The following is a 46112-nucleotide window of genomic DNA, read 5'->3' as shown; positions in this document are numbered from 1 at the left end:
ACCCCTCGCGGGGCTCCGCCCCCGCACCCCGCTGGGGCTGCGCCCCAGACCCCCTTCGGCCTGAACGGCCTCGTCCTCAAACGCCGGACGGGCTGAAGTGACCTGAACCGGCGCTCAAAGTGAACGACGGACGGGCTGAGACACCTGAACCGGCGCTCAAGATGTGGCTGAGCGCCGTTCTTCGCTTTCGACCCACCGAGACGGGCGGTGGGTGGGCATGGACCGGGGGTCTGGGGGCGGAGCCCCCAGCAACGCGCACCCCGTCCGACCTGCACCTTTCCTCACTCCGCGAGCCATTGTCAGTGCCCTGCGGTAGCTTCCGAAGTGCCGGGCGTGAAGACGCGTGCGGACAGGTACGGCCACAGGGGTGGGTGGACGATGACGAACGGCACGGCGACTACGACAGACCTGGACGTCAGGCTCGAGAGACACCGGACAGAGCTGACCGGCTACTGCTACCGCATGCTCGGCTCCTCCTTCGAGGCCGAGGACGCGGTGCAGGACACCATGATCCGGGCCTGGCGCAGCTACGAGAAGTTCGAGGGCCGTTCCAGCCTCCGCTCCTGGCTCTACCGCATCGCGACAAACGTCTGTCTGGACATGCTGACCGCCGGCAACAAGCGAGCCAGGCCCATGGACCTCACGGAGTCCACCCCCCTCGCCCAGGCCGCCCTCTCCCCCCGCCCGGACAACACCTGGCTGGAACCGATGCCCGACGCACGCGTCCTCCCCACCGTCGAGGACCCGGCGGAGGCGGCCGTGGCCAAGGAGTCCGTGCGGCTCGCCTTCATGGCCGCCCTCCAGCAACTCCCGCCCAAGCAGCGCGCGGTGCTGATCCTGCGTGAGGTGCTGGCCTGGAGGGCGAGCGAGGTCGCCGAGCTGCTCGGCACCTCGGTCGCGTCGGTCAACAGCGCGTTGCAGCGGGCCCGTGCGACGCTCGCCGAGCGGGAGCAGCACGGCGCTGACGCCGCCGTGTCCGACCCGCTGGACGAGGAGCAGCAGAAGCTCCTGGACCGCTATGTGGCGGCGTTCGAGGGCTACGACATGACGGCGCTGACGGCCCTGCTGCACGAGGACGCCGTCATGACGATGCCGCCGTTCGACCTGTGGCTCACCGGCCAGGAGGACATCACGGGCTTCATGACGACGCTCGGCGCCCCCTGCGCGGGCTCGCGCCTGGTGCCGGTCCAGGTCAACGGCCTGCCGGGCTTCGCCCAGTACAAGCCGGACCCCGAGGCGGGTGGCTTCACTCCCTGGGCGGTGCAGGTTCTGGAGATATCAGACGGCCGGATCACCGGGTTCCACTGCTTCCTCGACACCAAGCGCTGGTTCCCGCTGTTCGGGCTGCCCCTCCATCTCGAAGCTGAGGCCGACCAGGTCGAGGAGGGCGCTTAGGGCGGGGGCGGGCTCGCGGAGCCGGATCCGGCCGTCGGCCCGGCGGGCGGCCAGCTCCAGCCGCGCCAGCAGGTCTACGGCGGTGAGCCCCGGCGGCCCCAGCCCCGCGACGTCACAGACCACGACCCCGGCACCGGTGGCCTCCAGCAGGGCCCGCACGTCGTCGCAGAGCCCAGTCACCTCGTCCCGGGTGACGGGGCCGGCCAACACGAGTACAGCGGGTGTCATGGCGTCCACGATCTGTAGACCTGGCGGGCGGGCGTAACTCATCGGGGGTCGTGTCCGCCGACTCGGCCGCTGTCCGGAGCCGTCCTGGTCTGTCCGCCTGGTCTGTCCGCCGGTCGGGATCACATTGACCCGCCGCCCTCCTTCCCCGGAGGGTTGGCTGTATGTCCCACGCATCGGTGCCCCCCTGGATACGTCACGGCCTCCTCACCTCTGAGGAGGCTTCGTGCAAGGGGTGCTGACGGGCTTCGCGGTCATCGCCGTCGTCATCGGCGTCGGCTATCTGCTCGGCCGCGGCGGCCACCTCGGCGAGCACGGCCGCGAGGTGCTGACCAAGCTCGCCTTCCACGTGGCCTCACCGGCCCTGCTGTTCACCACACTCGCCCGGGCCGACCTTTCGGTGATCTTCTCCAGCCGCCTGCTGGTGACCGCGCTGAGCACGGCCGCGGCGGCGGGCGTCTTCATCGCGGTGGGGGTCGTACGCGGCTGGGGCGTGGGCCGTACGACGATCGGCGCGCTGTGCTCCAGTTATGTCAACTCGGGCAACCTCGGTATTCCGATCGCCGTGTACGTCCTGGGCGACGCCTCGCTGGTGGCACCGGTCCTGCTGTTCCAGCTCCTCGTGCTCACGCCCGTCGCGCTGACGATCCTGGACTGGTCGGGCCGGGACGAGAAGGGCCCGCTGTGGCACCGGCTGCTGACGCCGTTGCGCAACCCGATCGCGGTGGGCTCACTGGCCGGAGTCGCGGTCTCGGCGTTGGGCCTGCGGGTCCCGTCCGCGGTCATGGACCCGGTGACCCTGATCGGCAACATGTCCGTCCCGGCGGTCCTGCTGGCCTTCGGCATCTCCCTGTGCGGCAGCGCGATGCCGGGCCGGGGCCCGGACCGTCAGCTCGTGCTGCTCTCGGTCGCGTTGAAGGCGGTGGGACAGCCACTGGTGGCCTGGGGCCTCGCGGCGGGGGTGTTCGGGCTGCACGGAGCCCCGCTGCTCGACGTGGTGGTGACCTCCGCGCTGCCGGCCGCGCAGAACCTGTTCACGTACGCGTCCAGTTATGGGGTGGGCGAGCGGTTGGCGCGGGATTCGATCCTGGTGTCGACGGTGTTGGCGGTGCCGGTTTTGGTGGTGGTGGCGGCGCTGCTCGGGTGACTCAGGATTCGGGGAACTCACTGGTGTCGATGGCGAGATCGAAGGGAGCCGGAAGCTTGATGGTCTCGCCGAACTTCGCGGTGCTCAGGGGGCGGTAGACATCGCCCTTCGGTTCTCCGTAAAGCGTCGCAGCGGGGCCGTCGGGGCCCCAGCGGTCGACGAGAAGGTAGAGCGGAATGCCTGCGGCGGCGTAGGCGGCGGGCTTGCTGATGCGGTCGTGGCGGGCGTTGGACTTGGAGGTGACCTCGACGACGAGTTCGGCCAGGGCGGCCGGGATGTGGGTGTCCGTCTCCAAGCCCTCCCGCCTCGGGGCCACCACGAGGTCCGGGATGAGCATGCCCAGGCGCGACGGCACGGCGATGGCCAGCGTCTGGAAGATCCCCCAGTCCTCGGGGATCACGGAGTAGAGGCGGCGCTGGATGCCTTCCGCGATCAGATTGTGACGGTACGCGGGAGCAGGTGACACGGTGATGATCCCCTCGATGATCTCCACCTTGCTGCCCTCAGGCCATTCCATCTCCTCCCAGAACCGGACGAGGTCGTCCCAGCTCTGCTCGGGGTCCTGGCTCACGGTGAGTGCGCTCATGGCGGTCTCCTATCGTTGCGTCACCGATCCCAGCATGCCGAACGGGACCGGCGCAGGTCCACCGATCTCATTCACCCGAACGAGGAAACCCCAGGTCAGGCGATCCGCTCCAGCACCACCGGCGACGCCGAGAACTCCGTCCCCGCCACCCCGATGTCGTACGCCCCCTCCACCGCCTCCAGCGCGTACGCGAACCGCTCCGGTGTGTCCGTGTGCAGGGTCAGCAGGGGCTGGCCCTCCCTCACCGTGTCGCCGGGCTTGGCGTGCAGTTCCACGCCCGCGCCCGCCTGCACCGGGTCCTCCTTGCGGGCGCGGCCCGCGCCCAGGCGCCAGGCGGCGATGCCGATGTCGTAGGCGTCGAGGCGGGTGAGGACGCCCGAGGCGCCCGCCTTGATCACGTGCTGCTCCTTCGACGTGGGCAACGGAGCGTCCGGGTCGCCGCCCTGGGCCGCGATCATGCGGCGCCAGACGTCCATCGCCGAGCCGTCGGCCAGGGCCTTGGCCGGGTCGGCGTCCTTCACCCCGGCCGCGGCCAGCATCTCGCGGGCCAGGGCGAGCGTGAGCTCCACGACGTCCGCGGGGCCGCCGCCCGCCAGGACCTCCAGGGACTCCCTGACCTCCAGCGCGTTGCCCGCCGTCAGGCCCAGCGGGGTCGACATGTCCGTCAGGAGCGCGACCGTGTTCACGCCGTGGTCCGTGCCCAGGCCCACCATCGTCCGCGCCAGCTCCCGCGCGTCCTCGATGGTCTTCATGAAGGCGCCCGTGCCCACCTTCACGTCCAGGACCAGCGAACCCGTCCCCTCCGCGATCTTCTTCGACATGATCGAGGAGGCGATCAGCGGGATCGCCTCGACCGTGCCGGTCACATCGCGCAGGGCGTACAGCTTCTTGTCCGCGGGGGCCAGGCCGTCGCCCGCCGCGCAGATCACCGCGCCGACGCCGTCCAGGACGGACAGCATCTCCTCGTTCGACAGCAGCGCGCGCCAGCCGGGGATCGACTCCAGCTTGTCCAGGGTGCCGCCGGTGTGGCCGAGGCCCCGGCCCGACAGCTGGGGTACGGCGGCACCGCAGGCCGCGACCAGCGGGGCCAGCGGGAGAGTGATCTTGTCGCCGACGCCACCGGTCGAGTGCTTGTCCGCGGTCGGGCGGGACAGGGACGAGAAGTCCATGCGCTCGCCGGAGGCGATCATCGCGGCCGTCCAGCGGGCGATCTCCCGGCGGTCCATGCCGTTGAGCAGGATCGCCATCGCGAGCGCGGACATCTGCTCGTCGGCGACCTCGCCACGGGTGTACGCGTCGATGACCCAGTCGATCTGCTCGTCGCTGAGCTCACCGCGCTCCCGCTTGGTGCGGATGACGGAGACGGCGTCCATGGCCATGGCGTTCCTTCCAGCGTTCGGAAAACCGTGCGGCCCCTCTGAGAGCCTGGGCAACTCAGCGGGGCCGCACGGGAGTTACTTGGTGAGATGGTCCGGCCCGAAGGCCTGGGGCAGCATCTGGGACAGCGGCAGGATGCCCGCCGGGGTCTCCAGGAGCAGATCGGGGCCGCCGAACTCGTACAGGAGCTGGCGGCACCGGCCGCACGGGACGAGGATCTCGCCCCGACCGTCGACGCAGGTGAAGTGCGTCAGACGCCCGCCCCCGGTGTTCTGCAACTGCGACACGAGCCCGCACTCGGCGCACAGGCCGAGGCCGTACGAGGCGTTCTCCACGTTGCAGCCGGTGACGGTACGGCCGTCGTCGACCCGGGCCGCCACGCCGACCGGGTACCCCGAGTACGGGGCGTACGCGCGGGACATGGCCGCGCGTGCCGCCTGTCTCAGCGCCTCCCAGTCGACGCCCGCGGAACCCGTGTCGGCGACGGTCACTTGCCCTGTCCCTTCCGGTAGCGCATGCCGTCCGCCTTGGGCATCCTCAGGCGCTGGGCGGACAGCGACAGCACGAGCAGTGTGACGACGTACGGGGTGGCGCCCACGAAGTCGCCCGGCACCTCGTCGGTGAACAGGTACCAGAGCAGGACGAGCCCGGCGACGAAGAGGCTGATCCCGCCCTGCCAGTGTGCCTTGCGGTACAGCTTCCAGCCGGCGAGTACCGCCAGCAGGACGACCAGCAGGAGCAGCAGCGCGTGCACGGTCTCGCCGCCGCTGCGCAGCTGGAGCGCGTCCGAGAAGCCGAACAGGCCGGCGCCCATCGCGAGGCCTCCGGGCCGCCAGTTGCCGAAGATCATGGCCGCGAGGCCGATGTAGCCGCGGCCGCCGGTCTGGCCCTCCAGGTAGATGTGCGAGGTGACCAGCGCGAGAAAGGCACCGCCGAGTCCGGCGAGGCCGCCGGAGACGGCCACGGCCACGTACTTGTACCGGTAGACGTTGACGCCGAGCGACTCCGCGGCGATCGGGTTCTCACCGCAGGAACGCAGCCGCAGGCCGAACGGGGTGCGCCACAGCAGCCACCAGCTCCCGACGAACAGCGCCACGGCCAGGAGCGTCACCACGGACACGTTGGTGACCAGACCGCCGAGGATGCCCGCGAGGTCGGAGATCAGGAACCAGTGGTGATTCTCGATCGACTGGAGGCCGTCGGAGAGGCCGGGCACGGTGATGTCGCCCAGCGAGTCCGCGGGCGGGGACTGCTTCGGGTTGCCGCCCGCTTCCGCCGCGCCGCCCTCCGAGAAGAAGAGTTTGGCGAGGTACTGGGTGGCGCCGAGCGCGAGCAGGTTGACCGCGACGCCGGAGACGATGTGGTCGACGCCGAAGGTGATGGTCGCGACGGCGTGCACCAGGCCGCCGAGGACACCGAAGCCGACACCGCACAGCAGGCCGAGCCAGGGGCTGGACTGCCAGCCGATCCAGCCGGCGCCGAAGGTGCCGAGGATCATCATGCCTTCGAGACCGATGTTGACCACGCCGGCCCGCTCGGACCACAGGCCCGCCAGTCCGGCGAGGCCGATCGGCACGGCGAGGGCCAGCGCGGCGGAGATCTGTCCGTCGGAGGTGAGCTGGTCGGCGCCGGTGATCACGCGGACCGCGGCCACAAGCAGCAGCGCACCCGCGACGATCATGAGGATCTGGCCGAACGACCGGCTCTGGCGCTTGCTTCCCGTCTCCGCCTTGGGTGCCGCGGGGGGCGGCGTGTCGGTCATCGTGGCAGTCATCACGCCACCTCCTGCTTCTCGTTCGGGGCGGCGGCCTGCGCGGCGAGCTCGGCGCCGACCCGCTGCTGCTGGCGCTGGAGGCCGTAACGGCGTACGACCTCGTAGGCGATGACGACGCACAGGACGATGACGCCCTGGATGACGCCGAGGATCTCCTTGTCGTAGCCCTCGAACTCCAGGTGGTTGGTGGTGCGCTCCAGGAAGCCCCAGAGCAGGGCGCCGAGCGCGATGCCGATCGGGTGGTTGCGGCCGAGCAGCGCGATGGCGATGCCCGTGAAGCCGATGCCCGAGGGGAAGTCGTTGCTGAACTGGTGGCTGTCGTTGAGGAGGGTCGGCATGCCGATCAGACCGGCCACCGCGCCCGAGATGATCATGCTGGTGGCGATCATGCGCTTGACGCTGACGCCACTCGCCGCGGCGGCGGACTCGGACTGGCCGACGGTCCGCAGATCGAAGCCGAAGCGGGTGCGGCCGAGCACGAACCAGTACGCGACGCCGACGACGGCGGCGATCACGATGAAGCCCCAGAGCACGCCGGCCGGGCCCGTGTCGATCGAGAAGAACCACGAGTCCTGCGGCAGTGGCTTCGTCGATACGACGGTGCCGCCGCTCTGGAGTTCGGCGAGCTTACCCGGCTGGAGGAGGTAGGCGATGATCGCGGTGGCGATGGAGTTCAGCATGATCGTCGAGATGACCTCGCTGACGCCCCGGGTCACCTTGAGGACACCGGCGATACCGGCCCAGACGGCGCCCACGCCCATCGCGCAGAGGATCATGAGCGGGATGGCGAGGAAGCCCGGCAGGGTCAGCGCGCCGCCGAGCACCGCGGCGAAGAACGCGGCGAGCCGGTACTGGCCGTCGACCCCGATGTTGAACAGGTTCATGCGGAAGCCGATGGCCACCGCGACACCCGCCAGGTAGTACGTCGTCGCCTTGTTGAGGATGTAGACCTGACTGTCGCTGGCGGAGCCGTAGGTCAGCATGTCGCTGAAGGCGGCGCCCGGGTTCTTGCCGGTGGAGAGGATCACCAGGGCGGTGACGACGAGCGCGGCGACGAGCGCGAGCAGCGGCGCCGCGACACCGAGGAGCAGCCGCTCCCGGTCGATCCGTGAGGTGAGCTTGTTCATCGGTCGTCGTCCTCTGTGTGCTCCAGGTGGCCGGTGGCCGCACCCGTCATGGCGGAGCCCAGCTCCTCGGGGGTGATCGTGGCGGGGTCCGCGTCGGCGACCAGGCGGCCGCGGTACATCACCCGCAGGGTGTCCGAGAGCCCGATGAGCTCGTCGAGGTCGGCGGAGATCAGCAGGACGCCCATGCCCTCGCGGCGAGCCTCCCGGATGTGGTCCCAGATCGCGGCCTGCGCACCGACGTCCACACCGCGGGTGGGATGGGCGGCGATGAGGAGCTTGGGCGCGTGGCTCATCTCACGGCCGACGATCAGCTTCTGCTGGTTGCCGCCGGACAGCGAGGCCGCGGTCACGTCGATGCCGGGGGTGCGGACGTCGTACGCGCTGATGATGCGCTCGGTGTCGGCGCGGACGGCCTTGAGGTCGAGCAGTGCGCCGCGCGAGCTGGGCCGCTCGGTGACATGGCCGAGGATGCGGTTCTCCCACAGCGGTGCTTCGAGGAGCAGGCCGTGGCGGTGGCGGTCCTCGGGGATGTAGCCGACGCCCGCCTCGCGGCGGCGGCGGGTGGGGGCGTGGGAGATGTCGGTGCCGTCCAGCGTGATGACGCCGCCGTCGGGATCCCGTATGCCCATGATCGCCTCGACCAGTTCGGACTGGCCGTTGCCCTCCACGCCGGCGATGCCGAGCACCTCGCCCTGGTGGATGGTGAAGGTGATGTCGTCGAGGATGATCCGCTCGACGCCGTCGAGGTCCGTCTGGCTCAGGCGCAGCCCGGCCACGTCGAGCATCGGGATGTCCGTGACCGTGGACTCCCCGGTCTCCGGCGTGGGCAGTGCGCTGCCGACCATCAGCTCGGCGAGCTGCTTGGCGGTGGTGTTCCTCGGCTCCACCGTGCCGACCGTGGTGCCGCGCCGGATGACGGTGATCTCGTCGGCGACGGACAGCACCTCGCCCAGCTTGTGGGAGATGAAGATGACGGTGAGCCCCTCGGCCTTCAGCTCGCGCAGGTTGTCGAAGAGGGCGTCGACCTCCTGCGGCACGAGGACGGCGGTGGGCTCGTCGAGGATGAGGGTCTTGGCGCCGCGGTAGAGGACCTTGAGGATCTCCACGCGCTGGCGGTCGGCGACGCCGAGCTCCTCCACGAGGACGTCCGGCCGGACGTTCAGCCCGTACGCGTCGGAGATCTCCTTGATCTTCGTACGCGCCTTGGCGCCGATGCCGTACCGCTTCTCGGCGCCGAGGGCGACGTTCTCCAGGACGGTGAGGTTGTCGGCGAGCATGAAGTGCTGGTGCACCATGCCGATGCCGCGCGCGATGGCGTCGGCGGGGTTGTGGAAGGTGACCCGCTCGCCGTTCACGGCGATGGTGCCCTCGTCCGGCAGCTGCATGCCGTAGAGGATCTTCATCAGGGTGGACTTGCCGGCGCCGTTCTCACCGCACAGGGCGTGGACGGTGCCCGTGCGGACGGTGATGTCGATGTCACGGTTGGCGACGACGCCGGGGAATCGCTTGGTGATGCCGCGCAGTTCGACGGCAGCGGGAGGGCTGGACGCGTTGATGGCGCACTCTCCTCGGGGGAAAGGGGCTGCGGGGGGAGGGCAGGCGTCGGCGACGCTAGCGCGGCAACTCCATGCTACCCGCGTAGAGTTGACACATTGTTATGGCTCGGCGAGGGGCCGCTGAGCGGCCCCTCGCCGAGCCGGGGTCCGACGGGACCCGCAAGGTCACGGGGTGGTCTTGACCTTGATGTCGCCGTCGACGATCTTCTTCTTGGCCGCGTCCAGCTGGGCCTTGATGTCGTCGATGAAGCCACCGCTGGTGGCCAGCGAGACACCGCCCTTGGCGAGCGAGTAGTCGTTCACGCCCGTCAGCGGCTTTTCGTCGTGGACGGACTTGATGAAGTCGTAGACACCGAGGTCCACGTTCTTGACCATCGAGGTCAGGATCGAGTTCTTGTACTTGGCCAGACCCGGGATGTTGTACTGGTCGGAGTCCACGCCGATGGCCCAGGCACCCTTGACGGCGCTGACGGCCTCGATCGAGCCGTTGCCGGAGGAGCCGGCCGCCGCGTAGATGACGTCGGCACCCTTGTCGAGCATGCCTCCCGCGGCTTCCGAACCCTTGTCGGGGCTGGCGAAGCCGGAGAGGTCGGAGCCGCGGGTCAGGTACTGCACCTCGACCTTGACCTTGGGCTTGGTGTCCTTGACGCCCTGGACATAGCCCGCCTCGAACTTCTTGATCAGCGGCGTGTCCACGCCGCCGATGAAGCCGACGTGGTCCTTCTTGGTCTTGAGCGCGGCGGCGACGCCGGCCAGGTAGGAGCCCTGCTCCTCGGTGAAGAGGATGCTGTCGGCGTTCTTGGCGTCCGCCACCCCGTCGACGACGCCGAAGCTGACCTTCGGGTACTTCGCGGCGACCTTGGCTATCGAGGTGGCGTAGGAGAAGCCGACACCGACGATCGGGTTGTAGCCGGCGTCGGCCAGGTCCGACAGGCGCTGCTCGCGGTCGGCCTCGGTGTCCGAGCTCTTGGCGGTCAGTTCCTTGATCTCTCCGCCGAACTCGTCCTTGGCCTTGTCGGCGCCACGCGCGGCGGAGTCGTTGAACGAACGGTCACCACGGCCGCCGACGTCGTAGGCGAGACCGATCTTGATGCCGTCGCCGTTGGAGGACGAGCTGTCGTTGTCGGAGGAGGTGCTGCCACAGGCAGTGACAGACAGTGCGAGAGCTGCGGACGTTATACACACAGCGGAAAGCTTGGTCACCCGGCGCACGGGAAGGCTCCTTCACCTGACCTGAGCGCCAAATCGGCGCTTGATGTGAGCACCATGGCAGTGCTCGAGCCCAGACGCCCCGTCGGCGTCGGCTTCGCGGCATCGTAACGCGCGTAGATGTCAGAAAACACCTCTTCTGAAGCCGTTATCGATTCGAGGCAAACGACGTCTGAACACGAGGTCTTGGGACTTCGCACCGCGCGTTGCGGGCAATTCACGATTGGCTTACAAGTGTGTTGCGCCGGACGGCGCGGCAACCTCCCGGGGAGGCCGCCGCGCGCCGCTTGGGCGGGGTCCTAGCGACCCGCCACGTCCAGCATCGCCGCCGCCGTGAACAGCTCCACGCCCACCGTGATCGCCGACTCGTCGACGTCGAAATCACCCTGGTGGAGGTCGCGCACGGTCCGCTCGCCGGGGGTGCGCACGCCGAGCCGGGCCATGGCGCCGGGCACGTGCTGGAGGTACCAGGAGAAGTCCTCGCCGCCGAGGCTCTGCTCGGTGCCCTCGACGGAGTCGGCGCCGCGGCGGACCGTCATGGCGTCCCGGAGCAGTTCGGTCACACCGGCATCGTTGACGACGGGCGGGACGCCCCGCACGTAGTTGATCTCCGACTTGGCCCGGTGCAGATTGGCGACCTCGTCGATCGCGGCGACCACGATGTCGGGCGCCTGCCGCCAGGCGTCGATGTCCAGGCACCGTACGGTCCCGGAGAGCTCGGCGTGCTGCGGGATCACGTTCGGGGCGTGGCCCGACTCGATCCGGCCCCAGGTCACGGCGAGTCCGCTGCGGGTGTCGACGCGGCGGGCGACGAGCGCGGGCACGTCGGTGACGACCCGGGCGGCGGCCGTCACGAGGTCGGTGGTCAGATGCGGCCGCGCGGTGTGTCCGCCGGGTCCGTCGAGGGAGATCTCCAGCCGGTCGCAGGCGGAGGTGATGGCGCCCTCGCTCAGCCCGATCCGGCCCGCGTCGACCCGGGGGTCGCAGTGCACGGCGATCATCTGGCCCACCCCGTCGAGCACCCCGCAGTCGATGGCGTCGGCGGCACCGCCGGGCAGCACCTCCTCCGCAGGCTGGAAGAGCAGCCGCACGGGCCGGGGCAGCAGCCCCTGCTTGTGCAGTTCGGCGAGCACGAGGCCGGCGCCGAGCACCACGGTCGTGTGGACGTCGTGGCCGCAGGCGTGCGCCCGGTCCGGGACGGTGGAGCGGTACGGGGAGTCGCTCTTCGTGTCCGGGATGGGCAGGGCGTCGATGTCGGCGCGGAGGGCGAGCATGGGAGGCCCCCCGTCCGACTCACCGATGTCGCAGACGAGGCCGGTCCCGACGGCGAGGACGCGCGGCTTCAGACCGGCCCTCTCCAGCCGTTCCTTGATCGCCGCGGTGGTGCGGAACTCCTGGTTGCCGAGCTCAGGGTGCATGTGCAGGTCGCGCCGGAACGCGACGAGCTCGGCACGGAGCGCCTCGGGAAGCGCACCGGGAAGCACGGCTTCCCCGGGAAGATCGACCTCGGACTCTAGCGACATCAATTGCTTCACCCTCTGAAGGGTAGGACGCCCGGAGGGCCGATTGACCCTCGATCAACAAATCTTCAACCTGTCAGAGGTAGAAAATCTGACCGCCGGACGTATATGTACCGGTCGGGGTGGGTAAACTCAGCCGCTTTTCGGCCGAGTGGCTGCCGAGTGAACACCACAGGGCACCCATCCCTTCCTTCACGGATACCACGCCTGGCCGAGAAGAGACCGGTCTGTTCACCTGTCGGACGAGCGCGAGGGGCGGTCGCCTCAGTAGGGTGCGGCAGCGTGAGCACCGACAGCCCGGACTTCATACAGGCCACCCGAAGCTCGTACGACGCGATCGCCCAGGACTACAGCGAGCGCTTCCCCGACGTCCTGGGCGGCAGACCCCTGGACCTCGCGCTGGTCGGAGCCTTCGCCGAGCTGGCGCGGACGGTGGCTCCGGCGCCGGTGGCGGACCTGGGCAGCGGCCCCGGGCACGTCACCGCCGGGCTGCACGCGCTCGGCCTGCCGGTCTTCGGGGTCGATGTCTCGCCGCGGATGGTGGAGCTGGCCCGGCGCGCCCATCCCGACCTGCGCTTCCATGTGGGCTCACTGACGTCCCTGGACCTGCCGGACGGAACGCTGGGCGGGATCACCGCCCTCTACTCGATCATCCACGTGCCGGACGAGCATCTGCCGGCGGCGTTCGCCGAGTTCCACCGCGTCCTGGTGCCGGGCGGGCACGTCCTGCTCGCCTTCCAGTCGGGGGACGAGGACGAGCGGCTGCACATGACGGAACGTTTCGGCCACGAGATCTCCCTCGACTACTACTGGCGCACCCCCGAGACGGTGGCCGATCACCTCACCAAGGCGGGCCTTCGGCTGCATGCCCGGGTGATGCGTGAGCCGTACGAGGAGGAGAAGCGGCCGCGGGCCTTTCTGCTGGCGAGAAAGGTCACATAGGGGTCAGACCGCGGTCACCGTCGGCAGCCGCGTCACGTCCCGGGCCGTTCCCGTCACGCCGGACAGGAAGCCCTGGGCCCGGGGCGAGGCGGTTTCCGTGAGCCAGGCGGGGTCGATGTCGCAGACCGCGACCCGTACGTCCGTGCCGGACAGGGCGAGCGGGAGGGTGTGGACGACGGTCGACGGGAAGCTGAGGATCGTACGGCCGACCGGGCCCCGGCGGGCGATCAGCTCGAGGGGCAGGTCGGGGCGGACGATCTCCAGGCCCGTCTCCACGGCCAGCCGGTGGAGTTTCTCCGTGGCCTCGCGGCGGTGGGCGAAGTAGCGGGTCGCGCCGTGCGCCTTGGCGAGGGTGCGCACGGCCTCCAGATAGCGGTCGCCGTCGACGACTCCCGTCTCCACCAGCGAGGTGCCGACCATGTCGGCGCCCTTGGTGATGCGGGGCGGGCCGAAGCGGGAGCGGGTCCAGGCGAAGGTGTGCGCGGTGACCGTCACCCCGGGCGGGGTCTCGCCCATCGGCATGGAGGAGAAGACCTCCACCGTCCGGTTCCCGCTCGGCGTCAGCCGGCGCCGGGCGACGGACGACACCGGGGCGAAGACCAGATCGCGGGGGCGGGGCCGGCCGCCCTTGCGGTGCCAGCGCACCAGGCGCTCGCCGCTGGCCAGCTGGGCGACGAACTCCATCGTCGCCGTGCCGTCGTCGACCACGACGAGGTCGCGGGCGCCGGTGATCGTCAGCAGCAGCTGTACGTAGCGGGAGAAGGGGTCGCCCAGGACGACGCGGTCCGCCTTGCGGAGCATCCCGGTCAGGCCGCCGATGGTGTGGAACGGCGCCATCGTCCCGCCCCGCGCCTCCTCCCAGCGGACCTGGTGACCCTCCTCGCGGGCCAGCTCGGACATGCGGCGCAGCTGGCCGCGCGTCATGGGGTCGATCGGGGACAGTACGACGAGGGTGAACCCCGCGCCGGGCGCATGCTCGTGCGCCCACTCCAGCACGTTCAGCAGCTGTACCGGACTCTCCACGAAGGCGAGAGTGCGGGGGCCGGCGGACCCGGCGCGGCGGCTCATCTACGTACGACCGTCCCGTCGTAAGTGTTTCACTGGGGGGTTGGGATGGGCGGGCTCTGGGATGGGCGGGCTCAGACCGAGACCGGCTCGCCCGCCGCCGCGGCGATCTCCGCCTCGGCGACGACACCGCTGACGCGGCGCAGCTTCTTCATCGGGCCGAGCTCGGACTCGTAGACCTTCTTCACGCCGTCACCGAGCGAGGCCTCGATCGTACGGATGTCGCGCACCAGGCGCGTGAGGCCCTGCGGCTCGACCGAGGCGGCCTGGTCGGAGCCCCACATGGCGCGGTCGAGGGTGATGTGGCGCTCGACGAAGGTGGCGCCGAGGGCGACCGCGGCCAGCGTGGTCTGAAGGCCCGTCTCGTGGCCGGAGTAGCCGATCGGGACGTTCGGGTACTCCTCCTGCAGCGTGTTGATGACGCGGAGGTTGAGCTCCTCGGCCTTCGCCGGGTAGGTCGACGTGGCGTGGCAGAGCAGGATGTTGTCGCTGCCCAGGACCTCGACCGCGTGGCGGATCTGCTTCGGGGTCGACATGCCGCTGGAGAGGATGATCGTGCGGCCGGTGCCGCGCAGGGAGCGCAGCAGCTCGTCGTCGGTCAGGGAGGCGGAGGCCACCTTGTGGGCGGGGACGTCGAACTTCTCCAGGAAGGCGACGGCCTCGGTGTCCCACGGGGAGGCGAACCAGTCGATGCCGCGCTTCTTGCAGTGCTCGTCGATCTGGCGGTACTCGGTCTCGCCGAACTCCACGCGGTGGCGGTAGTCGATGTACGTCATCCGGCCCCAGGGGGTGTCGCGCTCGATGTCCCACTGGTCGCGCGGGGTGCAGATCTCGGGCGTGCGCTTCTGGAACTTGACGGCGTCGCAGCCGGCCTCGGCGGCCACGTCGATCAGCTTGAACGCGTTCTCCAGGTCACCGTTGTGGTTGATCCCGATCTCGCCGGTGATGTAGACGGGCTGACCCGGGCCGGCGGTGCGCGAACCGAACGTGCGCAGGCGGGAGTTGGCGATCACAGAGCTCATGGCAGGAACGTTCCTTACTTGTTGAGGGAATCGAGAGAAGGGCCGAGGATCCAGCTGGCGATCTCTCGGATCGCGCCGTCGCCACCGGGGACGGTGGTGACCGCGCGTGCGGCGCCGCGCACGACGTCATGGGCGCTCGCGACCGCCACGGGCCAGCCGACGAGGGCGAAGCACGGGAGGTCGTTGACGTCGTTGCCGACGTAGAGCACGCGCTCCGGCGCGATGCCCTGCTCCTCGCACCACTGCTTCAGCGCGAGGTCCTTGCGGTCGATGCCGTGCAGGACCGGGAGCTGGAGCTTCCGGGCCCGGGCGGCGACCACAGGGTTCACCTCCGTGGACAGGATCAGCATCTTCAGGCCCGACTTGCGCAGGGCCCCGATGCCGAGCCCGTCTCCGCGGTGCACGGAGACGAACTCCCGTCCGTCGGAGTCGATCAGCACCCGGTCGTCGGTCTGGGTGCCGTCGAAGTCCAGTACGACCGCGTCGATGTCGTCGGCGGTCGGGAAGGCACCGGGCCGGTCCGCGTCGAACAGCGGCGCGAGGGCCCGGGCCCGGGCCAGGTCGTGCGGGTCGTCGATCTCCAGCACACGCGCCGGGTCGGTGCGCACGAGTTCCGTGTGGCCGAAGAAGCGGTGCTGGTGCTCGCGGAAGCCCTTGGCCGCCATCGCGTAGGCGGCGCCGGTCTCCAGCAGGTCCTGGGGACGGTCCTGGCGGCGGGGGCGGAAGGACTTGTCGTGGTTGACGCCGTGACCGCCGCTCGCTTCACCGGGGTTGGCGAGGTCGTCCTGCGCGTCCCGCCAGATGAAGCCGTGGAACGGCGCCACGGTGACCGCGGTGTCGGCGCCGTTCTCGGCGACCGCGCCCGCCACCGCGTCGATGTCCTCGCGGACGATGAAGGGGCTGGTGCACTGCACGAGCAGCACCACGTCGACGGCCGCTCCGTGCAGGGCCTCGTGCGCGTCCATCGCGTGCAGGACCGCGGCCTCGGAGGTCGCGGTGTCGCCGGCGATGACGGCGGGCCGCAGCACGACCTCGGCACCGGCCTCCCGGGCGGCGGCGGCGATGGCCTGGTCGTCGGTGGAGACGACCACGTCCGTCACCAGCCGGGTCGCCCGGCACTCGCGCACCGCCCGCGCCACCAGCGGCACACCCCCGACGGAGGCGAGGTTCTTCGCGGGCACGCCCTTGGAGCCGCCGCGCGCGGGAATCACCGCGAGCACCCGGCGCACCGAAGCGCCTTGGCCCGCTTCCGGGTTGGACATGGCCTGTACTCCTAGGGAAGGGATAGGGGCGGCGCTCACAGCTCCCCCATCCGCCGGATGACGGGGGCGACCCGCTGCACCCCGTGCCGGTAGGCGCCGCGCGCCGCCCGGCGCACGATCTGCCGGACCGGTCCCGGGTCCTTGTCGGCGGCGGGGGCGCCGGGCAGCGGGCTGCCGTCCGGGCCGAGGTGATGGCGGGCGAGGATGCCGGGCAGATAGCCGGGCGCGGTCACGGGTGTGTAGTACGGGGCCAGCGGGGGCAGTTCGGGGGCGGCCAGCAGCTTGGCGATCCGCTCGCGGGCCGCGTCGAAGGCGGTGGCGTACGAGCCTCCCCCAGAGGGGGGACCCCCAGCGGCGACGCCCTGCCGGGCCACCCACTCCTCGTCGGGCACCGGCCGGTGTCCGGCGTCCAGCTGGTCCCAGGAGGCGAGGCAGCCGGAGCCGACGAAGTGGTGGTTGCCCAGCACCTCGCGGACGCCGAGGTCGCTGAGGACGACGGTCGGGATACGGCGGTGCAGTGACTCCAGGGCGGCCGTCGAGCTGACCGTCACCAGCAGGTCGGTGCGGTCCAGGACCTCGCCCATGTGCCCGTACGCCATGCGGAAGTTGGCCGGCGCGTCCAGCCTCTGCACCAGCTTCTGGTAGGGCAACTCCTCGATGTGCGTGGTGTGTTCGCCCGGCTTGGAGCGCAGCTTGAGCAGCACCTCGCGCTCCGGGTGCAGCCGCGCGTGCCGAACGAGCCGCTCCAGCAGGTACGTACGGTCCTTGCGGCTGTCCGGCACGGACGGCTGCGCGGCGAAGACCACCGTGTACGGGTCGTGCTCGCCGGTGTAGGTGTCCCCGCCGAGGAACGGGAGTGCCACCTCCGTCACCGACGAGGCGTCGGCGCCCACTCCCTCGTACACCGCGCGGAAACGATCCGCGTCCTGGCGGGAGTTGGCGAGGACGAGGTCGGCGCCGTGCCGCAGCAGGAGGCCGTCGGCGAGCTTCTCGTAGACGACGCCGACATAGCCGGTGACGACCAGGGGCCGCTTGGCGCGGCCCTCCCAGACGCGCGCCAGGCCGTGCAGCATCGCCTGTACGCCGCCGCCGACGAGGGCGATGACGAGGATGTCGTACTCCTCCTCGGCCATGGCGCGCAGGAATTCGACGGCCGTGACCTCCCGCAAGGAGTCGGCGCGCACCCCCACTTCCTCCAGCTGGCGGGGCGTGGGCGTGGCCCGGCCGCGCAGCAGGAATCCGCTCAGGGCAGGGCCGACTTGCGCGTCGTCGCGCGGTCCGGTTTCCATGGACGGGCCCGGAGCTATCCGGTCCGCGGTCAACGCACCCCATTTCCAGCGGGTGTCGGAGTCCGCGAGGACGGCAATGCGTGGGGGCTTTCTGGTACTGGGTGGCACGAGGAAGACGCTAGGAAGCAATTCCAAGGCTTTGCCCAACCACGACTCAACGAAAAGTTAACAACACCCATCCGAGAGCCGAACTGGCCCGTCAGAGAGCGGGAAGTACACGGGATGCACCGTTCCGACACATTGAGTTCACCCCCCGTACCCCCACCGGAAAGTTCCACTGCCGGGCAGCCGCCTAGCCTTTTGCAGGTGCCAAAGCTCTCCGTGATCGTGCCGTTCTACAACGTGCAGCAATACGCCCCGGACACCCTCAGAAGCCTTCGAATGAACGCCCGGCAGGACTTCGAGTTCGTGCTCGTCGACGACCATTCGAAGGACGAAACGCCGGCCATTCTCGAACGCGCCGCCGAGGAACTTTCGAACGTCGCCCAAGTACGCCATGTCCGCCACGAGGTGAACGGGGGTCTCGCCACCGCCCGCAACACCGGACTGGACGCCGCGCGGGGCGAATACCTGACGTTCCTCGACGGCGACGACTGGCTGGCCCCGGGCTACCTCTCCGAACTTGTGTCGTCCATCGAGGAGCTGGGCTGCGACTTCGTCCGCACCGACCATGTGCAGGCCACCGCCCGCGCCCGGTCCGTGCACCGGGCCCCGGTCGGGCTGAGACACCAGGTGCTGAACCCGCGCGAGGCGATCCTGCCGGCCGACCGGACGACCTCGGTGGACTACGCCTACGCCTGGGCCGGCGTCTACCACCGCCGCCTGCTCGACAAGGGCCTGCTGCACTTCACCGACGGGCTGCGCACGGCCGAGGACCGGCCGTGGATCTGGAAGCTGCACCGTGAGGCGGAGTCGTTCGCCGTGGTCAGCCTGCTCGGCGTGTTCTACCGGCGCGGGGTCGCCTCCTCGCTGACCCAGATCGGCGACGTCCGCCAGCTCGACTTCATCCGCGCCTTCGACCAGGTGATCGAGGAGACGGCCGCGGACGCGGACGCCGACCGGCTGCTGCCCAAGGCGGTGCGCACGTACTGCGCGATCATCGCCCACCACCTCGCGGACGAGTCCAAGTGGGAACCGTCCGTGGCCAAGCAGCTGCGGGCCAGGAGCGCGGCGGCGATAAAGCGTATGCCGCAGGACGCGCTGGGTGACGTACTGGAGACGATGGACATGCACCGCTCCTCCAAGCTCCGGCGGCTGCGGCGCCGGGTCACCACAGCGAAGGCGGCCGCCTGATGTCCCCTGCCACCACCCCCCGCACCACTCAGATCTTCTGCGCCTCCACGCTGTACGGCGTCGCCACCCTGGCCGCCGCGATCGACTCCGACCTCTTCGAGGAGCCGGACCGCCGGGTGCTGCTGGTCTTCAACAACTCCGCGACCCCGGAGACCACGCTCCCCCTCGACCGGATGCCGGGCTTCGAGCCGCTGCGCGACCACTTCGACGACGTACTGTCCTGGAACGAGGCCATCCGCCCCTTCCACCCCGGCTCCTGGACCCCGCGCCCCGACGACATCCCCCTCTTCGAGCGCTACCTGCGCCTGCTGTGGAACCTCGGCGACGACCGCGTGGAACTCGCCATGGAGTCCATCCAGGTCACCCCCGCCCTCACGGTGGCCCAGATGTTCACCGGCGCCCCGATCGACGTCTACGCCGACGGCCTGATGAGCTACGGCCCCACCCGCAACAAGCTCGACCCGCTGGTCGGCACGCGGGTGCGGCGGCTGCTGCACCTGGACCTGGTGCCGGGCCTGACGCCGATGCTGCTGACCGAGTTCGCCGTGCCGGCGCAGATGGTGCCGACGTCGGCGTTCCTGAAGGTGATGACCGAACTCACCGCGACCGTCTCCTCGTTGTCCTCGTTGCCCGCCCTGCCGGACAACGCGGCGCTGCTGCTCGGCCAGTACCTGTCCGCGCTGAACATCCTCTCCGCCAAGGAGGAGGAGGACCTGCACGTGCGGATGCTGCGGGGCGCGGTCGCCCGCGGCCACCGCACGGTCGTCTTCAAGCCGCACCCCACCGCGCCGGCCCGCTTCAGCCGCGCGCTGGAGACCGAGGCGGAGAAACTCGGCGTCGACCTCACCGTCCTGGACACACCGGTGCTCGCGGAGGTGCTCTTCGAGAACGCACGGCCGGGCCTGGTGGTCGGCTGCTTCTCTACGGCCCTCTTCACGGCGGCTTCCTTCTACGACCTGCCGGTCGCCCGCATCGGCACCGAGTCGCTGCTGGAGCGGCTGACGCCGTACCAGAACAGCAACCGGATCCCGGCGGTCCTGGCCGACGCCGTTCTGCCGGACCTGGAGGACCGGAAGGGCCAGGCCCCGATTCCGGCCGACGAGCTGAACGCCCTGATCACCGCGGTCGGCTTCACCATGCAGCCGCAGATCTATCCGCCCCTGCGCCCGGCGGCGGAACGCTACCTGTCGAAGCACTTCGCCCCACGCACCCACCGCTATTTCCGCCGCAAGCGGCTCACCTCGCTCGGCCTGCCGGGCGGAATTCCGGAACGGCTGGCGTTTCTGCCGCGTAATGCGACGGCTCGGCGGGTGGTGCGGCGGGCTCGGGCGTTGAAGAAGGTTGTGAAACGCTGAGCGAACCCGGGGTGAACTCTCCGGGAACCCCATGGAGAGACAATCCCATCATCGAGTCAATCCGTGGATTTCGTGGATAGGCGGTGCATAGATCCCTAGGATCACGGGCACCGCCTATCGGAATCCGTGAGGAACTCATGACGACGCTCGGCCGGCTCTACTCCATATTCGACAGCGTCAAGCTGCCGGACGACCTGCCCTACACCCAGTGCAGCCAGTGGGAGCTGCAGTTCCTCTACCTCGTGGGGCGGCATCACCTCACCGGCAAGGGCCGGATCGTCGAACTGGGCTCCGGCGGCGGCGGATCGACGTACACGCTCGCGATGGGCCTCCAGGAGAACCCGGCCTTCGACGAGAAGACGGGACGGCTGCACGCGTACGACTTCTTCCGGGTCGGCAAGGGCACGTACGCCACGGAGAAGTTCTTCGACTCCGGGCACAAGCCGGAGGACGACGACTCGTTCCTGGACGACTTCAGGCGCCGTCTGGACCCCTTCCTACCGTTCCTGGAGATCCATGCCGGCGACCTGTGGCAGACCTCGGACCCGTCGGACACCAGCCCGGTCGAGTTCCTGCACATCGACATAGCCAAGACGGCCAAGGTCTTCAAGTGCGTGTCGGAGCGGTTCCTGACCCGCATGCAGCCCGGCACGGTCGTCCTCCACCAGGACTTCGCGGGACCGCGTCTGCCCTGGCTGCACCACAGCACGGGCGCCCTCCTGCCGTACATCGAGATCGCGGGCCCGCCGATCCGCTCCACGCTCGCCTTCGAGGTGACCAAGCCGATCCCCACGGACGTGATGCACCGGATCACCGAGGACACCTACACGGTCGACGAGAAGCTGAAGCTGATCTCCGCCGTCCAGGAGCGCGTCGACCGCGACCACACCGGCGGCATCCCCTTCAAGTCCGTGCTGGAGTTCTCCAAGGCGTTCGTCTGCCACTACGACGGCCAGCACAAGAGGGCCTGGTCGATCGCCAGGCCGCTGCAGACCGACGAGTACCTCAGCCGCACCCGCGCCGACCACTTCGCGCAGCTGAAGAAGGCGTACGAGAGCGCGCCGAAGGTGTCGACGATGTCGAGACTGAAGAAGCTGGTCCGCAAGGGGTGAGAGCTGCCCGGAGCGGCCATCGAGCGGTCCAGGGCCCGGCGGTGCCAACGCATGCCGTCGGGCCGGGTTCTGGGGCCGTGCAGACGGAAACCGCCGACAGCGCCCGCGAGAGCGACGGGCGGCCCCGAAGACCCGCGGAGCGCTTCGCGGCGTTGCGCCGGCACCGACAGCTGGTGTTCGTGCTCGCCGTCGTGGCGCTCCTCGCCCAGATGGCGGTGGCGATGGTCACCACGGCCAGGGAGCAGTCCCCGACCACCGACGAGCCGGTGTACGTCGGCACGGCCACGGTCTATCTCAAAGAGCACAGCCTGCGGTACAACCCGGAGCATCCGCCGCTGGGCAAGCTCATCATCGCGACCGGTGTGCTCGTCGCCGACCCGCACCTCAAGCAGGGCTTTCCCGGTGACCAGAGCAGGCTTGGGCGCCATCTGCTGTTCGAGACCGGCAACGACGCGCAGCGGCTGATGCTGTGGGCCCGTATGCCGATGATCGTGCTGACGCTGCTGTTCGGGCTGGTCGTCTGCGCGTTCGCCCGTGACCTCACCGGCCGCGTGGGCGCCCTCGCGGCGCTCGCGTTGTACGCCTTCTCGCCCGACGTCATCGCCCACGGGTCACTGGCCACCCTCGACGTGCCCGCGGCGGGCTTCGTGCTGACGTCGGTCTGGCTTACCTGGCGAGCGCGCCGTCGGCCGGGTGTGTACCTCCCGCTGGCGGGGGCCGCGCTCGGCGCGGCCCTGGCCACCAAGATGAACACGCTGCCGGCTGTTCCCGTGGTGCTCCTCCTCGCAGTGCTGTCCGTCCTGGCAGCCCGACGCGCACCCTGGCACGTCCCGCGCCGCATGGCACGGCCGCTCGCGCTCGGAGTCGCGTGGGCGGCCGGGATGGCGCTGATCGCGGTCGCCGTGGTGTGGGCCTCCTATCTCGTCGTCGACCCGCGGCTGCACTGGACCGCGCCCGCCGATATGCCCAAGGTGCACGGGCTGCGGGCCCTCGCCGCCGACCTGCTGCCGCTCCCCCGCGAGTACCGGGACGGGATGCTGATCCAGTTCGGCAAGGAGGAGATCGTGGTACGGGCCGGCTTCCTCTACGGCCGCCCCTACAGCGGCGCGCTCTGGTACTACCTGCCGGCCGCCCTGCTGGTGAAGACGCCGCTCGGCATGCTCGCCCTGTGGGCGGCCGGTGCCGTGGGACTGTGCGCGATCCGGCGACTGCGGCCCGCGCTCCCGTACGTGCTGCTTCCCACGGCCGTTCTGCTCGCCTCGGCCATGACCGGCGATCGCGACCTCGGCGTCCGGTACGCGATCTTCATGCCGTTCTTCCTCGCCGTCGCGGCGGCGGCCGTGATCGCCGTCCGGCGACGGTGGGCGTACGCCGTGACAGCGGCGCTCGTCGCGTTCGTCGCCGTCAGCTCGCTCAGCACGTACCCGTACTACCTGCCGTATGCCAACGAGGCGTTCGGCGGGCCCGCGAAGACCCACCTGTGGCTCCACGACTCGAACGTCGACTGGGGCCAGGACCTCGGCCGGCTCGCCGACCGCCTGCGGCAGCGCTACCCGCACGAGAGGGTCTGGCTGGTCTACAAGGGCAGCGGCGAGCCCTCCTACTACGGCATCCACGCCTCCGACCCATTGACGGTCTCCCCGGACGAGGTGCGCGGACTGCTCGTCGTGTCGGACTCCGCGGTCGCCACTGCAGAGGGGCCGCTGGCGGCGCTGATCGACAGTAGTAGGGCGGTGGACGAAGTCGGGCACTCGATTTCGATCTATCGGCGCCCGTGATACTCCAGCTGTAGATCGAATACCACGGTGGCCGCAGGTCACCGCACAGATCCCGCCCGATGGCAGGAAGGGCTCGACGTGGCCATGGGCCTGTGGGTCGTGGCTCGCCCGGCACAAACCCCGCCTGCGGGCTGGACGGTTGAGCTACGGCGGTACGCCGCAGCTGTCGGTTGACCGTTCGGCTGGGGTGCGATCAGGGAGCGTCGAGCTGGCCGTGCACGGTAAGGGCATCGGCCCTCGGCTCAGCACGCTGTGGAGGTACGGACATGATGAGCCCAACAGGTCACGTGCGCCTGCTGCCGGGCCAGGCCGGAGGTCAAGCCGTGCTTTCTCGCGGGCGAGGGGACCGAATACCTCTCCCGGCTCGCCGACGACGCGGAGTCGGCGAGCTCGGTCTGGCCCGTGAACTCCGGGAAGCCACCTCAGCTGGTGTCCTGTGCCAGGGCACCTCTCTTGATCATCTCAGCGAACCGCTCCCGGCTGTGTGCGGACACCGCCGAGCGCGGAGAGAGCAACACACGGCGCAACCTCCAACGTCGCGGCCTGAACTACAGCGGCGAGCCGGGCTGTCTGAACGAGGCCACCTCGGACATCTTCGGCACCGACGTGGAGTTCTACGCCGACAACTCCAACGACCCCGGTGACTATCCGACTACATCGCCGCAACTCCTGCCGGATCGATCCATCTCCGTGAGGGCGACGAGCCGGACGTCCTTGCCCCCTCCGCCGTGGCACACAGCTGCCAATCGGCGAAACGACTCCCACAAACGGATCCGAGTGACGAGCCATGATCGGGGCACCTATGGGCGCGAGAACATGCACGAGTGCAGTCACCCGCGAACCATCGACGCCGCAAACTCGGGCTCGGCTCGGCTGGGCGGATAGGTGGAGGGGTGGAGCGGGGTGCCGAGTGACAGCAAGTCCGCGCGCATTCCTCCCCATCTCACGTCATTCGTACACGCGTGCCGCCATCACCATGCTGGCCAGCAGGTTCCAGTCAGGCTGGTCGGGCATTCCCTCACCACGGTTCGCGTACCATCCGGGCAAGTCCTCTACCCAGGCAGCCCAAGCCTCAAGGAACCTGTCAAGCGTGTCGTTCTCCCACTCCTCAGGCCGGTTCTGGAGATCGCTCAGCGCTTCTTGGAGGAACCGAGCGAGGTCTTCACGAGTCCTCACACCGGCCGCCGTCTCATGCAGACTCACGGTCACTTCCCCCTGACCACGATCGACGCGCCATCATTCCTGGTCGTCATCTTCCAGCTTTCGCTCTGCACGTCGGCAGGGGACGCCCGCACGAAGCGGATCTGCACTCCTGCCTCACGGAACGCGTACAACCGCCTGTTGTCCAGCGTGTAGATTTTTCCGTCCTTCTGGAAGACACGGATCGGCGGGATGTCGGTGGCTGCCATATGTCCGGACTTCAGGTCGTTGGCAAGGTCATGGACGGACCTGCCATCCTTGAACTTGGCACTGATGCTGTCCTGAGAGAAACGTACCGCTGCAGGAGAAATCGCTCCCTGGGCGGGTAGGCCCATGGCGCCCGGACCTGGCCTCGGGCCCCCCGGCCCCCGGATGCCTCCACCGCCTGCCGCGACCCCCATCGCCGCGGCCGCGCTGAATGCCTCGCCCAGCCGGAACACGCTCTTCGGGCAGTCCAGCGGCCCGCAGATCCTCAGCTTGGCCAGGCTGAACTGCTGTGCCGCGGCGGATGGTTGGTCGGGGAACTCAGGGTTCATCACCCAGTCGGCCAGGCCGTCCAGCGTCCAGCCGCCGCTGGTCAGGTTCTCGGCGAACTTGCTCTTGAACTCCGCCGCCCGGTTCCAGTCCTTCGGGACGTGTACGCCGGGAAACACCATGACGGTGCCAGGGATGAAGGATGGGCTTACCTGGGAGTCGCTGTAGCCGCTCGTCGTCCACCAGTTGTCGTCATAGCTGTTCCCGTCGCAGCCGTTGCACCCCCAGAACGGGTCGTTCAGCGGCCTGCCACCGCTGTTCTTCGACGGCGTGTTGTTGCCGTACTGAGCTCCGCCTCCGCACTCGTCGGGGGTCGCGCACGCCATTAGGCCGCCAGGGTCGGCCAGGGTGACCGGGTTGTTCTGGCTGTAGGCGTACCCGTTGATCTGCTGGGGATCAGCCAAGTCCATGAGCGGGTCAACGCTGACGAACCGTCCGGTCGTCGTGTCATATTCCCGGGCACCCAAGTGGGTCAGGCCAGTCGCTTTGTCGCTCGTACCGCCGACGAAGCCCTTCGTGCCCGGCCAGGAGGTCGGCTGCTTGCCACGGACCGCGCCGAAGGGCGTCGTGCGTCGCTGCTGCAGCGCCTGGGTGGCGGCGTCGACGGCCAGCTGGCCGGTTCCCTGGTGGTCGGGGACAGTGAAGGTGACCTTGTTGTCGTCGGTGCGGACGGCCTGGATGCCGTCGCCGAGGTCGTAGTAGCGGGTGGCCTTGGCCTTCGTCGCGGCCTTGGGCAGAACAATCTCGCTGTTACCGAGGTAAAGCGTGGTTTCGGTGTCGGTGCGCTGGATGAGCCGGTTGCCGTCCGGGTCGTACAGGTACGACGTGGTCTTGGTGCCGCCGCTGCCGTTCGGTTCGGTGACCTTGGCCAGGTTGCCCTCGGCGTCCCAGTCCATGTTCTGGGTGCCGCCGGCGACAGTCCGGGTGTCGGTGTTCCCGATCTCGTCGTAGGTGTAGGCGGCCTGGACCGTGCTGCCGTTCGGGCCGATGGTGCCGACCTGCTTCAGCGCGTGGGGCTGCGCCGACCCGGCCGGTGGGTAGCTGTAACTGCGCTTGACGTCCTTGGCGGTATCACCGGTCGGATCGTGCAGGACCTCGGTAGCACGGTTGCCGACGGAGGCACCGTTGGCCTCCTTGTCGTACGTGTACGAGTGCCAGTACGGAGCTGGACCGCCCAGCAGCGAGGCCGCCGGGGTCGCGGCGCAGGCCGTCGTGCCCTGGGACCACGCCTCGGTGAGCCGCCGCAGGTAGTCGTACTGGAAGCACTGGTTGTCTGTGCCATCCCGCGCCGTGTCCGCAATGGACAGGACGTTGCCGGTCGCGTCGTAGGAGTGGGTCGTGGAGCGGTCGACGCCGGTCACGCCCTCGCGGTCCACGCGTGAGGTCTTCAGCCGCTGCGTGCCCCACTCGTACGTGGCGGACAGCTGGGTGTACTTACCGCCGGTGGTGGCCAGTTCCGTCTGCAACGGTTTGCCGGTGAAGTCGTAAACGACGTTCCTCAGGTAGGTGCTGGTGCCGGTCGCCTTGATCGGACGGTGGGTTGCGTCGTAGCTGTAGGTCAGCGACTCGCCGGGAAGAGCGCCCGCCGCCGGGTAGGACGTGCCGGCCAGGGTGCCGTCGAGGTTGTACTGAGTGTTGACCTGGTACGAGCCCTGCAGGCTGCCCTCGGCCGCGGGAATCGTGGTCGTAGTGCGGGTCGGACGGTACAGCCCGTCGTAGGCGTTGACGACAGTCGTGTACTCGGTGGTGCCGGCGTAGCGCGTCGTGGAGCCGAGTTGGCCCTTGGCGTTGGTGACGGTGTCGTAGGTCCACTTGGCCAGGAGCGGGCCGGTGGTGCCACCGGAGCGCAGCTCGGTCTCGCGGCCAAGGCCGTCGTAGACGTGGGCGAGCGTGACCTTGTCGGCGTCCTTCGTCCGGTCGTCCTTCGTGGACGTGAGCTGTCCCCGGTCGTCGTAGGCGGAGACCAGAGTGCCCTTGTCGGGGTCCACGGTCCGCACCGTGCGACCGAGCTGGTCGTACTCGTACGTCCACCTGTTCCCGGCCGGGTCGGTGACCTTGGACAACTGTCCCGACGGCGTGTACTCGTAGGCGGTGACATCGTGGTCGCCGGTGGGCGCGTTGCCGTGGTACTGCCACAGCTCCCGGACGTTGCCGCGGGCGTCGCTCACCGTGGTGGTGGCCGGGGAGCCCTTGGGCGGAGTGACAGTGACGCGGTCACCGGCGTGGACGGTGGTGGTCGTTGCCAGCACGGACCCGCCGTCGCCGTTCCCGGCGATCTCCTTGCGCTGGATCTCCCGGCCGAGACCGTCGTACCCGAACCAGGTCTGGGTCTCCACGCTCAGTGCGTCGTCCAGCGCCAGCGGGGTGGGCGAGGGCGGCGCGGTGTTGTAGTAGCTCGCGAAGGTCTTGGTTGTCAGGCCGCGGGCGTCGTGGAAGACGTCGGTCAGCAACCGTCCGCCGTCCGGGCCCGGCGTCTGGGTCTGGGTGGGCCGCAGGAAACCGTCGTACAGGGTGTAGGCGGTCTCCTGGCTGCCGTCGTTCCTCAGGGTCTTGGTTCCGACAGCGGGCGCCGCCTTGTCGGCCACCGCGTAGGTGAACTCGTAGTTCGGCGTCTGATTGTTGGCCTTGGAACGGTTGGGCAGCCACGTCTTGAGGGCGCGGCCGAGCGCGTCGTACGTGTAGTCCGTGCGCTTGAGGTTGGTGTCCACCACCGCCGTGGGATCACCGCGCACCGGGTCCAGCGTCGTGGTGACGCTCTGGGCGGTGGCGCTGTCGCCGGCCTTGGCCGGCGGGCTGGTGACCTTGGTGCTGGTCGGGATTCCGGTGGTCGGGGTGTACGTGGTCGTGGTCGTCCGGCCGTCGACGCGTGCAGTACGGGTCAGCGACCCGGTTGCGCTGACCGTGATGTCGGCGGTGAGATCCGTGGAACTGGCCACACGGCCGTAGCCGTCGTACGTGGTCCCCGACTCCAGGTACTTCGCGGTCGTCCCGTCATGGGACTTCAGCGAGGCGACGTAGCGAACCTCGCCCTTGGACGGGGGCGCACTGTAGTCACTGCCGTCGTAAGCGGTGCGCACATCGGAGACGACCTGCTTGTCCCGCTTGGGGGTCGTGTCGCAGTCGACCGAGACCGTCTCGACGCGGGAGACCAGGGTGTAAAGGTTGGCGGATGCGTTGTCCGCGTACGTCGTACGGATGCACCGGTTGTCGGTGTCGACACCGGTCTCCCCGAGGTCGTTGACCTGGGTGACGCGGCCGCTGGCATTGTCGAACGTCGTGTAGGCGGTGGTCTCGCGCCACTTGGTGCCGACACCGCCGTCCAGCGAGGTGTACGTGTGGGTGGACGCGGTGCCGCGATGGTTGGCGGTCGTGGTACCCCAGGATCGGGTGCGCTTGGCTGTTTCGTGGAACCAGCCGTGGCTTACCGCCTTCTCAAGAATCTTGCCGCTCGGGCCGGAGTAGTTCTCGGTACGGTATTCGAAGCCCTGGAGTGCCTCCCAGTCACTGAGCGTGGCGCCTTCGCCGTCGCTCAGGGTGACCGTCTTGGTCCCGCCGTCCTTGTTCAGCCGGTCACCGTGCATACCGCGCAGGAAGTAGTGGTCGGCCTGCGTCGCCATCCCTGAGGTACCGCCGGTCTGCACGCGCACGTGGCGGTAGCCGCGCCACTGGGACCAGGTCTTGTACTTCTCCTTGGTCAGGCCGTCGTCATCGTCGTAGTGCCAAGCCGCCCCGTCGAGGTACGCGTATTGGGTGATCATGTCGGGTGACTGGCCGGTGCGGTCGGTCTGCGTCACCGACGTCACCACGTATTTGTTGAACCACTGGAGCGTCGGATCGGGGTCGCCGGAAGCCGTGTAGTACTGCGGATAGCACCGCGTGGTGTTGGTCTCCGGGGTGGGCAGTCCGTCCCAGGAGCAAGCGGATGCCGAGTAGTTGACATCGATCTGTCCGCCCGACTCGTCGGACACAGTCGACAGGCGGTGCTTGATGAAGGGCGCGGTGCCGTCACCGGTCTTGTCCAGGCGGTTGGCGTCCTGATGGTAGGTGAAGGTGACCTTGGGCAGGGCGATGGCGGGGGTTCCCGACTTGCCGGTGTGCTGAACGGAGTCCAGCAGTAGCGAGTAGTCGACGTCGGCCATACCCCAGCGCTGGGTCATGCCCCAGGAGTCGACGTCCGTGTAGGTGCCGTCCGACTTGAGTTTCTCGGTGGTGACGTCGGCCAGTCGCAGGCGGGTCCAGAACGTCGGCGAGTACAGGCCGGCGCAGTCCGTGCCCGACTTGCAGTTCAGGTCCCAAGGGGTGTCGTACCAGTAGAACGACTTGTCGTCGATCGTGTCCGCCGTGCAGGTCACTCCGGTCTGGGGGATGCACCGCTCGGTGGAGGTGAAGTCGACCCGGGCCAGGGCCTTGGCGGTGTAGACGGTGTCTTTGTTCAGGCCGTACTCGATGCGGTCCAGAGTGCCGCCGCGCTCGTACGGCGTGTCGTCGGCGGCCTCAAGGGCACGGCCGTAGTTGTTGGTCTCCTTGTCGTAGTAGTACGCCATGGCGTTGCCATGGGTGTCGACGACGTAGTCGAGGTTCCAACGCCAGGCCTGCTGGCACCAAGAGGTGGCGAAGGAACTCTTGTGGCAAGGTTCGTTCTCGTCATCACCGAAGACCGGCACTGTCCAGGTGGAGTCGGTGGTCTCCTTGTCCGAACCCCAGCCGGGCAGCTTGTGGTAGCCGAAGAAGTACTGGGTGCCGTCGGTCGTGGTGACCTTCCAGTACTCCTGGTCGTCGTCGCCGTTGTCACGCGGGGCGGAGGTGGTGCCGGTCAGCTTCTCGACGCGGGTGCCGTCGTCGTTCTTCAGGTGCCACTTGCCGTCGGAGGACCGGATCAGCTCGCCGCCGCGGCCGTTGAGGCTGAGGGTGGCGTTGTCGTAGCCCCAGCACAGGTCACCGGAGTCTTCTCCGTCGATCGTGATGCCGTCGTCCTCGCAGGACTTGTACGACCGCTCGATGGAGCCGGGCCACAGGTCGAAGCCGTCGCCGACCCAGGACGCCTGATTGTTCGAGGTGGTCGTCCTGCCGTCGATGGAGCCCGAGGAGTAGGACAGGCCCACCTTGGGGACGAGGCTGCCGGGCACGTCCGGCACCTCCATGGCGTACGACCAGGCGAAATCGCCGGTGTTCAGCGAGGTCTGCCAGGCCGCCGACGGCGCGAGGCTGGTTGCTTTGTAGTCACCCTGGCTGCCGGAGGCCGCCGCGGTGACAGCGAGGACGGTCGCCGACGACGTAGTGGCCGAGAGCGACGCCGAGCTGAGCTGCGCCGGGATGCTCACGGCATCCGCGCTCAAGGTGTGGTGCTCGGTGTCGTTGGCGGTGGCGACCGGTTCGGTGGTACGGCAGGACGGCCGGTCGGGGGTGGTCAGGGCACAGGCAGGCAGCCGCACTAGGTGGAGGCGGGAGCCGTAGCCGCCGCCGTACGCCTCGGCGTAGCGGCTGTAGTCGACCTCCAGGCCGACCGTACCCGCGCGGGTACCGGTATCTGCGCGGTCGACGGCCAGCAGCATGCCGTCCACTCCGGCACGTTGCGCCTGCTTGTGGTCGAGGACCCGGACGCGGGCCTTGGCAACGCGGTCCGTCGAAGTCTTCGCCGTCTTGGATGACTTGGGCATCTTGGGCGCGCCCAGCGCGACCGGCAGCTTCCCGGCCCGGGTCCGCGCTGCCGCGCCCTTCCCCGTCGTGCGCGCGGCGGGCACCGTGGCGACCGCTTCGCCGGAGGGTGGCCATGCCGCCGCCGGGTCGCCCTGCGGGGTCAGGGGTGCCGTGGTGTGCTTGCGCGGCTTCACTTTGCGGTCGTGCCCTGTGACGGGCTTGTCCGTCTGGGCGACCGCCGGACGCTTCTTGCTCGGGTCGTCCGCCGCGGCCGGCTGGGTCGTCACCGCCTGGACCAAGGTGCCCACCAGCACCGCCGACACCGCGAGCGCTGTGCGTCTGCGGGCACGCCGCCGCCACTGCCTTTTCACTGCCCCACCCCTCGATCTGCCGCTGTCCGCCTTGGTGCTGCCGCCGTGCCCTCTTGCCGCCGTCATCAGCCCGCGGACCCGCTGCCGGGCACCGTGGTCGGCAAGTCGGCAGTGCCGAGCGCCAGTTGCTGGACCTGCTCCTGGTCGAGCGCCCCCTGGAACGCCCACACGTCGTCGATGGCACCGGACCAGTAATCGCCTGGCACGCCCTCGGTCTTCGCCCGCCCGATCTGGAGGCTCTTGGTGGCGTTGAAGCCCAGCGTGTTGTCGGCCCAGGAGACGTGGTCGGTGCAGGAGGGGTCGTCCTGGGTGCCGTCGGCGTCGCTGTCGCCGCAGACGAACGCTTCCGGCTGGCCGTTGACATAGAGCGTCATCTGGTCGGCGAACGCGTCGTAGACCAGTGCAAGGTGGTTCCAGCCGTTCGCGCTGTACTCGTCGAACAGCGTGCTGCCCGCGGTCTTCTCGCCCACCTCGGTGTCGTTGTCGCTGGTGTCGGTGTCGTCCACGTCCGTCATGCTGATTCGCCACCGCCCGGTGACAATCGGTGTCGACGGGTCACCGTCGTCCGGCCCTGGTTCGTACCCGACCGTGAACGCGCTGTTCACGGCGCCCTGTTGGCTGAGGATGGTGCCCGGCTCTTGCGGGCGCCCGGACGGTGACTGGGCCCAGGCGGTGACCGTGAAGCTCTGGCTGGTGTCCACCGGCACCGACCCGGTCGCCGCGTAGTCGTTGACGCCGTCCAGGACCAGGGCGCCGGAGTCGACCCACCCGCTGCCTGTCGTGACCCCGTTGTAGAGGGTCACCGGGCGGCTGCCGCCGGAGGCGTCCGGCGAGGTGGCGGGCGCGCCTTGGGCGGAGTCCAGCTTCCAGCGTCCCTTGACCACCGGGTGCTGCTTGAACAGGTTCTTCACCTCGTCGCCCGAGATCACCCGGTCGTACAGGCGTACGTCGTCCATGTCGCCCTTGAGGAAGTTCGCCAGGGTCCCGGTGCCGTCGCCCGCTGCGCCGAGCGTCACCTTGCCGGTTGCCACCCAGGGGGTGGTGAACGCCGCGGTGTCCTTCAGAACGCCGTTGACGTAGAGCCTGATCTGGTCGGTGTCGTAGTCGTAGACACCGACCACGTGGTTCCACTCGCCGAGCCCCGCAGCGGCGCAGTTCTCGTTTGCGGGACAGGCGTTCTGTGTTGCGCGCACGATGGTCGCGTTGGCGGTGTTGGACGTCTCACGGGCGAACACCCAGCCACCCAGATTCGATGAGTGGTAGAGCTCGAGGCCGGGAGCGCTGGAACCGGTCTGCCGGATCGCTGTCATCGGCCGCATTGCCTTGTCCTTGGGCAGCCGCGCCCACAGCGATACGGAGAAGCTCTGGGATGTGTCCAGCACGGGTCGGCTCGTCTGGGCGTAGTCGTCCGTGCCGTCCAGGGTGAGCGCCGTGCCCCCGGCCCCTGCTCTGCCCAGGACGGGGTCGCCGTTCAGGGTGGCCGCCAGTTTCTGGCCTCGACCGATCACCGCGAGCGGCGCCGGGTCGGGCTCCTCGTCCAGTGGGAAGACCAGTTTCGCGGGCCTGGCATTGTCCACAGGCTGCTTGCCGGAGAGGGTCTGGACCTGAGCGCCCGTCAGTTGGTAGTCGAAGAACTGTGCTTCGTCGAGGTTCCCCTTGAAGAAACCGCCCGTCACGCCTCCCTTGCGGGTGGCGCCGAGCAGGGTCTGGCCACGGGCATCCCACGGTCCGCTGAACGGCGCGGTGCCGACAAGCTCGCCGTTGACGTACAGCTTGACCACGGACTCGAGTCCGTTGAAGGCGCCCACCAGGTGGGTCCACGTGTTGGTTCGGGATCGCACGCATGCCGTGTCGCTGCTCGGGCAAGCCGGCTGCATGGCGCGGGACCCCGTCGATCCGTCGGTGTCCGCGGCATGGCGCACGAACACCCAGCCCGCGCGGGACGGCGAGTAGTACAGCTCGAAGGCACTACGTGCGCTGCCGACCTGGGAGACGGCCACCGCGCCCTCCGGGGCGCTGGCCGGGATGTCGCCCACCTTCGCCCACACCGACACGGTGAAGTTTTTCGCCGTGTTGAGCACTGGTGAGACGGTCGCCGCGTGGCCCTGGACGCCGTCGAGGTGCAGTCCCGTGCCCAGGACGCCCTCGCCGCCCACGGTGGCACCCCCTGCCGAGAGCGTGGCTGGCCAGGGACTGCCCTGGCCATTCACCGTGCTCGCGCCGGCCGCCTCGTCCAGGTCCCAGGTGGCCAGATCGGGCTGCCCGGCGCGTACCCGGAAGTAGTACACGCCGATGCTGCTGCCGTTGCCAGCGGTGTCGAAGGCCTGCGCGGTGATGAAATTGACGCCGGACTTGGTCGGCATGAACTTCATCGTCTTCGCCCCGCCGCCCGAGGTGGTCAGCGTGTGGGCACTGCTGGGCTGCGCGTTGACCCCGAACCAGTACTTCGTGACATCGGTGGCCGTGGTATCGATGGTGAAGGTGCCGTAGCGTCCCGCCCCGTCCAACCAGGGATCGTCCGGGTTCTCCGCGTCCGACTCGGGATACTGCGCCGAGGTGATCCTCGGCTCCGCCGGCACGAAGGTGTCGTAGACCGTCGCACAGTCCGTCGCCGAACCCGTGTACGACCACGGGGACCACTGCGCACCGTCGTAGGAGCGCGCATGCCAGCCGATCAACTTGTTCTTGGGGATGCTGGACGGCAGCGTGATCGAGAAGTCGGAACCCGACTTCTTGTATGTCGACCGTGACGACGTCCAGCGCGCCGCGAAGCCCTTGCTGTCCCCGGTGTCCCACGAGGCTTGGAACTGCACCGCCACGCTGTCCCCGTCGGGGTCGGTCACGTTGTTGGCCCGCAGCGTCGGCAGCATCCGCACCCGTTTGGCGGTGGACGAGCATGTGCCACCCGGCTTCTGGGTGAGCTGGGACATCTTGATCTGTCCCGGCGGCCGGTTGTACTGCACCCGCAGCCACGCGTCGTCGGCGAACCGCTTCCAGGCATACGGGTCGGTCTCGCTCTTGGCCCGCAGCCCGAACGTGGTCGTCGCCCAGCCATTGGCCGCCGCCTGCTGCACCGCTCGCAATGCCCAGAACTCCACATTGCCACCAGGGCAGTCGCCACTCCAGCCGTTTGCCTCGCTGCGCGTCTGGAGGAGGTCGGCCCAGAAGGCGTCGTTGTCCTGGGAGTTCCACGTGGTTGAGGAGGAGATGCCCTTCGTCCGGTACAGCTGCACGTCTTTCTTGTCGCAGCTGTAGGAGTGGGTCTCCTTCACCACGAACTCCGCCGACAGGATCGTCTTGCCCGCGAACCTTGACGTCGGCACAGCGTAGAACAGCCGCTTGACGTCCTGCGGCGCACACCGCGCGTCACCGGCGCAGTAGCCCATGCCCGCGTCGGGGTTGCCGTTGAAACGCCACTGCGGGGAGGACGCCCAGTACTTCGAGACCATGGTCCAGTTGCCGGCCTTCGGCGAGTACCACTGCGGGTCGATGTAGACCGGGTACGTGGCGTCCTTCAGCAGCTTCTGGTCTGGGGTGAGCACCAGTTCGTCACCGCCCGTGGAGACCTCGACCTCAACCGGGGCGACCTGGGCGGACTCGCCCGGGCCCGGTACCCCGCCGTCGTCCACGGCTGCCGCGTCGGTGGTGCGGAGCGAGGCCGTCTTGGCAGTGGTCGTGACGGTGTCCTTGCTGGAGTCCCACATGAGTGGCTGCGGCGCCTCGAACACCGTGCCCCCGGCACCGGAGTCGGTGGCAGCCAGGCCGCCGCCCACGGTCTCGCCCACGGTCATGCCGTCGGCGTCCATCGCCAGCCGCAGCTCGGCCAGCTTCGGATTGGCCGCCGCCTCGACCGACTTGACCACCAGCACCTGCGAGATGCCGTCGATGTCGGCGCGCACTTGGAGGTCCACATCCTGCAGGACCGACGGATACGTGGCCGTCGCGCCGTCGAGCACCGGCTCTGGGAGCTTGCCCGGCCACGACAGCGAGAGTTCGCGCCCCGCCTGCTCCAACCGGATCAGCGGCTGGTCCCCGCCGCCCGAGAAGGCGATCCCGGTCGCCGCCACCTTCGGCGCCACCGATCCGTCCGACCGCGTCTCCAGAGTGGTGTCAATGTTCTTCCATGCGCCACCGACGCGCGTCCGCACCGGACGCAGATGCTCGATCGCCTCCAGCGTGCCGTCCGGCTTCGCGAACACCTCGGCCGTCTCGCTCCGCAAAGCAGCGACCTCGACCTGCTTGCCGGTGCGCCGGGCCTCGGCCAAGGCCGCGCTCTCCGTGCCCTTCCCGACGTTGGTATCGGCGGCCGTGGACGTTGATTTCACTGCGGCGACATTGGCTGCTGCCGGAGGTGGCGAAGTGAGCAGTCCGGCGACCAGCAGAGCGCCGAGCAGTCCCCCGATGCCACGCAACGACGGACGTCTGGACAGACGTCTCCCCTTCACGTTCCCACCCCCGTCTTCTCACGTGTCCCTCACGACACAGCAGGGGAATCTAGGTGAGGCCAATGCAGCCGTCCAGATCACGCAAACCGGGCAAACGATCGCCGACACCCCAAGTACTTGCAAAGCCCGGGCAGTGATTAGCGTCACAAATGAAAACTTGACGCAGTGCAGACAAACTTGCGGCATCTACTGAGTCAAGTCGCCAACGCATCGACGCTTCCACCAAAGCCTCTAGCGGAATCGCTGGAGCCCCTAACTCGGCATCGGACGCCAGGAGTCGGTGGGCCAAAAGGAGGCGGATCGTGCACACGAAGGACCCGGTGCGGTCCAGGGACAGCGCTCGCCATACGCCCACCGCCCCTCAGTCCGATCACAGTCCGTTGGCTTCAGCGGAACTGCCGTCGCGTCGCCGAGTCGGTCCTCGGAGACCGTCCAGACCGCCGCCCCCAGGGCCGCGTACGCCGACATGGCGCACCAACCGGCCATCGAGGCCAAGGAGAAGGCGAAGAACAACGCGGGGTGCACGAGCCACCTGCCAGCAGGGATACGTTCCCTGCGATCAGCCGGGCTTCGTCCGCTGGCGCGTTGGACAAATCACGCCAATAAGAAGCTCGGCAACTTCATGAGGTGCGCGAACTGGGCGGCGAAACGCTATGGGACGCCGACTACCACAGCCGCCGGCTGTACACCTCCCTCGCCCAGGGCGCGGCCGAGTTCCTAGATCTGCCGTCCGGGCTTACCCCCAGCTCGCAAGGTGGCTGTGACGTGGAGCCAGCGCTTCCAGAACTTCGTCGAGGGCCTGCACAACACGTACTCCTCGAACAGGAACAAGGTTCTGCACGCGCTTGCACAGGGCCTGCTGGTCGCCACGATTTAGCCGAACCGCGACCCAACGGAGAGCAGGTCCGGCGGAATTCGCTCCCGCAGGGGCGTCCACCTGCAAGCCGTCATCGATCCCGGACTGCGAGGCTTCCCATGCGACAGATGGCTGTGGCGCCAGTGAATTCCGGCGTTGTCCTAGAGAGGATCCCCTCAAGGGCGCGCATCACATATCCGGCAGGTGCTCAGTGACGCCGTGAAGCTGGTCCATGCCTTCGAGGTCAGGCGGAGTATCGGACCGTTCGGGGTCTTTGAGTCGCGGACGGCTATGGCGTGGGAGACATTGCGGGCGACTTCGACGCATTCGCCCCCGGTGTTGCTGTAGGTGGACTTGACGAAGTCGAACTCGGGCATGGGTCACAACTCCTGGCGGATGGTGTCGATCAGCAGGGCCGAGTCGCGCTGGGCAAGGCTCAGTCGGGCCGTACGGTCGAAGAACGCGCTGTACGCCGCGCTTTCGGCCTCGTTCTCCACCCACACTGTAGACACGATGGTGTCGGCATGGACCACGTCCACAGCCTCGGCCTCTGCGAACGAGATGACGGTGAACGGGCCTGTGATGCAAGGGTGTCCACCCGCGCGAAACGGCAGCACTTGCAGACGGACGTTGGGCAGCTTGGCCACGTCCAGCAGGTGTTCCAACTGGGTGCGCATGATGTCGGGACCGCCGATCAACTGTCGTAGCGCCGCCTCCCAGACGATGGCGTACACCTGAAGCGGCCGGTCTTCATAGAGGCGTGCCTGGCGGCGCGTGCGGATCTCCACCAGACGTTCGATCTCGTCTGGGTCCTCCCACACTCCGGCGCCTTCACTGACTGCCAGCGAACGGGCGTACTCGGCGGTCTGGAACAGCCCGGGAACCAATGAGAGCTGCCAGGCACGGACGCGGCTCGCGGCATCTTCCAGGGCGATGTACTCGGAGAGCGTGCCCGGGTGGGGAGAGTGCTGCCACCAACCCTTCGCCTTACGGCGTTCACGGTCCAGCCGAGCCAAGTCCAGAAGCCGGGCCAGGGCTTTGGGGTCGTCCAATCCGTAGAACTCGCACAGCACCCGGATGTCCGGGTCCCGCATCGGCACCCATCCCCGCTCCATCTTCACGATCTTGGTACCGGTCGCGTTGATGGACTCTGCGGCTTGCTGCTGGGTCTTCCCCGCCGCGTCACGCAGGCGCAGCAGTTCCCCACCGAGCCGCCGTCCCAGGACAGTTGACGCCCGGTTGCCTACGGGCTGGGTTGATCGCTTCACGGTCACAGTGTGTCGCGTGAGCGTCACCAGGTCGACCAGTTCACCAATTCGGGGAAGAACTTCCCCGATTCGATTGCCTCCGAAGTGAGCGTCCCGCTACTTTCAGTGCTCATCCGCTCACGTCAGGGAGTCGCTCTGATCTTCCTGACCGCACAAGGAGGTGCGCGTGTTCATGCCCGACCCCCAACCCCCCACCACCCCCGAGACCAACCCCGACCCCGACCCCCTCCTCCACGAAGACCACCTCGACTACACCCCCGTATCCCGCAGCGTCCCCCTCGCCCGCCACCGCACCGCACGCCTGGTCACCGAGTGGGGGCACCCCGCCCTCGCCGGAGACGTCGCACTCGTCGTCTCTGAACTAATGACCAACGCCCTGCTGCACGGCAGCCTCCGGGACCGGCTCATCCGGCTTCGCATCACCGTCACCGCGACTGACCTCCGCGTAGAGGTCAGTGACCCGCGCACCGAGCGGCAGCCGTGTCCGCGTGAAGCGACGGGTGAGGATCAGTTCGGGCGTGGGCTCGCGCTCGTCGGAGCGCTGGCCGACGAATGGGGTGTGCATCCGCGGCTCGGGGTCGGCAAGACGGTCTGGGCTCGGTGGGGACTCGGCCTCGCCCTCTGCGGTGCGGATGCGCCGACGAGTACCGGCCGCTGACGGGCCAGCGGCCGGTACACACGGCGGCGAGGACGTAGTACAGGTCGCCGGTAAGTCAGCGGGGGGGCTACGGTGTGCAACCACGACCGCCCCGGCGAGGCCCTCCCTCCAGAGAGGCAGGGCCGACCAGGGCAGCCGCCAGGCACCACGCGTCAGGCGTCGGTAGCCACACGTCACCCGCCCAGAATCACCCGCAGGTCCGCCGCGTTCGCCTCAGTCGTCTTCCACAGCTCCTGCTGCCGCCCATGCACGTCCGCGACCGTCGCCGCGTGATCGGCAAGCAGGTCCCCGGCACGCTCCACCAGCCGGGCGGCAAGGTGCCGGTCGTGGACCGACACGCCCCACTCCGGGCGCTCGATGTCCCGCAGGAAGTACGCCATCTTCGGGTGGGAGATCAGGCTGATGATGGGTGTGCCGACGCCGAACGGAATCATGCCCGCGTGGCCGCGCATGCCGATGACCAGCTTGGTACGGGCGTAGAGGTCGCGGATCTCGTCGTTGTCGAAGTCGTACATCGGGATGACGGGCATCGAGATGCCGTGCTCGCGGCGCAGGTCGAAGACGATCTTCTCGTCGTCGAGCGAGTGCGCCACGCACCGCACTTCGGCGAGCTTGCCCAAGTCCCGTACCGCCTGCGCCATTTGGGACAGGAAGTAGCCGTAGTCGTGGCCGAAGCGCAGGCCCGCGCGGTCGTAGGCGGCGTTGATGAGGATGGTGTCGTCCCGCTCGGCCGGGTCCTGCCAGCCCGTCACCAGTTGCCGCATGACCGTCGTCGGACACGGCTGGAAGCGCACCTTGTCGTGCAGGTGAGAGGGCAGCATGGCGCGCACCTTCTCGATCGAGCCGTGGTTGCGCAGGCCGAAGAAGGAGGACTTCTCGACCAGCAGGCGCAGGGATTCGCGGAACCGGCCCGCGCGGTACGACTGGCCGTCGAAGGCGTTGAAGCCCACGGCGAACACCGCGATCGGGACGTCGATGCCGTTCAGGAGGTCGTCCGGGACGTTCCACTGCCAGGCGCTGTTGCCGTTGGGCATGGTGTCCGGGATGAACAGGCCGCCGCCGCCGATGACCAGACCGCGCCGGCGGTTGACCCGTTGCAGGGCCGACTCGTCGAAGAGGCGGTGGGCGTGCACCTGGTGCCAGCGCCGGGAGGTGACGTCCGGACCGAAGGCGAGCCGGACGCTCTCCGGCAGCAGCTTGTCGCCCGCGTTGCCCTGGCGGTCCATGTAGAAGGCGACATGGGCGAGTTGGTCGTCGGCGCTGCCCTGCTCCTGGGCCGGTACGGCGGACGCGCGCTGCGCCCACAGGCGGCTGGAGCGGTGGGTGATGTCGACGGACATGCCGGACGTGGCGTACTTCAGGGCCCCGCTGTTGTCGCCGTGCACCCAGGCCATCTGGGCGAGGCGGGCATAGGCGGTGGCGGCCCGGTTGGGGGCGGCCGTGGCCAGCAACAGCTGCGTCCTGGCCTCGTCGTAGCGGGAGACGCTCATCAGGGCGTGGCCGAACACCTCGTGCGGCCAGGCCTCGTCGAGCGGAATGCGCACGCTGCTCATGACGTCCACGGCGTCCTGGTAGTCGCCGGCCGAGATGTGCGCGGCGGCCACCTTGCGGGCCACCTCGACATCACCGGTGCGGGCGACGTGCGGGGTACCGAAGTGGACCAGCAGGTCGTGGTGGAGGCCGCCCGGCCTCGACAGGTACTCGGCGTGGAAGTCGGCGTCGGACAGGTCGAACTCGCGCCAGCGGTCCTCGGCCTGGCTGTAGCCGGCCTCGCCGCCCTGCCAGGGCTTGTGGCGGCCGGTGAAGTGCAGGATCGCGGTGTCCTCGGGGACGGGCAGGTCGCCGGAGAGCCGCCGCTTGACGAAGTTGTAGCGCGGGTCGAGGCGGACGAAGTCGCCGTCCAGGACGGCGTTGAGGATGCCCTGGTCGTGCTTGTCGAGCTCGTAGTCACCGCTGCGGCCGGTGGCGTCGAGCTTGGCGCAGAACTCGTCGCTCAGGTACTCGCGCTGGATGACCAGCAGGCCCGAGTTGAGCTTGTGCTGGCCGTAGAAGAACTGCGACACGGCCGCCAGTCCCTCGCGCAGCTTGAGCAGTTCGCCCAGGTCGCCGAGGACGACCATGTCGGTGTCCAGGGTGATGACGGTGTCGTACTCGCGCAGCCGGAAGACGTCGAGGATGAAGTACGCCTTGCGGACCAGGTAGTTGTCCTGGTCGCCCTTCTTGTACGAGTCGTAGTGCTCGGTGTCGACGCGGCGCAGCACGATGCGCGGGTGCAGGTCGCGGATCTTCGCGATCGAGCCGGGGCGCAGGTCGTCGTAGAGGACGACGAAGTCCTCGCACACGCTCGGGTTGGACAGCGCGAGGCTGCGCAGCAGCACGAGGAAGCCGGGCAGGTAGTTCTCGTCGACGTAGCTCGCGAAGGCGATGCGCCGCTTGCCGGTGAGGTCGTGCGCGGTCAGCGGGGCCGCGGCCAGGGGGGTGACGGCCGGGCTGGGGGAGGTCGTGGTCATCGCAGGGATATCCTCATGTCGGTCACGCTCTGGGCCCGCTGCATGACCCATTCCTTCTCGCTGGTGTATTCGTGGACGGACGTAATCGCGAGCTTCATCGCCTCCTGGACGCGGTAGGCGCCGCTCTCGTAGAAGTCGAAGCCGATCAGGTCCAGAGTCGGGCTGACGTCCAGGAAGTCCAGCAGGTACAGCATGTTGAACCCGGTGGTCGGGATGCCCGACCAGACGTCGGCGCCGAGCCGGCCGATGTTGCGCACGGGCCAGCGCAGCGACTCGTCGCCGAGGTAGGTCTGGGCACCGGGCACCAGACGGTTGCGCAGCGAGTACTTCCAGTCGCCGGAGATCCCGCCGAAGACGAGCCGGGTGGTGACGTGCTTCTCCCAGTTGAAGCCGTGCTTGTGGATGGTGGCGTGGATGTCGGTCCGGCTGCCGGTGTGCTTCGGGTCGATCCGGTACGAGTTGAAGCGCACCACCAGGTCGTACGCGTCGATCTCGGCGCCCATCGAACTGGCGCCCACCCGGCCGGAGTTGGCGATCAGGCAGATCGACTTGCCGGCGATCCGGTTACGGAACTCGCCGAGGGTGATCCACTGCACGCCGCCGATGGTGGGTTCGGTGACGGGGCCGCGCATCCGGTTGCGGCGCTGCTCGGCGTAGAGCTCGATGGCCTCGGCGAGCGCGGGCAGGTCGGCGCCCGGGACGGCGGTGCGCAGGTCGAGGTACTGGCTGAGCAGTTCCTGCCGGTCGTTGACCGGGGCGTCGTCGGCGGCCAGCGCGAGGAGCGCTCCCACGAGCCGGGGCTCGGCCTGGGCCCAGTCGCCGACGGCGTGCGCGGCCAGGCCCTCGGCCCACACGTCGGTGGCGGGGCCGCGGGCGAAGTCCCGGGCGCGCGGGCACTGCCGCTCGAGCAGGGCGAACAGCTCCCGCTCCTTCTCCCCCGCGACGCGCATACCGGCGGTGCGGGCGCGGACGCCGAAGCCGTCGTCGTCGGTGAGGGCGAGGTAGCGCTCGTACGCCTCCAGGGCCTCGCTCTCCTCGCCGAGGGTCTCCAGGAGACGGGCGCGCAGCCGCCAGCCGGCGCGGGAGTTCTTGCGCTGGGCGAGGACGGTGTCGCTGATCACCAGGGCGAGGTTCAGCTCGTCGTTGTAGCCGCACTGGAGCGCCTTGTTGGCGACGGCGAGCAGGGCGTCGAGCAGGTCCCCGGGGATGCCCGCCGAGGGGGTCGCGGCGGCCCCCTTGACGGCCCGCTTGAGCAGGGCGGTGGCGCCGGAAGGGGCGGGTGTCGCGGGTGCGGCGGCCGAGGCCGTGCCCCACACGACGAGCAGTTTGCGCAGCTCCTCGGCGAGTTCGACGCGGCGGCGGTCGATACTGCCGACGAGCTTCCCGCTGTGCACGGCGCAGGCGCGCAGGCAGTCGTCCAGCTCCCCTCCGCGCGCACGTGCACGTCTCTTCTGGACCGTCGTCATGGCACTCCTGGTGTGTTTTCTTACCGAGCTAAAACTAAGTTCATGGGTTTACCCGCTACGAGGGGGGATTCTGGGCGAATTTAGGAAGGCAAAACGACATTCAGGTGAACTCACCGGGACCAGACGGCTAATCGTTGGACTGTCAACCAAGACAACACTGTGATTCGGACTAATGTGCTGAGACGCACCCCCAGGAGCACCCACAGGAGCACCCCGCCGCGGGCATCGTCGAGGAGATTTTCGTGACCAGCATGACCGTCCGCCCGGCGGCGAAGGCGCCCGCGCCCGCACCCAGCCGGCCGGAACAGGCGGCCCCCAGGCGGGAGTCCCGGCTGCGTGCCCTGGACGGGCTGCGGCTGATCGCCGCGCTGATGGTGGCGGCGTACCACTACGGCGGCCGGGGCGGCGACGTCACCCGGGCCTGGGGGAGCTCGGCCGCCGACCAGTTCCCCACGCTGCACAACTACTTCGCGTACGGCCCCCTCGGCGTCCAGATCTTCTTCGTGATCAGCGGTTTCGTGATCAGCATGAGCGGCTGGGGTCGGACCCTCCAGTCGTTCTTCGCCTCGCGCGCCTCGCGGCTGATGCCCGCCTACTGGGCGGCGGTCGTGCTCGTGACGGCGGTGTTCGCGCTGCCGATGGTCTTCTACAAGGCGGTGTCGCCGAGCGACGCGCTGGTGAACCTGACGCTGCTTCAGGAGCCGCTGGGCGCGGACCGGGTGCTGGGCGTCGACTGGACGCTGTGGGTGGAGATCCGCTTCTACGCGCTGTTCGCGCTGTGCGTCGTGCTGCCCGGGGCGAGCCGGCGGCGCGTGGTCCTCTTCTGCGCGGGCTGGACGCTGGCGGCGGCGATCGCGCAGGCCGCGCACCAGCCGCTGCTCGACCTCGTGCTGATGCCCGAGTACGCCCCGTTCTTCATCGGCGGCGTCGGCCTCTACCTCGTCCACCGCGATCGCAAGGACGTCTACGCGTGGGCGATCGTGGTGATGAGCTTCCTGATCGGGCAGCGCTACTCCGTACAGAGCCTGTACAACGCGTCCGACCCGAACGCCTTCGCCCACCGCACCTCGCTCGGCATCGTCCTCGTCGTCGCCTTCGGCTTCGTGGCGGTCGCGGCGATCGCGCTGGGCTGGCTGAAGTGGGCCAACTGGCGCTGGCTGACGGTGGCCGGGGCACTGACGTACCCCTTCTACCTGGTCCACGAGCACCTCGGCTGGGTGGTGATCCGCACCCTGCACATCAAGCTCGGCCTGCCGTCGGCGGCGACCTTCGCCCTGACGGTCGCGTCGATGCTGGTCCTCGCCTGGCTGCTGAACCGCTTCGTCGAGAAGCCGCTGACGCCGAGGCTGCGGGCGGCGCTGGCCAAGATGCGCTGAACCCTGGTCCGGATGGCGGAGCTGTTCACCGGACGTTCAGCGCGGGGTCAGTTTGTCCCGCGCCCAGTGAGCAGGATCGCTTCATGGCCAACGCACAGCAGTCCACCACCGCACCCCCCGGCGAGCTCAAGGACGTCCCCGGCTGGTTCCCGCCACTCGACCAGGTCCTGTTCACCTGGTTCCTCGACCGGCAGGAGACCGGCGGACTCAAGGGCGACCTGCTGGAACTCGGCGCCTACATGGGCAAGAGCGCGATCCTCACCGGGCACCACCTCAGGGACGGCGAACGGTTCACGGTCTGTGACCTGTTCGGCGGCGAGGCACCGGACGGGGCCAACAAGGCCGAGACCAAGAAGTCGTACTCCTCGCTCACCCGGCAGGCCTTCGAGCGGAACTACCTCTCCTTCCACGACACCCTGCCGAGGGTGCTCGAGGCCCCCACCTCCGTGATCTCCGAGGAGGTGGACGCGGGCAGCTGCCGCTTCGTCCACATCGACGCCTCGCACCTGTACGAGCACGTGTACGGCGACATCGGCGCCGCCCACGACATCCTGCTGCCCGAGGGCATCGTGGTCCTCGACGACTTCCGCTCGGAGCACACCCCCGGGGTCTCCGTCGCCGTATGGGAGGCCGTCCTCAACCGCGGCCTGCGCCCGATCTGCCTCAGCACACAGAAGCTGTACGGCACCTGGGGCGACCTCGAGCCGGTGCAGAAGGAGCTGCTGGCCATGCTCAGGGAGCGCACCGACGTCGGTCTGAGCGTGCAGGAGGCCGCGGGGCACCGGCTGGTCCGGGCCCGGTCGAAGGGGATGCAGCCGCCGCCCTTCCCGTACTCCCGGCACTATGTGGAGCCCGCACCGGAGCCGGTGCGGCCCGCCCCGGCAGCGGCGACGGCGGCCCGGAAACCCCGCCGTCCGCTCAGCCGCCGTATCGCCGTGGATCTACTGCCGCCGATCGTCACGCGGACGGTGCGGCGGGTACGGACGAGCAGGGCGTAGAGGCCGTATCTCATACGGCCTTCAGGTCTCGTGTCTGATACGGCCCTCAGGTGATCCCGTACCGCGCCTCGATCCCCGAGATCAGCAGCGCCAGCCCCTCCTCGAAGTGCCGTTCGTAGTCCTGGAAGATCTCCGCGCCCGCCTGGGCCGACAGCGGGAAGTCGGCCATCAGGCGGGCGCGTTCCTCGATGTCGTAGCCTTCGCGGCGCACCTCGCCCCCGAGGACGTGACCATGGTGCGCTGGGCGTCGGACTTCCGCCCCCGGGCGGCCTTGGCGGACCGCTTCCGCTCCGGCCGGGTCTTCCTCGCGGGGGACGCGGCCCACGTGCACTCACCGGCCGGGGGCCAAGGCCTGAACACCAGCGTGCAGGACGCATACAACCTGGGCTGGAAGCTGGGGGCGGTGCTGCGGGACGGGGCGGGGGCGGGGCTATTGGACTCGTACGAGGAGGAGCGGCGCCCGATCGCCGCGGACGTGCTCGGCCTGTCGACGAGCGTGCACCGCGGAACTGCATACGGCTCTTCGACGCGTTCCGGGGGCCGCACTGGACGCTGGTGGCGGTGGGGGTGGGGGCGCCCGGGGTGCCGGAGGCGGTGCGGGTCGTCCGGGGAGAGGTCCAACAGGCGTACGGAAACGGCCTGTTCCTGGTACGGCCGGACGGCTATGTCGGATGGGCGGGGGATGGCGCGGGGGCCGGGCTCGCGGGGTATCTGGCCTGCTTCGGCATCCGTTGGTCGTCGCCGTCGAGGAGGGTGTCGACGGAGAGTTCGAGGGTGATGCCGACGGACTCGGGGACGAGACGCTCTGGCCTCGCTTGAAGCGCTGGGGGTCGGGGTATTTGCCGTCGGCCGGGTTCTCATAGACGAGGACCTCGTCGTGTTTGCGGTCGACGATGAGGTAGACGGGGATGCGAGCCTGGGCGTAACACTCGACTTTCAGGCCGAGGTCGTCGGACCAGTTGCAGGCGGTCACCTCCAGCACCAGGCGGAAGGCGTGAGGTGCATAGCGGTTGTGCTGAACGTGCGTGTCCAGGAAGTCCGCTCGGACGATCGACCAGGTCGGGGACCGCGAAGTCGTCGGCCCAAGGCGTCGCGGTGAGCCTGCCGAAGAGAACTTCACCGCGATATCCCTCCAGTTCCCGAGTGAGCCAGGTCTCTGCCTCCAGGACGGTCGTCCGCCGCGAAAGAGCCACCTCGACAACTCCCCTCCGAATACGTGAACTTACCGAGCGTATCCGGAATGGGTTACTCAGAACGCATCGCTAGGCACGTAAGTCCCCCAAACCCCCCGCAGCGCGTTGCACACCTCCCCCACGGTCGCCCGGGCCCGCAGCGCGTCCTTCATCGGGTACAGGACGTTGTCCTCGCCCTCAGCGGCCTTCTTCAGGGCGGCCAGGGCCGAGTCCACCGCCGGCTGGTCCCGCTCGGCACGCAGCTTGGCCAGGCGTTCCGCCTGCTGGGCCTCGATGGCCGGGTCGACGCGGAGCGGCTCGTAGGGCTCTTCCTCGTCCAGCTGGTAGCGGTTGACGCCGACGACCACTCGCTCGCCGGAGTCCGTCTCCAGGGCGATCCGGTACGCGCTGCGCTCGATCTCGCCCTTCTGGAATCCGTGCTCGATCGCGTTGACCGCGCCGCCGAGTTCCTCGACCTTGGCCATCAGCTCGACGGCCGCCGCCTCCACGTCGTCGGTCATCTTCTCGATCACGTACGACCCGGCGAAGGGGTCCACCGTCGCCGTCACATCCGTCTCGTACGCCAG

Annotated in this window: 31 protein-coding genes and 5 pseudogenes; 13 read left to right on the top strand and 23 right to left on the bottom strand. The window is 69.0% G+C overall.

Annotated elements, in window-relative coordinates:
* Positions 1-378 precede the first annotated feature (378 nt).
* The gene (locus AB0I77_RS49775; RefSeq protein ID WP_363289618.1) at positions 379-1395 is read left to right on the top strand and encodes a sigma-70 family RNA polymerase sigma factor; all 1017 of its coding nucleotides are present in this window, start codon (positions 379-381) and stop codon (positions 1393-1395) included.
* Here the strand turns inward: AB0I77_RS49775 and AB0I77_RS49770 are convergent.
* Positions 1279-1665: an STAS domain-containing protein gene (locus AB0I77_RS49770; protein ID WP_363289617.1), complete on the bottom strand. Its 387-nt coding sequence runs from the start codon at positions 1663-1665 to the stop codon at positions 1279-1281. The genes AB0I77_RS49775 and AB0I77_RS49770 overlap by 117 nt on opposite strands.
* 181 nt (positions 1666-1846) lie before the next feature.
* Between AB0I77_RS49770 and AB0I77_RS49765 the strand changes: the two genes are divergently transcribed.
* The gene (locus AB0I77_RS49765) at positions 1847-2767 is read left to right on the top strand and encodes an AEC family transporter (RefSeq protein ID WP_363289616.1); all 921 of its coding nucleotides are present in this window, start codon (positions 1847-1849) and stop codon (positions 2765-2767) included.
* Position 2768: 1 nt separating this feature from the next.
* On the opposite strand, the gene AB0I77_RS49760 is transcribed toward AB0I77_RS49765, so the two are convergent.
* From AB0I77_RS49760 to AB0I77_RS49725, 8 genes are all read right to left on the bottom strand, one after another.
* Positions 2769-3353: a Uma2 family endonuclease gene (locus AB0I77_RS49760; protein ID WP_363289615.1), complete on the bottom strand. Its 585-nt coding sequence runs from the start codon at positions 3351-3353 to the stop codon at positions 2769-2771.
* Between the two features lie 95 nt (positions 3354-3448).
* Positions 3449-4732 (bottom strand): thymidine phosphorylase, encoded by a 1284-nt coding sequence (locus AB0I77_RS49755; protein WP_363289614.1) that lies wholly within the window; start codon positions 4730-4732, stop codon positions 3449-3451.
* A gap of 75 nt (positions 4733-4807) precedes the next feature.
* The gene (locus tag AB0I77_RS49750; protein ID WP_363289613.1) at positions 4808-5221 is read right to left on the bottom strand and encodes a cytidine deaminase; all 414 of its coding nucleotides are present in this window, start codon (positions 5219-5221) and stop codon (positions 4808-4810) included.
* Positions 5218-6504, bottom strand: a complete 1287-nt coding sequence (locus AB0I77_RS49745) for an ABC transporter permease (protein WP_363289612.1) — start codon at positions 6502-6504, stop codon at positions 5218-5220. The genes AB0I77_RS49750 and AB0I77_RS49745 overlap by 4 nt, the downstream gene beginning before the upstream one ends.
* Positions 6504-7631, bottom strand: a complete 1128-nt coding sequence (locus tag AB0I77_RS49740; RefSeq protein ID WP_363289611.1) for an ABC transporter permease — start codon at positions 7629-7631, stop codon at positions 6504-6506. The genes AB0I77_RS49745 and AB0I77_RS49740 overlap by 1 nt, the downstream gene beginning before the upstream one ends.
* A complete protein-coding gene (locus AB0I77_RS49735) occupies positions 7628-9154 on the bottom strand; it encodes an ABC transporter ATP-binding protein (RefSeq protein ID WP_363289622.1) in 1527 nt (508 codons plus the stop codon). Before AB0I77_RS49735 ends, AB0I77_RS49740 begins: the two co-directional genes overlap by 4 nt.
* 198 nt (positions 9155-9352) lie before the next feature.
* The gene (locus tag AB0I77_RS49730; RefSeq protein ID WP_363289610.1) at positions 9353-10399 is read right to left on the bottom strand and encodes a BMP family ABC transporter substrate-binding protein; all 1047 of its coding nucleotides are present in this window, start codon (positions 10397-10399) and stop codon (positions 9353-9355) included.
* A gap of 296 nt (positions 10400-10695) precedes the next feature.
* Complete coding sequence (locus tag AB0I77_RS49725; protein ID WP_363289609.1) at positions 10696-11919, bottom strand: M20 family metallopeptidase; 1224 nt, start codon at positions 11917-11919, stop codon at positions 10696-10698.
* Positions 11920-12198: 279 nt separating this feature from the next.
* On the opposite strand from AB0I77_RS49725, the gene AB0I77_RS49720 reads away from it, so the two are divergent.
* On the top strand, positions 12199-12858 hold the full coding sequence (locus AB0I77_RS49720) for a class I SAM-dependent methyltransferase (RefSeq protein WP_363289608.1): 660 nt from the start codon (positions 12199-12201) through the stop codon (positions 12856-12858).
* Between the two features lie 3 nt (positions 12859-12861).
* Here AB0I77_RS49720 and AB0I77_RS49715 read toward each other — a convergent pair whose 3' ends face one another.
* From AB0I77_RS49715 to AB0I77_RS49700, 4 genes are all read right to left on the bottom strand, one after another.
* Entirely contained in the window at positions 12862-13926 is a 1065-nt protein-coding gene (locus AB0I77_RS49715) for a hypothetical protein (protein WP_363289607.1), read from the bottom strand.
* 71 nt (positions 13927-13997) lie between these two features.
* The gene (locus AB0I77_RS49710; protein WP_363289621.1) at positions 13998-14936 is read right to left on the bottom strand and encodes an N-acetylneuraminate synthase family protein; all 939 of its coding nucleotides are present in this window, start codon (positions 14934-14936) and stop codon (positions 13998-14000) included.
* A 23-nt stretch (positions 14937-14959) separates the two neighbouring features.
* Positions 14960-16207, bottom strand: a complete 1248-nt coding sequence (locus AB0I77_RS49705) for an N-acylneuraminate cytidylyltransferase (RefSeq protein ID WP_363289606.1) — start codon at positions 16205-16207, stop codon at positions 14960-14962.
* Between the two features lie 35 nt (positions 16208-16242).
* Positions 16243-17604: a DUF6716 putative glycosyltransferase gene (locus AB0I77_RS49700; protein ID WP_363289605.1), complete on the bottom strand. Its 1362-nt coding sequence runs from the start codon at positions 17602-17604 to the stop codon at positions 16243-16245.
* Between the two features lie 198 nt (positions 17605-17802).
* On the opposite strand from AB0I77_RS49700, the gene AB0I77_RS49695 reads away from it, so the two are divergent.
* The 5 genes and pseudogenes from AB0I77_RS49695 to AB0I77_RS49675 all read left to right on the top strand — a co-directional run.
* On the top strand, positions 17803-18789 hold the full coding sequence (locus AB0I77_RS49695; RefSeq protein WP_363289604.1) for a glycosyltransferase family 2 protein: 987 nt from the start codon (positions 17803-17805) through the stop codon (positions 18787-18789).
* Positions 18789-20144 (top strand): alpha-2,8-polysialyltransferase family protein, encoded by a 1356-nt coding sequence (locus tag AB0I77_RS49690; protein WP_363289602.1) that lies wholly within the window; start codon positions 18789-18791, stop codon positions 20142-20144. The genes AB0I77_RS49695 and AB0I77_RS49690 overlap by 1 nt, the downstream gene beginning before the upstream one ends.
* A gap of 137 nt (positions 20145-20281) precedes the next feature.
* On the top strand, positions 20282-21256 hold the full coding sequence (locus AB0I77_RS49685; protein WP_363289601.1) for a class I SAM-dependent methyltransferase: 975 nt from the start codon (positions 20282-20284) through the stop codon (positions 21254-21256).
* 209 nt (positions 21257-21465) lie between these two features.
* Positions 21466-23034 carry a phospholipid carrier-dependent glycosyltransferase gene (locus AB0I77_RS49680; protein WP_363289620.1) on the top strand — a complete coding sequence of 523 codons (1569 nt, stop codon included), beginning with the start codon at positions 21466-21468 and terminating at the stop codon, positions 23032-23034.
* Positions 23035-23548: 514 nt separating this feature from the next.
* Positions 23549-23682, top strand: a pseudogene (locus AB0I77_RS49675) (M4 family metallopeptidase); the annotation flags it as partial.
* A 300-nt stretch (positions 23683-23982) separates the two neighbouring features.
* On the opposite strand, the gene AB0I77_RS49670 reads toward AB0I77_RS49675, so the two are convergent.
* The 3 genes from AB0I77_RS49670 to AB0I77_RS49660 all read right to left on the bottom strand — a co-directional run bounded on the left by AB0I77_RS49670 (position 23983) and on the right by AB0I77_RS49660 (position 35101).
* The gene (locus AB0I77_RS49670) at positions 23983-24237 is read right to left on the bottom strand and encodes a hypothetical protein (RefSeq protein ID WP_363289600.1); all 255 of its coding nucleotides are present in this window, start codon (positions 24235-24237) and stop codon (positions 23983-23985) included.
* Positions 24238-24239: 2 nt separating this feature from the next.
* A complete protein-coding gene (locus AB0I77_RS49665; RefSeq protein ID WP_363289598.1) occupies positions 24240-30776 on the bottom strand; it encodes an RHS repeat-associated core domain-containing protein in 6537 nt (2178 codons plus the stop codon).
* A gap of 65 nt (positions 30777-30841) precedes the next feature.
* Positions 30842-35101, bottom strand: a complete 4260-nt coding sequence (locus AB0I77_RS49660; RefSeq protein ID WP_363289597.1) for a LamG-like jellyroll fold domain-containing protein — start codon at positions 35099-35101, stop codon at positions 30842-30844.
* Positions 35102-35848: 747 nt separating this feature from the next.
* Between AB0I77_RS49660 and AB0I77_RS49655 the strand changes: the two are divergent.
* Positions 35849-35938: pseudogene (locus tag AB0I77_RS49655) on the top strand (hypothetical protein); the annotation flags it as partial.
* Between the two features lie 315 nt (positions 35939-36253).
* Here AB0I77_RS49655 and AB0I77_RS49650 read toward each other — a convergent pair.
* Both AB0I77_RS49650 and AB0I77_RS49645 read right to left on the bottom strand, forming a co-directional pair.
* Positions 36254-36454 (bottom strand): DUF397 domain-containing protein, encoded by a 201-nt coding sequence (locus tag AB0I77_RS49650; protein ID WP_363289596.1) that lies wholly within the window; start codon positions 36452-36454, stop codon positions 36254-36256.
* Positions 36455-36457: 3 nt separating this feature from the next.
* A complete protein-coding gene (locus tag AB0I77_RS49645) occupies positions 36458-37345 on the bottom strand; it encodes a helix-turn-helix transcriptional regulator (protein WP_363289595.1) in 888 nt (295 codons plus the stop codon).
* 172 nt (positions 37346-37517) lie between these two features.
* Here AB0I77_RS49645 and AB0I77_RS49640 point away from each other — a divergent pair, with 172 nt between their 5' ends.
* The gene (locus tag AB0I77_RS49640) at positions 37518-38003 is read left to right on the top strand and encodes an ATP-binding protein (RefSeq protein ID WP_363289594.1); all 486 of its coding nucleotides are present in this window, start codon (positions 37518-37520) and stop codon (positions 38001-38003) included.
* A gap of 173 nt (positions 38004-38176) precedes the next feature.
* Here AB0I77_RS49640 and AB0I77_RS49635 read toward each other — a convergent pair whose 3' ends face one another.
* Both AB0I77_RS49635 and AB0I77_RS49630 read right to left on the bottom strand, forming a co-directional pair.
* A complete protein-coding gene (locus AB0I77_RS49635; RefSeq protein ID WP_363289593.1) occupies positions 38177-40513 on the bottom strand; it encodes a glycosyltransferase in 2337 nt (778 codons plus the stop codon).
* Entirely contained in the window at positions 40510-41979 is a 1470-nt protein-coding gene (locus AB0I77_RS49630) for a glycosyltransferase family 29 protein (protein ID WP_363289592.1), read from the bottom strand. The genes AB0I77_RS49635 and AB0I77_RS49630 overlap by 4 nt, the downstream gene beginning before the upstream one ends.
* A gap of 251 nt (positions 41980-42230) precedes the next feature.
* Between AB0I77_RS49630 and AB0I77_RS49625 the strand changes: the two genes are divergently transcribed.
* Complete coding sequence (locus tag AB0I77_RS49625) at positions 42231-43355, top strand: acyltransferase (protein WP_363289619.1); 1125 nt, start codon at positions 42231-42233, stop codon at positions 43353-43355.
* Between the two features lie 83 nt (positions 43356-43438).
* Entirely contained in the window at positions 43439-44353 is a 915-nt protein-coding gene (locus AB0I77_RS49620) for a class I SAM-dependent methyltransferase (protein ID WP_363289591.1), read from the top strand.
* A gap of 46 nt (positions 44354-44399) precedes the next feature.
* On the opposite strand, the pseudogene AB0I77_RS49615 reads toward AB0I77_RS49620, so the two are convergent.
* Positions 44400-44570, bottom strand: a pseudogene (locus tag AB0I77_RS49615) (TetR/AcrR family transcriptional regulator C-terminal domain-containing protein); the annotation flags it as partial.
* Between AB0I77_RS49615 and AB0I77_RS49610 the strand changes: the two are divergent.
* Positions 44544-45172, top strand: a pseudogene (locus AB0I77_RS49610) (FAD-dependent monooxygenase); the annotation flags it as partial. The pseudogenes AB0I77_RS49615 and AB0I77_RS49610 overlap by 27 nt on opposite strands.
* Before the next feature lie 31 nt (positions 45173-45203).
* On the opposite strand, the pseudogene AB0I77_RS49605 reads toward AB0I77_RS49610, so the two are convergent.
* Positions 45204-45473 (bottom strand): annotated as a pseudogene (locus AB0I77_RS49605) (Uma2 family endonuclease); the annotation flags it as partial.
* A 129-nt stretch (positions 45474-45602) separates the two neighbouring features.
* Positions 45603-46112: methylmalonyl-CoA mutase family protein (locus tag AB0I77_RS49600; RefSeq protein ID WP_363289590.1), on the bottom strand; the 510-nt coding region annotated here is incomplete at its 5' end.

It is taken from the genome of Streptomyces sp. NPDC050619 (genome assembly GCF_040654815.1).
Taxonomy (GTDB): domain Bacteria; phylum Actinomycetota; class Actinomycetes; order Streptomycetales; family Streptomycetaceae; genus Streptomyces.
Note: the sequence above shows the minus strand (reverse complement) of the source record. Positions and strands in the feature narration are given on the sequence as shown.

Coding starts and splice junctions, on each gene's coding strand:
- AB0I77_RS49775 (WP_363289618.1), top strand. CDS start 379: ATGACGAACGGCACGGCGACTACGACAGACCTGGACGTCAGGCTCGAG.
- AB0I77_RS49770 (WP_363289617.1), bottom strand. CDS start 1,665: ATGAGTTACGCCCGCCCGCCAGGTCTACAGATCGTGGACGCCATGACA.
- AB0I77_RS49760 (WP_363289615.1), bottom strand. CDS start 3,353: ATGAGCGCACTCACCGTGAGCCAGGACCCCGAGCAGAGCTGGGACGAC.
- AB0I77_RS49755 (WP_363289614.1), bottom strand. CDS start 4,732: ATGGCCATGGACGCCGTCTCCGTCATCCGCACCAAGCGGGAGCGCGGT.
- AB0I77_RS49745 (WP_363289612.1), bottom strand. CDS start 6,504: ATGACTGCCACGATGACCGACACGCCGCCCCCCGCGGCACCCAAGGCG.
- AB0I77_RS49740 (WP_363289611.1), bottom strand. CDS start 7,631: ATGAACAAGCTCACCTCACGGATCGACCGGGAGCGGCTGCTCCTCGGT.
- AB0I77_RS49725 (WP_363289609.1), bottom strand. CDS start 11,919: ATGTCGCTAGAGTCCGAGGTCGATCTTCCCGGGGAAGCCGTGCTTCCC.
- AB0I77_RS49715 (WP_363289607.1), bottom strand. CDS start 13,926: ATGAGCCGCCGCGCCGGGTCCGCCGGCCCCCGCACTCTCGCCTTCGTG.
- AB0I77_RS49705 (WP_363289606.1), bottom strand. CDS start 16,207: ATGTCCAACCCGGAAGCGGGCCAAGGCGCTTCGGTGCGCCGGGTGCTC.
- AB0I77_RS49690 (WP_363289602.1), top strand. CDS start 18,789: ATGTCCCCTGCCACCACCCCCCGCACCACTCAGATCTTCTGCGCCTCC.
- AB0I77_RS49685 (WP_363289601.1), top strand. CDS start 20,282: ATGACGACGCTCGGCCGGCTCTACTCCATATTCGACAGCGTCAAGCTG.
- AB0I77_RS49680 (WP_363289620.1), top strand. CDS start 21,466: ATGGCGGTGGCGATGGTCACCACGGCCAGGGAGCAGTCCCCGACCACC.
- AB0I77_RS49650 (WP_363289596.1), bottom strand. CDS start 36,454: ATGCCCGAGTTCGACTTCGTCAAGTCCACCTACAGCAACACCGGGGGC.
- AB0I77_RS49640 (WP_363289594.1), top strand. CDS start 37,518: ATGCCCGACCCCCAACCCCCCACCACCCCCGAGACCAACCCCGACCCC.
- AB0I77_RS49635 (WP_363289593.1), bottom strand. CDS start 40,513: ATGACCACGACCTCCCCCAGCCCGGCCGTCACCCCCCTGGCCGCGGCC.
- AB0I77_RS49630 (WP_363289592.1), bottom strand. CDS start 41,979: ATGACGACGGTCCAGAAGAGACGTGCACGTGCGCGCGGAGGGGAGCTG.
- AB0I77_RS49625 (WP_363289619.1), top strand. CDS start 42,231: ATGACCGTCCGCCCGGCGGCGAAGGCGCCCGCGCCCGCACCCAGCCGG.
- AB0I77_RS49620 (WP_363289591.1), top strand. CDS start 43,439: ATGGCCAACGCACAGCAGTCCACCACCGCACCCCCCGGCGAGCTCAAG.